The 57671-nt window shown below is 71.8% G+C and carries 44 protein-coding genes and 6 pseudogenes (1 of these 50 running past the window's edge); 16 read left to right on the forward strand and 34 right to left on the reverse strand.

The window, feature by feature from the left end:
- From B1L11_RS13130 to B1L11_RS13175, 10 genes and pseudogenes are all read right to left on the reverse strand, one after another.
- Nucleotides 1-1684: acyltransferase domain-containing protein (locus B1L11_RS13130; protein WP_143737228.1), on the reverse strand; the 1684-nt coding region annotated here is incomplete at its 3' end.
- Nucleotides 1685-2028: 344 nt separating this feature from the next.
- Nucleotides 2029-3489 (reverse strand): annotated as a pseudogene (locus B1L11_RS13135) (beta-ketoacyl synthase N-terminal-like domain-containing protein); the annotation flags it as partial.
- Nucleotides 3490-3523: 34 nt separating this feature from the next.
- Nucleotides 3524-4285 carry a thioesterase II family protein gene (locus tag B1L11_RS13140; protein WP_079314735.1) on the reverse strand — a complete coding sequence of 254 codons (762 nt, stop codon included), beginning with the start codon at nucleotides 4283-4285 and terminating at the stop codon, nucleotides 3524-3526.
- On the reverse strand, nucleotides 4282-4932 hold the full coding sequence (locus B1L11_RS48165) for an alpha/beta fold hydrolase (protein WP_218671071.1): 651 nt from the start codon (nucleotides 4930-4932) through the stop codon (nucleotides 4282-4284). Before B1L11_RS48165 ends, B1L11_RS13140 begins: the two co-directional genes overlap by 4 nt.
- A gap of 429 nt (nucleotides 4933-5361) precedes the next feature.
- A complete protein-coding gene (locus tag B1L11_RS13150) occupies nucleotides 5362-6117 on the reverse strand; it encodes a 2-oxo acid dehydrogenase subunit E2 (protein ID WP_079314736.1) in 756 nt (251 codons plus the stop codon).
- Entirely contained in the window at nucleotides 6114-6347 is a 234-nt protein-coding gene (locus B1L11_RS13155; protein WP_079314737.1) for a phosphopantetheine-binding protein, read from the reverse strand. The genes B1L11_RS13150 and B1L11_RS13155 overlap by 4 nt, the downstream gene beginning before the upstream one ends.
- A complete protein-coding gene (locus tag B1L11_RS13160; protein WP_079314738.1) occupies nucleotides 6347-7378 on the reverse strand; it encodes a 3-oxoacyl-ACP synthase III family protein in 1032 nt (343 codons plus the stop codon). Before B1L11_RS13160 ends, B1L11_RS13155 begins: the two co-directional genes overlap by 1 nt.
- 250 nt (nucleotides 7379-7628) lie before the next feature.
- A complete protein-coding gene (locus B1L11_RS13165; protein ID WP_079314739.1) occupies nucleotides 7629-8462 on the reverse strand; it encodes a metallophosphoesterase in 834 nt (277 codons plus the stop codon).
- Nucleotides 8455-8667 carry a hypothetical protein gene (locus tag B1L11_RS13170; RefSeq protein ID WP_079314740.1) on the reverse strand — a complete coding sequence of 71 codons (213 nt, stop codon included), beginning with the start codon at nucleotides 8665-8667 and terminating at the stop codon, nucleotides 8455-8457. Before B1L11_RS13170 ends, B1L11_RS13165 begins: the two co-directional genes overlap by 8 nt.
- Before the next feature lie 218 nt (nucleotides 8668-8885).
- Nucleotides 8886-9767: an SDR family oxidoreductase gene (locus B1L11_RS13175; protein WP_079314741.1), complete on the reverse strand. Its 882-nt coding sequence runs from the start codon at nucleotides 9765-9767 to the stop codon at nucleotides 8886-8888.
- A gap of 84 nt (nucleotides 9768-9851) precedes the next feature.
- Between B1L11_RS13175 and B1L11_RS48170 the strand changes: the two genes are divergently transcribed.
- The 4 genes from B1L11_RS48170 (at nucleotide 9852) to B1L11_RS13190 (ending at nucleotide 12508) form a co-directional block, all read left to right on the forward strand.
- A complete protein-coding gene (locus B1L11_RS48170) occupies nucleotides 9852-10166 on the forward strand; it encodes a helix-turn-helix domain-containing protein (RefSeq protein WP_218671072.1) in 315 nt (104 codons plus the stop codon).
- A 71-nt stretch (nucleotides 10167-10237) separates the two neighbouring features.
- Nucleotides 10238-10429 carry a hypothetical protein gene (locus B1L11_RS48175; protein WP_218671073.1) on the forward strand — a complete coding sequence of 64 codons (192 nt, stop codon included), beginning with the start codon at nucleotides 10238-10240 and terminating at the stop codon, nucleotides 10427-10429.
- Nucleotides 10430-10605: 176 nt separating this feature from the next.
- A complete protein-coding gene (locus B1L11_RS13185) occupies nucleotides 10606-11526 on the forward strand; it encodes an aminoglycoside phosphotransferase family protein (RefSeq protein ID WP_079314742.1) in 921 nt (306 codons plus the stop codon).
- 85 nt (nucleotides 11527-11611) lie between these two features.
- Nucleotides 11612-12508 carry a LysR family transcriptional regulator gene (locus B1L11_RS13190; protein ID WP_079314743.1) on the forward strand — a complete coding sequence of 299 codons (897 nt, stop codon included), beginning with the start codon at nucleotides 11612-11614 and terminating at the stop codon, nucleotides 12506-12508.
- A 242-nt stretch (nucleotides 12509-12750) separates the two neighbouring features.
- On the opposite strand, the gene B1L11_RS13195 is transcribed toward B1L11_RS13190, so the two are convergent.
- Nucleotides 12751-13521 (reverse strand): SDR family oxidoreductase, encoded by a 771-nt coding sequence (locus B1L11_RS13195; protein WP_079314744.1) that lies wholly within the window; start codon nucleotides 13519-13521, stop codon nucleotides 12751-12753.
- Between the two features lie 418 nt (nucleotides 13522-13939).
- Between B1L11_RS13195 and B1L11_RS13200 the strand changes: the two genes are divergently transcribed.
- Nucleotides 13940-14398 carry a hypothetical protein gene (locus tag B1L11_RS13200; protein ID WP_143737229.1) on the forward strand — a complete coding sequence of 153 codons (459 nt, stop codon included), beginning with the start codon at nucleotides 13940-13942 and terminating at the stop codon, nucleotides 14396-14398.
- Between the two features lie 7 nt (nucleotides 14399-14405).
- On the opposite strand, the gene B1L11_RS46770 is transcribed toward B1L11_RS13200, so the two are convergent.
- Nucleotides 14406-14633: a hypothetical protein gene (locus B1L11_RS46770; RefSeq protein ID WP_179155121.1), complete on the reverse strand. Its 228-nt coding sequence runs from the start codon at nucleotides 14631-14633 to the stop codon at nucleotides 14406-14408.
- On the opposite strand from B1L11_RS46770, the pseudogene B1L11_RS13205 reads away from it, so the two are divergent.
- Nucleotides 14539-15740 (forward strand): annotated as a pseudogene (locus B1L11_RS13205) (LacI family DNA-binding transcriptional regulator). The gene B1L11_RS46770 and the pseudogene B1L11_RS13205 overlap by 95 nt on opposite strands.
- A 6-nt stretch (nucleotides 15741-15746) precedes the next feature.
- On the opposite strand, the gene B1L11_RS13210 reads toward B1L11_RS13205, so the two are convergent.
- From B1L11_RS13210 to B1L11_RS48180, 3 genes are read right to left on the reverse strand one after another with little or no spacing between them, the layout of a single operon-like run.
- Nucleotides 15747-17789 (reverse strand): RICIN domain-containing protein, encoded by a 2043-nt coding sequence (locus B1L11_RS13210; protein WP_218671074.1) that lies wholly within the window; start codon nucleotides 17787-17789, stop codon nucleotides 15747-15749.
- The gene (locus tag B1L11_RS13215; RefSeq protein ID WP_256862502.1) at nucleotides 17786-19264 is read right to left on the reverse strand and encodes an alpha-N-arabinofuranosidase; all 1479 of its coding nucleotides are present in this window, start codon (nucleotides 19262-19264) and stop codon (nucleotides 17786-17788) included. The genes B1L11_RS13210 and B1L11_RS13215 overlap by 4 nt, the downstream gene beginning before the upstream one ends.
- 13 nt (nucleotides 19265-19277) lie before the next feature.
- Nucleotides 19278-19685 carry an ABC transporter permease subunit gene (locus B1L11_RS48180; protein WP_218671075.1) on the reverse strand — a complete coding sequence of 136 codons (408 nt, stop codon included), beginning with the start codon at nucleotides 19683-19685 and terminating at the stop codon, nucleotides 19278-19280.
- A 71-nt stretch (nucleotides 19686-19756) separates the two neighbouring features.
- Between B1L11_RS48180 and B1L11_RS48185 the strand changes: the two genes are divergently transcribed.
- A complete protein-coding gene (locus tag B1L11_RS48185; RefSeq protein ID WP_218671076.1) occupies nucleotides 19757-20086 on the forward strand; it encodes a hypothetical protein in 330 nt (109 codons plus the stop codon).
- A gap of 22 nt (nucleotides 20087-20108) precedes the next feature.
- Here B1L11_RS48185 and B1L11_RS13225 read toward each other — a convergent pair whose 3' ends face one another.
- Complete coding sequence (locus B1L11_RS13225) at nucleotides 20109-21035, reverse strand: carbohydrate ABC transporter permease (protein WP_143737230.1); 927 nt, start codon at nucleotides 21033-21035, stop codon at nucleotides 20109-20111.
- A gap of 6 nt (nucleotides 21036-21041) precedes the next feature.
- Nucleotides 21042-22376 (reverse strand): ABC transporter substrate-binding protein, encoded by a 1335-nt coding sequence (locus B1L11_RS13230; RefSeq protein ID WP_218671077.1) that lies wholly within the window; start codon nucleotides 22374-22376, stop codon nucleotides 21042-21044.
- 279 nt (nucleotides 22377-22655) lie between these two features.
- Between B1L11_RS13230 and B1L11_RS13235 the strand changes: the two genes are divergently transcribed.
- Together B1L11_RS13235 and B1L11_RS13240 are read left to right on the forward strand one after the other, a co-directional pair.
- Complete coding sequence (locus B1L11_RS13235; RefSeq protein WP_079314747.1) at nucleotides 22656-24131, forward strand: alpha-N-arabinofuranosidase; 1476 nt, start codon at nucleotides 22656-22658, stop codon at nucleotides 24129-24131.
- A gap of 77 nt (nucleotides 24132-24208) precedes the next feature.
- Nucleotides 24209-25240, forward strand: a complete 1032-nt coding sequence (locus tag B1L11_RS13240; protein WP_079314748.1) for a LacI family DNA-binding transcriptional regulator — start codon at nucleotides 24209-24211, stop codon at nucleotides 25238-25240.
- A gap of 68 nt (nucleotides 25241-25308) precedes the next feature.
- On the opposite strand, the gene B1L11_RS13245 is transcribed toward B1L11_RS13240, so the two are convergent.
- Nucleotides 25309-26187, reverse strand: a complete 879-nt coding sequence (locus B1L11_RS13245; protein ID WP_079314749.1) for an aldo/keto reductase — start codon at nucleotides 26185-26187, stop codon at nucleotides 25309-25311.
- A gap of 95 nt (nucleotides 26188-26282) precedes the next feature.
- On the opposite strand from B1L11_RS13245, the gene B1L11_RS13250 reads away from it, so the two are divergent.
- The 6 genes from B1L11_RS13250 to B1L11_RS13275 all read left to right on the forward strand — a co-directional run bounded on the left by B1L11_RS13250 (nucleotide 26283) and on the right by B1L11_RS13275 (nucleotide 31481).
- Nucleotides 26283-26867 (forward strand): TetR/AcrR family transcriptional regulator, encoded by a 585-nt coding sequence (locus B1L11_RS13250; protein WP_218671078.1) that lies wholly within the window; start codon nucleotides 26283-26285, stop codon nucleotides 26865-26867.
- A gap of 139 nt (nucleotides 26868-27006) precedes the next feature.
- Complete coding sequence (locus tag B1L11_RS13255; protein WP_079314750.1) at nucleotides 27007-27954, forward strand: metal ABC transporter solute-binding protein, Zn/Mn family; 948 nt, start codon at nucleotides 27007-27009, stop codon at nucleotides 27952-27954.
- Nucleotides 27951-28802: a metal ABC transporter ATP-binding protein gene (locus tag B1L11_RS13260; RefSeq protein ID WP_079314751.1), complete on the forward strand. Its 852-nt coding sequence runs from the start codon at nucleotides 27951-27953 to the stop codon at nucleotides 28800-28802. Before B1L11_RS13255 ends, B1L11_RS13260 begins: the two co-directional genes overlap by 4 nt.
- On the forward strand, nucleotides 28799-29689 hold the full coding sequence (locus B1L11_RS13265) for a metal ABC transporter permease (protein ID WP_079314752.1): 891 nt from the start codon (nucleotides 28799-28801) through the stop codon (nucleotides 29687-29689). Before B1L11_RS13260 ends, B1L11_RS13265 begins: the two co-directional genes overlap by 4 nt.
- A 23-nt stretch (nucleotides 29690-29712) precedes the next feature.
- Nucleotides 29713-30735, forward strand: coding sequence for a permease (locus B1L11_RS13270; RefSeq protein ID WP_079314753.1), 1023 nt, complete (start codon nucleotides 29713-29715; stop codon nucleotides 30733-30735).
- A gap of 5 nt (nucleotides 30736-30740) precedes the next feature.
- Entirely contained in the window at nucleotides 30741-31481 is a 741-nt protein-coding gene (locus tag B1L11_RS13275; protein ID WP_143737231.1) for a TIGR03943 family protein, read from the forward strand.
- Between the two features lie 77 nt (nucleotides 31482-31558).
- Here the strand turns inward: B1L11_RS13275 and B1L11_RS13280 are convergent, their stop codons facing one another.
- The 15 genes and pseudogenes from B1L11_RS13280 to B1L11_RS50620 form a co-directional block, all read right to left on the reverse strand.
- Entirely contained in the window at nucleotides 31559-32986 is a 1428-nt protein-coding gene (locus B1L11_RS13280) for a salicylate synthase (protein ID WP_079314755.1), read from the reverse strand.
- A gap of 65 nt (nucleotides 32987-33051) precedes the next feature.
- Entirely contained in the window at nucleotides 33052-34800 is a 1749-nt protein-coding gene (locus tag B1L11_RS13285) for an ABC transporter ATP-binding protein (RefSeq protein ID WP_256862503.1), read from the reverse strand.
- Between the two features lie 17 nt (nucleotides 34801-34817).
- Complete coding sequence (locus B1L11_RS13290; RefSeq protein ID WP_079314757.1) at nucleotides 34818-36689, reverse strand: ABC transporter ATP-binding protein; 1872 nt, start codon at nucleotides 36687-36689, stop codon at nucleotides 34818-34820.
- Entirely contained in the window at nucleotides 36689-37417 is a 729-nt protein-coding gene (locus B1L11_RS13295) for a trans-aconitate 2-methyltransferase (RefSeq protein ID WP_079314758.1), read from the reverse strand. The genes B1L11_RS13290 and B1L11_RS13295 overlap by 1 nt, the downstream gene beginning before the upstream one ends.
- A 25-nt stretch (nucleotides 37418-37442) precedes the next feature.
- Entirely contained in the window at nucleotides 37443-38279 is an 837-nt protein-coding gene (locus B1L11_RS13300; protein WP_256862504.1) for a thioesterase II family protein, read from the reverse strand.
- Nucleotides 38276-39532, reverse strand: coding sequence for a cytochrome P450 (locus B1L11_RS13305; RefSeq protein ID WP_079314759.1), 1257 nt, complete (start codon nucleotides 39530-39532; stop codon nucleotides 38276-38278). Before B1L11_RS13305 ends, B1L11_RS13300 begins: the two co-directional genes overlap by 4 nt.
- 32 nt (nucleotides 39533-39564) lie before the next feature.
- Complete coding sequence (locus B1L11_RS48190; RefSeq protein ID WP_218671079.1) at nucleotides 39565-40215, reverse strand: trans-aconitate 2-methyltransferase; 651 nt, start codon at nucleotides 40213-40215, stop codon at nucleotides 39565-39567.
- The gene (locus B1L11_RS13310; RefSeq protein WP_218671080.1) at nucleotides 40116-41471 is read right to left on the reverse strand and encodes a Gfo/Idh/MocA family oxidoreductase; all 1356 of its coding nucleotides are present in this window, start codon (nucleotides 41469-41471) and stop codon (nucleotides 40116-40118) included. The genes B1L11_RS48190 and B1L11_RS13310 overlap by 100 nt, the downstream gene beginning before the upstream one ends.
- The gene (locus B1L11_RS13315) at nucleotides 41468-42631 is read right to left on the reverse strand and encodes a saccharopine dehydrogenase NADP-binding domain-containing protein (RefSeq protein ID WP_079314760.1); all 1164 of its coding nucleotides are present in this window, start codon (nucleotides 42629-42631) and stop codon (nucleotides 41468-41470) included. The genes B1L11_RS13310 and B1L11_RS13315 overlap by 4 nt, the downstream gene beginning before the upstream one ends.
- Nucleotides 42628-43221 carry a hypothetical protein gene (locus B1L11_RS50610; RefSeq protein ID WP_256862508.1) on the reverse strand — a complete coding sequence of 198 codons (594 nt, stop codon included), beginning with the start codon at nucleotides 43219-43221 and terminating at the stop codon, nucleotides 42628-42630. The genes B1L11_RS13315 and B1L11_RS50610 overlap by 4 nt, the downstream gene beginning before the upstream one ends.
- A 33-nt stretch (nucleotides 43222-43254) precedes the next feature.
- Nucleotides 43255-43428 (reverse strand): annotated as a pseudogene (locus B1L11_RS50615) (thioesterase domain-containing protein); the annotation flags it as partial.
- Nucleotides 43429-43675: 247 nt separating this feature from the next.
- Nucleotides 43676-48130 (reverse strand): annotated as a pseudogene (locus B1L11_RS13320) (amino acid adenylation domain-containing protein); the annotation flags it as partial.
- Entirely contained in the window at nucleotides 48127-52110 is a 3984-nt protein-coding gene (locus B1L11_RS48195; RefSeq protein ID WP_218671081.1) for a non-ribosomal peptide synthetase, read from the reverse strand. The gene B1L11_RS48195 and the pseudogene B1L11_RS13320, both read right to left, overlap by 4 nt.
- A 12-nt stretch (nucleotides 52111-52122) precedes the next feature.
- Nucleotides 52123-52251 (reverse strand): annotated as a pseudogene (locus B1L11_RS54760) (hypothetical protein); the annotation flags it as partial.
- Between the two features lie 67 nt (nucleotides 52252-52318).
- Nucleotides 52319-55027 (reverse strand): annotated as a pseudogene (locus tag B1L11_RS50620) (AMP-binding protein); the annotation flags it as partial.
- Here B1L11_RS50620 and B1L11_RS13330 point away from each other — a divergent pair.
- Nucleotides 55026-56675 (forward strand): (2,3-dihydroxybenzoyl)adenylate synthase, encoded by a 1650-nt coding sequence (locus B1L11_RS13330; RefSeq protein ID WP_079314761.1) that lies wholly within the window; start codon nucleotides 55026-55028, stop codon nucleotides 56673-56675. The pseudogene B1L11_RS50620 and the gene B1L11_RS13330 sit on opposite strands and share 2 nt — an antisense overlap.
- 54 nt (nucleotides 56676-56729) lie before the next feature.
- Here B1L11_RS13330 and B1L11_RS13335 read toward each other — a convergent pair whose 3' ends face one another.
- Nucleotides 56730-57671, reverse strand: the 3' portion of a protein-coding gene (locus tag B1L11_RS13335) for an ABC transporter ATP-binding protein (protein WP_218671082.1). It continues 636 nt past the right edge of the window; only the last 942 of its 1578 coding nucleotides appear in the window; its start codon lies beyond the right edge, outside the window — the gene reads right to left on this strand; its stop codon occupies nucleotides 56730-56732.

Raw genomic sequence — 57671 nt, forward strand, 5'->3', positions numbered from 1 at the left:
CCTCCCACGACACCTGCAGCAACAACCGCTGCTGCGGATCGGTCGCCAGCGCCTCCCGCGGACTCATCCCGAAGAACGCCGCGTCGAACTCGGCGGCGTCTCGCAGGAACCCGCCGTGCCGCGTGTACGAGGTGCCGGGCCGCCCGGGGTCCGGGTCGAAGAGGGCGGCGAGGTCCCAGCCGCGGTCGGCGGGAAATTCGCCGATGGCGTCGACGCCGTTGGCGACCAGGTCCCACAGGTCCTCCGGCGAGGCGACCCCACCAGGGAACCGGCACCCCATCCCCACGATCACCACCGGATCGTCGTCCGCCGCCCGCACGGCCGCGGCGGACGCGTCCGCGCGGGTGCCGCCGGCCAGGTGGCGGGCCAGGGCGGCGGGAGTGGGGTGGCTGAACAGCGCGGCGGCGGGGAGGTCGGCGCCGAAGGCGGCGTTCAGCCGGTCACGCAGCTCGACCAGGCCCAGCGAGTCGAGGCCGAGGTCCCGGAACGTCGCCTCGGGGTCGACGCGTCCCGGATCGGCGAACCCGAGCACCGCCGCCACTTCCTCGATGACGCGGCGCTCCCCGGCCCCGGTGGAGGGTACGGCGGGAAGGGCGGTGGAGAGGGCGGGCGGCGCGGGAACCGTAGCAGGAGCCTGAACGGAGACCGGAGCGGGAGCAGCGACGGCCGGTACGTCCCCGCCCGGGGCCAGCCAGTGACGCTCGCGCTGGAAGGGATAGGTCGGCAACGGGACCCGGGGGCCGCCGGGCGGGAAGACGGCGTCCCAGTCGAGGCGCGCCCCGGCGGTGAACAGTCTGCCGACGGCGGCTTCGACGTCGTCGTCCTTGCCGAGGACCGGCACGAACGTCGCCTCCGCCCCCAGGGTCTCCCGCCCGGCCGCGCTCAGTGCCGTCCCCGGTCCCGCCTCCACGAAGATCCCGGCCCCCAGCGCGCTTAGCCGGGTCAGGCCGTCGGCGAAGCGGACCGTACGGCGGGCGTGCTCCACCCAGTAGCCGGCCCAGTCGTCCGCGCCGGCGAGGTCGAGCGGTTCGCCGGTCACCGTCGACACGAACGGGATGCGGGCCGTGCCGTACGTGAGCCCGTCGAGCACCGCGCGGAACTCGCCGAGCGCGGGGTCCATCAGCGGCGAGTGGAAGGCGTGGCTCACCGGGAGCCGCCGGGTCCGGTGCCCGCGGGCCACGGCGAGGGCGGCGACGGCGTCGAGCGCCGGGTCCTCCCCCGCGACCACGACCGACCGCGGGCCGTTCACGGCGGCGACGACCGCGAGGCCGTCCACCTCCGCGAGCAGCCCGGCCGCCTCGTCCTCCGGGACCCCGACGGCGAGCATCCCGCCGCCGGTGGGCAGCGCGTCCATCAGCCGCCCCCTGGCCGCGATCAACTCGGCGGCGGACGGCAGGTCGAGCACGCCCGCGACGTGCGCCGCGGCCACCTCTCCGATGGAGTGACCGGCGACGAAGGACGGCTCGACCCCGAGCGCCTCAAGCAGGCGGAAGGTCGCGACCTCGACCGCGAAGATCGCGGGCTGGGTGAAGGCCGTGCGGTCGAGGAGCCGGGCCTCCTCGCTGCCCGGCTCGGCCCAGACGACGTCCCGGAGCGGCCGGGGCAACCGCTCGCCGAGCGCCGCCGCGGCCTCGTCGAACGCGGCCCGCCAGGCGGGGTGGTCGCGGTGGGCCCGCCGTCCCATGCCGGGCCGCTGGCTGCCCTGCCCGGGGACAGCACCGCGACGGGCGCGGTCCTGGCCCGGCCGGTGACGAGGCCGGCCGCCGGGCGTCCCTCCGCCAGCGCCGCCAGCCCCGCCGTCACGTCCCCCGTGATCGCCGCCCGGTGGTCGAAGGCGGTCCGGGTGGTCGCGAGGCTCCGCGCCAGGTCCGCCGCGCGCCGCCCGCCGAACGACCCGTGCCCGCCGGACGACTCCGACCCGCCGGAAGCATCGTTCGCGGTGGAAGCCGCGGCATCGCCGGAATCCTCACGCCCGGCGGACACCCCGTGCGCGGTCGAAATGTCAGGCGCGGCCGAGTTGTCCCGTCCGTCGAGGAGGTCGTGCCCGGTCAGGAGGTCGCGCAGCCTCGCCGCCTGCTCGCGCAGCGCCGCGCCGGTGCGCGCGCTGAGCACGAGGAGGGGGTGTGCGCCCGGCACGAGGGAGTCGCGGTCCGGAGATACGGCCTGCTGCGTGGAGGGCGTCCCGCTCTCCTGCCGGGGCGGTTCGGCGACCACGATGTGGCAGTTGGTACCGCCCATGCCGAACGAGCTGACGCCCGCGACGAGCCGCTCGCCCTCGCGGGGCCACGCCCCGCCCGTGCTCCGGACGGACAGGCCCCAGCCGTCGAAGTCGATCTCCGGATTCGGTTCGGCGAAGTTGAGGCTCGCGGGCAGCCGCCGCCGGTCGACGCTCAGCACGGTCTTGATCAGCCCGGCGATGCCCGCCGCGCCCTCCAGGTGCCCGATGTTCGTCTTCACGGACCCGACCTGGAGAACCGGCCCGTCACCGAGGCGGGCCAGGCCCAGGCCACGCGCCTCCACCGGGTCGCCTACCCGGGTGCCGGTGCCGTGCAGTTCGACGTACTGCAGTTCCGAGGGCGCGACGCCGGCGGCCGCCCACGCCCGCCGGAGCACCTCTGCCTGGGCGCGCGCGCTGGGCGTGGTGAGGCCGTCGGTGCCGCCGTCGTTGTTGACCGCGCCGCCGAGCAGCACGGCGTAGATCCGGTCGCCGTCCTCGACGGCGTCGTCCAGCGCCTTGAGCAGCACCAGCCCGGCGCCCTCGCCCCGGACGTAGCCGTTGGCCCGGCGGTCGAAGGTGTGGCACCGGCCGTCCGGCGACAGCCCGCCGAACCGGGCCACCGCCGCCGTCCCGGCGGGGTCGACGATCAGGTTGACGCCGCCCGCGAGCGCGAGGCGCGACTCCCCGCGCCGCACGCTCTCCGCCGCGAGGTGGACGGCGACCAGCGACGACGACTGCGCGGTGTCGACCGCGACGCTCGGCCCGCGCAGCCCGAGCGTGTACGACACGCGGTTGGCGATGATGGCGCGGGTGGTGCCGGTGAGGGTGTGGCGGCCGATCTGGGAGCCCCGCGACAGCACGGCGTACTCGTCGGCGATGGAGCCCACGAACACACCGGCAGGCGTGTCGCGCAGCGTGGCGGGCACCACCCCGGCGTCCTCCAGGGCCTCCCAGGCCAGTTCCAGGACGAGCCGCTGCTGAGGGTCCATGGCCGCGGCCTCGCGCGGGGAGATCCCGAAGAACTCCGCGTCGAATCCGGCGATGTCGTCGAGGTAGCCGCCGTACCGCACGCCGGGGTGCTCGCGGGCGAGGTCATCGAGCAGCGCGGACCGCGCCCGTCCCTCGGGCACCTCGCGGACGGCCGCCCGGCCCTCCTCCAGCAGCCGCCACAGGGCGCCGGGGCCGGGTGCACCGGGCAGGCGGCACGCCACTCCGACGACCGCGACGGGCCGGGACACCTGCTGGTCGGGGCTGATCACGTCGTGCCTCACTCTCAGTCGTGGTGCGGGCGGCCGGCGAGGGAGCTCAGACGGGTACGGCGAGCCCTCGCCGTACCGTCTCCGCGACGTCCTCCAGCCGCCGGGTCAGGTAGAAGTGATCTCCGGGCAGGACCGTGAGCCGGAAGGGGCCGGTGGTGTGCTCCCGCCACCGGTCGGCCTGGGCGATCGTCACCCGCGGGTCGCGGTCGCCGACCAGCGCCGTGATCGGGCAGCGGACCCGGGCACCGGGTTCGGGCAGGTAGGCGCGCAGCGCCCGGTAGTCGCCGCGCAGCGCGGGCAGCACGAGCTCGCGCAGGTCCGGGCTCTCCAGCACCTGCCGGGAGGTGCCGCCGAGGAACAGCACCTCCTCCAGCAGGGAGCGGTCGTCCCGCAGGATCGCCGGGTCCACGCGGGTGAGGGCGGGGGCCCGCCCCCCGGAGACGAACAGCCGCTCCGGGGGCGTGCCGAGCCCCCGCTCGGCCAGCAGCGCCGTCTCGAACGCGACCAGGGAGCCCATGCTGTGCCCGAAGAACGCCGTCCGGGCGCCGTCCGGCTCCCCCGCGATCACCTCGGCCACCCGGCGGGCCAGCGCGCGCACGTCCTCCACGGCGGGCTCGCGCCGCCGGTCCAGGCGTCCGGGGTACTGCACGGCGAGCACGCGCACCGCCGGCGCGAGGGCCCGCGCGAGCGGGACGAAGAAGCCTGCCGAGCCACCGGCGTGCGGGAACGCCACCAGGCAGGGGGCGTCCGGCGCGGCCGGGGCGTACTCGCGCAGCCAGTCGCCCCGGACCCACGCGGCGGCGGTCACCGGCCTGCCCCCGCACGGGCGGCCTCCAGGGCCGCGGTCAGCGCCGCGATCACCTCGGGATCGGCGTCGGGCCGCATCCGCTGCACGGCGAGCAGGCTCCACACCCGGGTCTCGGCGAGGTGGGAGGGGGCGCCGTGCACGTCGTCGTGCTCGACCAGCCGCAGGTCCCGCACGTGCCGCTTCAGGCGTTCGACGTCGCCGGGAGGGATGATCTCGTCGCGCCGGGCGGTCACCGCGGCGAGCGGCACGGTGAGCGCGGCCAGGTCGGCGTCGCCGAGGGCCCAGTCGCGCACGTGGGCGAACACGGCCTCCGGCGGCACTCCGGTGAGATGCGCGAGGGTGTCGCGGGTGATCTTCGGCACCCGGGCCTGCCAGGCGGCGTCGGTGAAGAAGTCGTGGATCGGCGGCCCGTTGCCGACCACGCCCCGCACCCGCGGGTCGCGCAGCGCGGCGGTGATCGCCGCGTGGCCGCTGAAGCTCAGCGCGAGCAGGTACGTCTCGCTCACCCGGGCCCGGCCCTCCAGCGCGTCGAGGATCGCCGGGAACAGGGTCCAGGCGTCGGGGCCGTACCGGAGCGGGCTCTCGCCGACGCCGGGCAGGTCGGCCACGACCCCGGCCATGCCGAAGGACGCGATCTGCGGCAGCACCGCCCCCCCACTGTTCCTTGGGGCTCACGATGCCGCCGGTCATCACCAGCAGCGGCCGGGGCCGCTCGGCCGACAGCCCCGCGGCCCACACCCGCACCGGGACCCCGCCGACCTCCACGACGACCGGTTCCAGGCCCGGCACGCCGCGCCGCCACCGGTCGAAGGCGTCCAGGGCGCGGGCGAGCGCCCGCTTGCGGCCCGGACCGTCGACGTACGGGAACCGGCCCATCGTGTAGTACTGGGCGGCGAGGGCCGTCTGTCCCGCCGCGTCCCACTCGTCGCCGGCGCGGATCCACTCGTACGGCCAGGAGCCCGGCTCGTCGCCCGCGTCCGTGGTGACGCGGTCCAGCAGGGCCGCGTAGTGGTCGGCGGGCAGGCCCTGCGAGATCGCGTGCGCCACGACGAACCGCTTGAGCTCGGTCAGGTCGTTCATTCCTCGTACGCCTCCAGCGCGTCCTTGATCTCGGTGAGCACGTCGGCGGCCTCCGCGCCGTCGATCACGCGATGATCGAAGGCCAGCGACAGGCGCATGACCGGGGCGATCACCACCGCCCCGTCCCTGGCCACCGGTCGGTCGGCGATCCGGCCCACCCCGAGGGTGATCGTGGTCCCGCCCACCGAGTGGAAGGCGTCGACCGCGCGGTGGCCGAGCGAGGTGACGCTGAACGTGCCGGTGATCGCGGGCCGGCGGTCGAGCAGCCCGGCCGCCTCGCGGAACCGGTCGAGCGCCTCCCGCCAGGGCAGCCGCCGCAGCGCGCGGATGCCGGCGAACTCCTCGGCGGTGCCGGGGTCGGCCGCCGCCGCCCGGTCCAGGTGGGCCTGCACGTCGGCGAGCGACGCCGACTCCAGCCCGGGGATCACGGTCGCGAGCACGACCCGGCGGCCCTCCCACGTCTTGTCGAGGGTGACCTTGGCCGCCACGGTGTCGTAGGACGCGATGACCGGGTCGAGCCCGCCGTGGATCGCGGCGTTGGCCTCCGGGTGCTTGGCCAGGACACCGGCGGCCGCGTGCACGACGTAGGAGACGACCGAGCGGCGTCGTCCCGCCCGGCGGGCCCGCTCGCGTCCGGCGACGATCGCGGTGGCGTCCACCTCCGTGTCGAGGAACACCGGCGAGAAGTCGCGGATCTGGTCGAGGAAGAACAGCGTGTGCCTGCGCTGCGGAGGGAACGGCCGCCCGGTCATCGGTTCACCAACTCGTAGATCGTCTCCAGGCTGGCCGCGTCGAGGAAGTCGGGCAGCGACAACGGACGGCTGACCCGCTTCTCCAGCAGCACGAGCATGGTCAGCAGGTGCAGCGAGTCCCAGCCCGGCACCTCGTCGAACGTCCGGCCCAGGTCCTCGGCGGCCACGGCGAGGCCGATCTCGTCCCGCAGCAGGTCCACGAACTCCGCCCGGCTGATCGCGGCCGTCATCACACACGCTCCAGGGCGAGACCGGACCTGATCCACTTGCTCGACTCGATCGCGACCGCGATCGCCCGCGACGGCCGCGCCATCGCGGGCAGCAGCCGGTCGAGCTGGAAGAACAGCAGGGCGTTGCCGTTGTTGCCGGTCTCGGCGACGCAGGAGACCTCCTCGGCCGCCGGGAAGGCGAGCCTCGCGGTGATCTTCGCGGTCATCGTGACGGACAACTGCGGCGGCAGGAGGTAGCCGACCTCCGCGCGATCCCAGCCGAGGTCGTCCAGCAGTTCGTCGGCCGTCTCCTCGGCGAGCACCGGCACGTGCTCCTCGATCGCCTTGTAGTCCTCGCTGGCCGGGGCCTCGCCCGCGTCGCGGTCGGCCAGGCCGTACCAGCGCAGGGTCTGGCCGGGCGCGCGGCCGAGGCCGGACAGCCGGGTGAGCACCGACCGCAGCACCGGCGCCTCCGGGTGGTCGCCCACGGCGAGTACGGCGGCGCCCGCGCCGTCGCCGAACAGCACGTAGTTGACGAGTTCGTCCGGCGGCAGCGCGGTCAGGTCCGCCTTGACGTCGTAGTGCTTGGCGATCACGTCGCCGCCGATCACCAGCGCCGTGCGGTACCGGCCGGTGGACAGCAGCGAGGCCGCGACGTCGAAGGTCTGCACCGCACCCGAGCAGCCCGACTGGAGCTGGAACGTCGGCACGCCGTCGATGCGGAGCCGGTCGGCGACGACGTTCACGGTCGCCGGCATGAGCGTGTCGGGAGTGGCGGTGCCGAGCACGACCACGTCCACGTCCTCGGCGGACACGCCGGCCCGGGCGAGCGCCTGGGCCGCGGCACGCTCACCGAGATCGGCCAGGCTCTCGCGCCGCTCGCCGGTGGACAGGTCGACCGCCAGGTGACGCGTCCGGGTCCCGATGAACGTGTCGACCCACTGCCGCCACACCTGGTCCATGCCGAACGCCGCGGCCAGGGCGGCGGTGTCGATGGGCGGGCCGGGAAGCGCCGTACCCACCGACAGAAGTCGTACCGGTATGTCCCCCATGCGCTCCTCCAACGAGTCGCGTCCGTGCCGCCCGCACGCTGCGCGGCCACGGCCGGGATGGTGACCCGGATCTACTGATCACTGCTCAAACGCTAAGAGCGGCCACTAAAGCAGCCCTAAGCCCCGGATTTCGGGCACAGGAGTCACCGTGAGCGCAGTCACCGGAGCCGGGACCAGGGGGTGGAGTGTCGCGCGGCCCGCGGGCAGTGCCGCCCGCGCCGGGCCACCCCTTCGGGCAGGATCCGCCTGATTACGGGACCGGCAGGATCTGCCGCGGGCGGCCCGGAGGGGTCGCCCGGAGCTTCCACTCGCGCGGGTATCCCACCGAGACCTCCTCGAAGCGGACCCCGTCGTGCCAGGTGGTCCTCGGGATGTGCAGGTGGCCGTACACGACCGTGGCCGCGCGGAAGCGCAGGTGCCAGTCGGCGGTGGCCTCGGTGCCGCACCAGATGGCGAACTGCGGGTATCGCAGGATCCGGGTCGGCTCGCGGACCAGGGGGTAGTGGTTGACCAGGATCGCGGGCAGCCCCTCCGGCAGGTCACGCAGCCGCCGCTCGGTCTCCTCCAGTCGCGCGGCGCACCACGCCTGCCGCGACGGGTACGGGTCGGGGTGCAGGAACCTCTCGTCGCTGCACACCACCCCGGTCTCGTACGCCTGGGCGAGCGCCTCCTCGGCGGTCCGCACGCCGGGGGTGCGGAAGGTGTAGTCGTACAGGACGAACAGCGGGGCGATCACGACGGGGCCGCCGGCGCCCTCCCAGACGGGATAGGGGTCCTCGGGGGTCGTCACCCCCAGCGAACGGCACACGTCGACCAGGCGGCGGTAGCGTGCCTCCCCCCGTAAGGTGACCGGGTCGCCGGGATGGGTCCACAACTCGTGGTTGCCGGGAGCCCACACGACCCTCGCCCAGCGTTCGGACAGCAGGCGCATCGCCCACTCGAAGTCGGCCAGGAACTCGCACACGTCGCCGGCCACCAGCAGCCAGTCGTCCGGCGAGGACGGCAGCAGGCCTTCCAGGATCGCCCGGTTCTCCGAGTAGCCGATGTGGAGGTCGCTGATGGCGAAGAGCCGTGCGCTAGACAACGGCGGCCTCCGTGCACGCCCCCTCCGGCCGGTCGGCGCCGGTGACGTCACAGGCGGTCAATCCGGCCAGACCGGCCAGTGTGTACCGGAAGGCCAGTGTGTACCGGAAGGCCAGGGCGTCCAGGAAGGCGGCCGGCCGCCGCCCGGGCGGCGCGCCGGACCCGAGGGAAGACGGCCCGATGTCGATCGCCTCGCCGATCGCCACTTCCGCCTCCCGCCGTCGACGTTCGGACTGCCGGTCCGCATACTACTCGCCAAGATCGGAGCAACGGTCCGATCACGCCTCGCGGTAGGCCTCCACGGCCTTCCGCACCGACGCCGGGCGACGCGGCAGGTGGCGGTGAACGGCAGGCCGCGCACCCCGCCCGCGCGAGGTCTGTCGGGCCGGCGGTCGGCTCGTCCCCTACGGCGGGTGAGGAGGTGTCAGGGCTGGATGTTCTCCAGGTCCTCCAGGAGGCCGGGGTGCGTGGGCTGCCACCCGAGGACCTCGCGGGTGTGGGCGCTGGAGGCCGGCTGGTCCATGGCGAAGATCGGGCCGAATGGGCCGAAGTTCTCCTGCGGCACCGCCTCGACCGGCAGGCCGAGTCGCCGGCCGATGACGGCCGCGATGTCGCGTACCGCGTCGCCCTCGTCGGCCACGGCGTGCCAGACCGTCCCGGCGGGCGCCGACTCGAGAGCCAGCCGGAACAGGACCGCCGCGTCGAGCGCGTGTACGGCCGGCCAGCGCTGGGTGCCGTCGCCGGGGTAGCCGGACACGCCGGTGCGGCGCGCCTGATCCGTCAACAGGCCGGCGAATCCGCCCTTGCCCTCGTTGTGGACCGTGCGCGGCATGCGGACCGCCGTGGCGCGGACACCGCGCGAGGCCAGCTCCAGCAGCGCGTTGACCGAACGGCCGCGACCGCCCACCGGTCCCTCGGTCGGCGCGGGGTCGGCCTCGGTGGAGAGGCGGCCCGGCACCCAGGGCGTGCCCGAAACCGTGACGATCGGACGATCGCTGCCGAGCAGTTCCTCGCCCAGAACGGCGAGAGCGGCGCCCTCCTCGGCGATCGACTGCGCGACGGCCTCGTCAGTGCTGTAGTCGCCGCCGAACGCCAGGCTGATCACGCCGTCGCACTGTGCGGCGCCGGCCCGCAGGACGTCGAGGTCGGCCAGTTGCCCGCGCAGCACCTGGGCGCCGGCGTCCGTGAGGGCCTGCGCGGACTTGTCCGAGCGGGCCAGCGCGAGAACGGTGTGACCGTTGGCGAGCAGTTCGGCGACGACGGCGGAACCGATGGTGCCGGTGCCGCCGGTGACGAAAACGTGCATGGAACTCTCCCGAAGTGACGAGACCTTTGTCACATCACTCTACACACCGACGGGACACATGTCCCATCACCTATGATGTCCTCCATGGCCCGATGGCAACCGGAGACGACCCAGCGACTCGTCGTCGCGGCCGTCGACCTGTTCACCGAGCAGGGGTACGACGCCACCACGGTGGCGCAGATCGCCGAGCGCGCAGGCGTTACCAAGAGCACCTTCTTCCGGCACTTCGCCGACAAGCGCGAGGTGCTGGTCGCCGGACAGGAGACCCTGAGCCGGTTGCTCGCCGAGGGGATCGCCGAGCGCCCGCGAACGCCAGCCCGCTCGAGGCGGTCGCAGCCGGTCTCGAACGCGCATCCAGCGTCATGGGGCCGGCGAACCGCGAACTCGGCCCCCGCCTGAAAGCAGCCGTAGCGGCCAGCGCCGAACTCCAGGAGCGAGACGCACTCAAGAGCGTCGGTCTCGCTGCCGCCATGACCGCCGCGCTCATCGCCCGCGGCGTCCCGGACCCGACCGCGCACCTCGCGGCCGAGCTGGGAGTCCTTGCCTTCAAGCGCGGGTACGCCCAGTGGTCCGAAGGCGATCGGGATGACGCACGAGGGCTCGCGTACCATGCGTTGGCCGCCCTGCAGGATCTGCGCGCGGCAACGGCGTCGCTGGGTTGATAGACGTCGTACCGACCAGGAACCGGGGCAGGCCGGGTCGGTGGCGATGACGCGGCGGCGGACCGTGTAGCCGTACCGGCTCGACCCCGCCGGGCGCCGAGGCGGCTCGCGGAGCCAGGCGGTAGTGGTTCTGTTCGCGGGAAGTGACCGCACCTGGCCGGTTACCGTTGCTTCGCATGACGCACACGGAGATCGAGATCACCGCGGAGCTGGTGCGGGATCTGCTGCGCGACCAGCACCCCGACCTGGCTGATCGCCCATTGCGCCTCGGCGCGCGTGGCTGGGACAACCAGTTGTGGCGGCTCGGTGACGACCTCGCCGTCCGGTTGCCCTGGGCGACGCGCTCCGCGGACGCGCTGCTGCGCAAAGAGTACGCCTGGCTGCCCGCCCTCGCCCCGCGCCTCCCGCTGCCGGTTCCCGTTCCGCAGCGCCTCGGCGAGCCCTCCGCTCTGTTTCCACGTCCCTGGATCGTCACCACCTGGGTGCCGGGCGAGCCCGCCGACCGCGCCCCCGTCACGCGCGCCGCGGAGGCGGCCCACACCTTGGCCGCCTTCCTGACGGCTCTGCACCGACCCGCCCCCGACGAGGCGCCCGCCGACCGCTTCGGCCGCGGAGGGCCGCTGGCCGATCACGCCGAGGGTTTCGCCAAGCAGCTCGCCTCGGCCACCGAGATGGGGCTCGTCCCCGACCCGGACGCCGTCCGCGCGGTCTGGGAAGACGCCGCCGCCGCGCCCGACTGGGCAGGCCCGGCGCTATGGCTCCACGGCGACCTGCATCCCGCCAACATCCTCACCGCGGACGGCACCTTCTGCCGCGTGATCGACTTCGGCGACCTCTGTGCGGGCGATCCGGCCTGCGACCTCGCCGCCGCCTGGATTCTGCTGCCGGACGGCGCCGCCGACCGCCTCCATGACGCCTACCAACCGGCCCCGGCCGCCGCGACCCTGCGCCGCGCCCGCGGCTGGGCGGTGCTGCGAGCCCTCAGCGGCATCCTCATCGGCGAAGCCGGCGTACGCGGCCGCCCGGGCGGCAAGGCCACGTGGGGCCCACCCGCCCACGCGGCACTGCGGCGCCTCGTCGCAACGGCCCACCGCTGACCGCTGAAGTCTCTGATGCCCACTTACACTGTTACGACGATTACAACGGGATGGACGTAGTCGACCGCGGGGAGGGAATGAGCCGATGAGCCTTCGTCAGTTCGAGTACGCCCTGGCCGTTGCCGAGGACGGCTCGGTGACGGCGGCGGCGGAGCGCCTGCACGTCGCTCAACCGTCGATGTCCCAGCAGATTCGCAGCCTGGAGCGGGAACTCGGCGTGAAACTGTTCGCCCGCACGCCGACCGGACTGGTCCCCACCGTGGCCGGCCGAGCGTTCCTGCGGGAGGCGGAGGTCGCGGTGCGGGCCTCGCGGCGGGCGAAGGCGGCGGCGCGGGCCCATGCCCACGATCTGGTGGGCGAGCTGGTGGTCGCGGTGCAGATGGGTTTCGGCACGCGGCAGCTGCCGGGCGCGCTGGGCGCGCTGCGCCGCCGCTTCCCGCGGCTGGAGGTCACCGTCTTCGAGGAGCCGAGCTCCGCCGAGCTGGAGCGGCTGGGGCGCCGGGGCGTGCTGGACCTCGCCCTGATGGCGGCGTGCGAGCAGTCCCCCGACGACGCCCACCACCTCGGCGACGAGGAGTTCGTCGTGGTGCTGGACGCCGGGCACCGGCAGCTCGCCGCGGACCGGGTCGAGCTGCGCGAACTGGAGGGAGAGCCGTGGGTGAGGTTCGACCGCGACAGCGCGCTCGACGGTGTGCTGATGAACGTGCTGCGGGACAACGAGCTGACCCCGACCACGGTCGCCCGCGTGTCCCAGACGGCGACGGCCGTGCGCTGGGCCGCCCACGGGCTGGGAGTGACGCTCGTCCCGGCCTCCGCGGTGCCCCACGGTTACGAGCACCTCGTCCGCCCGGTGTTCCCGGTCGTGTCCCAGCCCGTCATCGCCGTGGTCCGGCCCGGCCCGGGCCCGGCGGAGACGGCCCTGCTCGAACTCCTGCGTCAGGAAACCTGGCACGACTCCGCATGCTTCTCACCGGTGTCCTGACGACCCGGGCAGGAAGCGGGCGCCCCCAGGAGCGACCGGTGCGGCCCTGTGGCAGAACGGCAGGACGAACTCAGAACTGGGTTGCGCCTCCGTCCGCGACAAACTCGGCGCGGGTGGTGTAGGCCGCTTCTTCGGCCATCCCGCTTTCCAGAATCCCCATGTCGACGGGACCGGGACGAATGGCGATGTGCCGGGTTTTCCCTTGAGTTTTTCCGTACCGGCGTTCTGGAATGCCGTCGGCGTCAACCCCTGGGGAATTCGCCGCCGTCCACGACGAGATTGCTCCCGGTCAGCCAGCTCGCCCGGTCGGACACGAGGAACAGCACGGCGTGGGCGATGTCGTCGGGCTGGCCGTCGCGCCCCAGCGGCACGGCGGTGCCGTTCTGGTCCTGCGCCGCGTCCAGGCGCGCCCACTCCTCCCGCGTCCGTTCACCGCCGGGGGTGGCGACTCTGCCGGGAGTCACGGTGTTGACTCGGATTCCGAACGGGGCCAGCTCCAAGGCCAGGCCCCGGCTGTAGTTCTCCAGCGCCGCCTTCGCCGCCGTGTAGTGCAGGAACGGCGCTACCGGGGTGGCGACCGCGGCCGAGGAGACGTGCACGATCACCCCCGAACGCCGTTCCCGCATCCCCGGTGTCAGCAGCGAGTCCAGCCGCACCGACGCCAGGAAGTTCAGGTCCAGCGCGTCCTGCCACTCCTCGTCGGGGATGGCCGAGCTTCCCTTGTGCGGTCGCGCTCCACCCACGTTGTGGATCACAATGTCCACGCCGCCGAGCGCCTCCTGCGCGGCCGCGGCGAGCGCCTCCGCCCCAGCCCTTGTCCGTACGTCGGCCTGCACGAAGGTGGCCCCCTCCGGCACCGTGCTCGTCGCCCACCTGGCGGTCGTGAGCACCTCGGCACCCGCGTCCAGGAGTTGGCGCACGACGGCCGCTCCGATTCCGCGGGAACCACCCGTGACCAGAGCGCGCTTTCCCGCGAGTTCTCGAATTCCCGATCCATTCTCGATCGCGGTCATGCTACCCGTCCTTTCGATCGCGTTTCAGTCCGCTCGACATCAGAAGAATCGACGTGCCCAGAGCGCGAATCTACGAAGAAATCGCGGTGAGCAACCCGTCGAGCTGTTTCACGGTACGTCCGGAAAAGAACGAGAGGCAAAGACGGAATGTAAGCAGACGCTATAGGCGATACCTATGGCGCCCGGCCCCTCCCCCCAGAGACCGGCGCAGGAGCCGCCAGATCCCACACACCGACCGGCCTCCCGCGACCTGCTGCCGGGAGCCACCGGGGCCGCATCGTCCCCCCGGCCGTCCACAAGCCGGGACCCCTCCCATCGCGGCGGTTGGCACCGAACCTTTGGGGCTGGGGAGGAGTCGAAGAAGACAGGGCGCAGTCGCGCCTTTTCCGATCGCCTTCGCCAAAGGAGCCTGTGACCGATGGCTCGGTGGTTGTCCCGGCGTTCCCACGCTTTGCAGGGTGTCGGGTCGTTCGCGTTCTTCACGGCCTGGTTCGGCATCCTGATCTCGATGCTCGTTGCCCAGGTCTTCGGCATCGTGTCGGCCCTGGACCTCGGGCGGCACGGCGTCCACACCACCGGCGTCGCGCTCTCCACCCGCTCGGAGACATGGAACGACGCCGACGGCGACCCCGTCACCGTCCACTACACGAAGATCGGTTTCACGGTGGGCACGGAACGGCACGTCGAGGAGATCTCCGGCCGGTACACGACCGGGGAGAAGGTCCGGATCGTCTACGACCCCCAGAGCGTGAACGTCGTCAGGAGCGAGGAGGACACCGGCCTCGGTGGACTGGTCGGGGATTTCGTAGGGGTCGCCGTCCTGCTCGCCATGCTCGTCTTCGGCGTCAGCTTCGCCATCTCCTGGTACCGGGAGTGACGATTCGTCAGCAAGCCCGGCCGGAGATCCGGCCGACCAGGTCGACGCTCACGACGGACCCAGTCTCGTACCACCAACCGGGCCACTGATCGGCCGCGGTGGCGATGCGGGTCACGACGTCGGCGATCGCGTCGGCGGTCATGCGCCCGTCCGGGTCGCCGATCGGGCACCTGCCGTGGATCAGCGGCGGGGCCGCGGCCTTGCTCCGGGAGCTATTGGTTGTGATCGTTAACATAGCCGAGGGCTCTCAGCCCTTAACATGGACATCCCTCGCATTGGTATCGTTCACATCGGCAGGGTCGGTGGGGAAAGGGTGTCTTGTGGCAGGTAGCCGTCGCTCGGGGCGTCCAGCGGTGATCGGGGACGTCGCACGACTGGCCGGGGTCTCCAACCAGACCGTCTCCCGGGTGCTGAACGAGCATCCGAATGTCCGGCAGGACACCCGCGATCGGGTCCTGGACGCGATGCGGAGGCTCGATTATCGCCCCAACCTGATGGCCCGCGGTCTGGTCCGGCAGAAATCACACATGCTGGGTGTGATCAGCTTCGACTCGGTGCTGTTCGGACCGGCCACGACCCTGCTCGGCATCGGGCGCGCGGCCCGGGCCCGCGGGTATGGGGTGACGATACTCACTCCGGAGAGCGGCGACCGGTCCAGCATCGTCGACACGGCCGCCTCGCTGGCGAGCCAGGCGGTCGCCGGGGTGGTCGTCGTCTTCCCATCCCAGGCCGCCACGACGACCGCGCTGCTCAGCCTCCCCGCGGGGCTTCCCGCCGTCGCCGTCGAGGCGGCCCCGGACGACGCGATCCCGGCCGTGCGGATCGACCAGTTGACAGGGGCTCGGATCGCCGTCCAGCACCTGCTGGAACTCGGCCACGAGACGGTGTGGCACGTCTCCGGCCCCCGCGACAGACTGGACGCCCAGGCCCGGGTCGACGGATGGCGCGCCACGCTCGAGGAGGCCGGCCGTACGACACCTCCGGTCGTCGTGGGCGACTGGAGCGCGGAGTCGGGCTATCGGGCCGGCCTCGAACTCGCCGAACGGCCGGGCATCACGGCCGTCTTCGCCGCGAACGACCACATGGCGCTCGGCCTGCTGCGCGCGTTCCACGAGCGGGCATCCGGGTCCCTGAGGACGTGAGCGTCGTGGGCTTCGACGACATCCCGGAGGCGGGTTACCTGATTCCCCCGCTGACGACCATACGGCCCGATCACGAGGAGGTCGGGCGCCTGGCCGTGACGACCCTGCTCGGTCTCGTCGACGAGACCGAGCAGGACGCCACCGCTCCCCCGTACGTCGTCCCTACGCTGGTGCGACGCCGCAGCACCGCCGCACGCTGAGGGGCGTTACTGGATGCCTTCCTTCACGAGGGTCCACTGCTGGCAGGCGCAGCCGGTGTCGCCCCACTGGTCGGCGATGGCGCCGTCCGCCGTGGAGTTCTGGTAGATCTCCAGCAGCTTCCCGCTGTTGCGATTGGGAACCTTGTAGTAGCCGCTGTCGGTCGGCGTCAGCGACCAGTGCTGGTAGGTGGCGCCGTTGGAGGATCGCTGGTCGGCCTGGGTGCCGTTGGCGGTCGAGCCGGACGGGATCTCCAGCAGTTTGCCGCTGTTCTTGTTGGTGAAGGTGTAGTAGCCGGAAGTGCCCGCCGACGAGACCTTCCAGATCTGGGTCATGTGGTCGGTGTCGCCCCACTGCCCTGCCCCGGCCCCGTCCGTGGTCAGGGCGGACGCGATCTCGAGGTACTTGCCGCTGTTGCGGTTGACAATCTTGAACTCGCCCGGGACCGCGACTCCCGACCGGTGGACGTCGATGAAGTCCAGCTCGGCGTAGGTGCCGTTGTAGGAGAACCGGATGGTGTTCGTGCCGGCGTTCAGGGCGGTGGTGAACTGCGCCCAGCGGAACCGGCCCCAGTCGTAGGTCGGCGGGTACGACAGTGTGAAGGCGGTGCCGCCGTTGACACTCACGAGGTGGCTGCTCGTCGCGCCGGTCCCGTTGTCGTAACGGACGTTGACCGTGTACGTCCCGGCCGGCGCCTTAACGTCGAACTGGACGTAGCTGGTCGAGTAGTTGATGTTGCCGATCTTGGCGCCGTTCGAGGCGTCGGCGTGGGTGACGGTCGAGACGTTGTTCACCGTGGCCCGCTCGGCCTCGTAGTGGTCGGCGTTCAGCGGGATCGTGCCGACCCGGATGTCGTTGTACGTCGTGGACGCGTTCTCCACGTTGGTCGCCTGGTAGAGCGTCGTGCCGTCGGGGCTGACGTCGATGCCCTGGGCGAAGCCGGAGAAGAAGCCGCCCTGGGTGTCGGAGGCGTCGTAGGTCACCGCGAACGGGAGCCGTTCCCAGTTGCCGAGCCCCAGGTTGTAGTTGACGAAGAAGTCCTGGCCGCCGTTGATGTTGCCCGAGCTGTCCAGGCCCCACTTCGACGCCACGACGATCATGCCGTTCGGGCCGCCGGCCGGCACCCAGCGCACGTACGGCGAGGAGCCGATGCCCCGGCCGTCGGCGAGCTTGATCTGCGTGCCCAGCCCGCTGGGCCAGGTGACGCCGTCGTCGGACAGCTTGTAGTAGACGGGAGCCGTGTTCAGCGTCTGGCTCGGCCGGTTGACCACCTCGTACGTGGCGATGTACTTGCCGTTCGGCAGCTTGGCCACGGTGATCATGCCCGGCCTGTCGCTCTTGTTGCCGACGGCGGCCACGTTCACGACCGGGCCCCAGGTCAGCCCGCCGTCGGTCGACTTGCGGTAGACGACCGCCTGCAGCACCCCGGACGCCTTCTGCCGCTCGTCGGAGAAGTAGCAGACGAGGTTGCCGGACGCGTCGATGTTGAGCGACGGCTCCCACACGGTGGTGGTCGTCGACGTCGGGCTCGGGTCGTAGACGGCGGGACCGCCGGTGTCGACCGTGCTCAGGTACGTCCAGGTGGAGCCGCGGTCGGTGCTCTTGTAGAGCACGATCCTGCTGCTGGACCTGTCGGCCGGCATGAGGTTGCCGGCCAGCAGGACGGTGCCCGCCGCGAGGCCGCCCACGGCCTGCGGCAGCTCGTACAGGAACGGCTGCGAGGTCAGCGTGAGCGAGGGGAACGTCGAACTGGGGACGACGTCCGAGACGTGCGACCAGGTCGAGCCGCCGTCCGTGCTGCGGTAGATGGGGTAGACCTGGTGGCCGCTCACGTAGACGAGCTGGTCGTAGGTGACGAGCAGCTCGCCGTTGTGCGTCCCGTTGTTCTTCAGCGCGATGATCTTCGCGTACGTGGTGCCCGCGGGGTCGAAGGCGCTCCCCGCGGGCGGCGAGTAGACGAGGGAACCGTTGCCGGTCGTCACGGCCTGCGCCGTGCCGACCGGCACCAGTAACGCGGCCAGCAGCACGAGCGTGGTGAGGATCGCTTTCACACTGTGTCCTTCCGTTCCATTCGAAGGGCGGTCCACGACTCGGGGGCGAGCCGCAGGATGGTGGCGCTGGCGTCGTCGGCGGCGTGAGCGGTGAAGGCCCCGGGTTCACCCGAGCCGGCGGCCGTGAGCGTCCAGCCGTCGAGCACGGCCAGCCGTCCCGGACCTGCCTGGGCCAGGCGCACCTCGGCGGGCTCATTCGAGCGGTTGGTGACGAAGACCGCCAGTTCCTCGGTCTCCTCGTCGTACGTGGCGGCGACGGCCACGGCCGGGACGTCCCCGTGCCGTACGGTCGCGACCTCGGGGCAGGAGACGACCGTACGCAGGCTCAGGCCGTGGGCGAGCCGGGCCGCCAGCGCCGTGGGGTAGAAGATGGTCTGCCGCCGGGCGGCCCCGCCCACCTCGGTGAGGATCGGCGCGCTGACGTTGACCAGCAGCGACAGGCAGCCGATCTTGACCCGGTCGGCGTTGTTCAGCAGGGCCACCAGCAGGTCCCCGACCACGACCGCGTCGAGCGGGGTGTAGACGTGCTCGGTGATCGGGACGGCCACGTCCAGTTCCCGGGCCGAGATGTCGACCACCGGGTCGCGGGTCCACACGTTCCACTCGTCGCAGGACAGGTTGATCTTCTTGCTCCGGCCGAGCCGCGCGCCGACCGCGTCGGCGGTCGCCACGACGTCCCGGATGAAGCCGTCGAGGGCGGCGCCGGACCCGAGATACCCCGCGCGCTCCCCGTCGTTGAGGTAGTACGCGTGCAGGGAGACGTAGTCGGCGACGTCGTAGGCCTGCTCCAGGACGTCGGCCTCCCAGTAGCCGAACGTCGGCATGTGGCGGTGGCTGCTGCCGCAGACGACCACCTCGATCTCCGGGTCGATCATCTTCATGGCCTTGCCGGCCTCGCGGGCCAGCCGGCCGTACTCGGTGGCGCTGGTGTGCCCCGTCTGCCAGGGACCGTCCATCTCGTTGCCGAGGCACCACAGCGGGACCCGGTGCGGCTCCGGCGTGCCGTACGATCTGCGCAGGTCGGACCAGCGGGTGCCGCCCTCGACGTTGCAGTACTCGACCAGGTTCGCGGCGTCCTGGACGCCCCGGGTGCCGAGGTTCACCGCCATCATCGGGATCAGGCCGCCGCGCCGCGCCCAGCCGAGGAACTCGTCGGTGCCCACCTCGTTGGGCTCGATGCCACGCCAGGCCAGGTCGATGGTCCGGGGACGGTCCGCGACCGGCCCGACCCCGTCCTCCCAGCGGTAGCCGGACACGAAGTTCCCACCGGGGTAGCGGACCAGCGTGGTCCCCAGCTCGCGGACCAGATCGGCCACGTCGGTCCGGAATCCGTAGGGGTCGGCGCCGGGATGACCGGGCTCGTAGATCCCGGTGTAGACGCACCGGCCCATGTGTTCGACGAACGACCCGAACAGCCGCCGGTCGACCGGACCACGGTGGAACTGGGTGCTGATCGTGATGTCAGCGGTGAGCAATGAGACTCCCGGGTTACTTGACGCTCCCGGCCAGCAGCCCCTTGATGAAGTGGCGCTGGACGAGCAGGAAGATGATCACGGTGGGGATCGTCGCGATGGTGCAGGCCGCCATGAGCTGGCCCCACAGGTCGAAGCCGCTGGAGGTGGACCCGCCGGTGACATTGGTGGCCAGGCCCGCCAGCAGCACCGACACCGTCTGCCGCGCCGGGTCGTTGACCGCGACGATGGGCCAGACCAGGTCGTTGTAGATGTTGAAGAAGGTCAGCACGGCGAGCGCGGCCAGGCCCGGCCGGATCACCGGGACCACGACCGACCAGAACGTCCGCAGCGTGCCCGCGGCGTCGATGGCGGCCGCGTCCAGCAGTTCGTCGGGCACCTGGCTGATCGTCTGCCGCATGTAGAAGACGCTGAAGGCGTCCACCGCGCCGGGCAGGGATCAGCGCCTGGTAGGTGTTGATCCAGCCGAGCTGCTTCATCTCCAGCAGCAGCGGGATGACCAGCGTCAGCGTCGGCAGCATGAGGGTCAGCAGGACGACGCCGAACAGCAGTTCCTTGAAACGGAAGCTGTACTTGGCGAAGCCGTACCCGGCGAGGGGGCACAGGACCATCGTGATCGCGCCCTTGACCGCGACGACCAGGACGGTGTTGCCCAGCGCCTGGCCGATCGGCACCGAGCCGAACATCGCGCGGAAGTTGTCCAGCGTGAAGGGGCCGACGCCGAGCGGGTCGTTCAGGATGCTCGCGCCCGGTTTGAGCGACGAGACGACCATCCACCAGATCGGGTACAGGAAGACGACGACCGCCAGCGCGACGAGCAGGTAGCCGGCGCCACGCCGCAGGCCGGTCATCTCGACTCCCGGAAGACGCGCACGGCCGCCAGCGAGAGGCCGAGCACCATGATCACCAGCAGGAAGGTGTTGGCCGCGCCGGTGCCGAGGTCCGAGGCGCCGATGTGCTGGAAGAGGTACAACCCGGTGGTCGTGCTGCTGTTGTAGGGGCCGCCCCCGGTCAGCACGTACGGTTCCAGGAACATCTGTGAGATCCCCAGGGTCGAGATGACCACGAAGAACGCGATCGCGTGCCGCATCAGCGGGACGGTGACGGACCAGAAGGTGCGGACGGGGCCCGCGCCGTCGAGCGCGGCCGCCTCGTAGACCTCGCCGGGGATGCCCTGGATCGCGGCGAGCATGATGATCAACGCGAACCCGCTGCTCTTCCACAGCACCAGCAGGGCGATGGTCACCTTGGACCAGCCGGTCGAGGTCAGCCACTCCACGGACGGCAGGCCGGCCATCCCCAGCAGGTGGTTGACCACGCCGTAGTCCCGATCGAAGATCAACACGAAGGCCTGGGCCATCGCCGCGAGCGGCGTCACGTACGGAATGATCACGGCGGTGCGCAGCAGCCGTTTGAACCGGAGCTTCGCCCTGGACAGCGCCCCGGCGGCCACGATCGCACCGATCGTCTGAGCCGGCACGATGAGCAGCCAGATGATCGCGCTGTTACCCAGTGCGCCCCAGAAGTCCGGGTTGGTCAGCAGGTAGGTGTAGTTGCTCAGGCCCACCCACTTGTACGTGGCCCCGCCGTGCCAGTCGATGAAGCTGAGCTGGAGGGCGTAATAGAGGGGATAGGCGCCGAAGGCCGCGAAGAACACGAAGAACGGGGCCACGAGCAGCGGCCCCCTCCAGCCCGTACGCGGCCCGCGCCGGCCGCGTCGCTTGGGCAGGGCGGCCACCTGTCGCGGGGCCGCGCGGTTCGCCAGGAGGGACACGGCCGGTCAGTTCCTGTCGATGAGGTTCTTCTTGATGTCGGCCGTGGATCTGGAGATCACCTCGTCGACCGACATCTTGCCGTCCATGAGCCGCTGGAGGTTCGCGCCCAGATACTTGGCCGCCTGGCCGTACCAGGTGGGGGCGGTGTAGCCGGCCGGGATGTCGAGCGCGGCCTTGGTGCTGATCGCCCAGTTGTCCACTCCCCCGAGCTGGGGGAGCCGCTCGACCAGCGGCTTGGCCGGGTCGAGGGCCGACTTGACGGACGGCACGACCGTGTTGAGGCCGGTGGGGTAGACCGAGTTCTTGGAGAACACCTTGCGGTAGCCCTCGGGGTCGTAGACGGCGAACTCGTAGAACAGCCAGGCGAGCTCGGGGTTCTTCGCCTTGGCGGGGATGACGAACGAGCTGCCGCCCATCAGCCCGGACCGCGCGCCGCCCTGGGTCCATGCGGGCAGGTTGGCCACCCGCCACTGCCCGGTGGTCTTCTTCAGGCCCGACTGGGGGATGAAGATGAACCAGATCGCCCAGGGAACGAGGGAGATGATCTGCTCGTCCAGCATGGTGATCTGGGCGGTGCTCGCGAACTTCTGCCGGGCGCCGAGTCCCTCGTCGACGACGGTCTTGATCCACGTGAGGGCGCGCCGGGAGGCCTCCCCGTCCAGGGTCAGGTTGCCGGAGGGGTCGACCAGTCCGTGTCCCTGCTGCTGGTTCAGGAACATCGTGTACCACATCATGCCGAGCGTGTCGTCCTGCTCCAGCGGGATGGGGCGCGCCTTCGGGTTCTTCGCCTTGATCGCGCGTGCCGCGTCGAGCAGGGCGTCGTAGCCGGTCAGCGAGGCGGGGTCGACGCCGGCTCCGGACAGGACCGCGTCGTTGTAGTAGAGCAGACCGGGGTCGGTGTCCCACGGGACGCCGACGAGCCGTCCGCCCTGCGTGAGGACGTCGAGCTTGAACTGGATCGTGTCGTCCCGGTACTTGGCCATGAGTGCGGTCAGGTCGTAGAGGTGCTCGCCGTGCTGGCCGATCTGGTCGTCCTCCCAGAAGGACCCGTCGGGCAGCCCCGCGCCACTGATCAGCGCCGGTGGGAGCTTGGTGTTGATGTCGACCCCCTTGAGGTCGACCTTCACGTTCGGATATCTGGCGTTGAACGCGGGGACGACCGTGCGGAAGACCTTCAGCAGGTCGTCGTCGCGCATCCAGAGCGTCACCTGGCCGCGTACGTCGGCGCCGGCGGACGGGGCCGCCGACGAGCCGAGCGCGGCCGGCTTGTCCGATCCCGTCGGCACCCCGCAGGCCGCGAGCAGGCTCCCGGCCGTGAGGACGCCGAGGCCTCGCAGCACGTCCCGGCGAGACGTTAGCGATAACAATTGATCATGAGGATAGGCCACGGCGATCTCCCTGATTACTGACGGGTGGCGAACCCGGCCTCTGTTCACAACGGCCCGACCCGGCCGTTGAGGCTCGATTGTTAACGATGCCAAACAGGAGCGTCAAGGGCCCGTTTCCTCAGGTTTACCGGGGTGCTCACCGTTGTTATCGTTATCAACCGTTGCCTTGACCCCGGGATGTCCCCGCTCGATGCTGGCGGGCGTGACGTCCATGTCCCCTCTGGAGCGCAAGTGCTGGAAGCACGCCTCACGATCGACCCCGCATTCCGCGTCGCCCCCGTCCGGCGGCGGACGTTCGGCACGTTCGTCGAACATCTCGGCCGCTGCGTCTACACCGGCATCTACGAACCGGGCCACCCCACCGCCGACGAGGACGGCTTCCGCGCCGACGTCCTCGCCCTGACCCGCGAACTCGGCGCCACCACGGTCCGCTACCCCGGCGGCAACTTCGTCTCCGGCCACCGCTGGGAGGACGCCGTCGGCCCGGTCGAGCGGCGCCCGGCCCGGCTCGACCTCGCCTGGCACAGCACCGAGCCCAACCGCGTCGGCGTCGACGAGTTCATGCGCTGGTGCCGCAAGGCCGGCCTCGAACCGATGATGGCCGTCAACCTCGGCACCCGCGGCGTGGGCGAGGCTCTCGCCCTGCTCGAATACTGCAACCACCCGAACGGCACCGCCTGGTCCGACCTGCGCGTGGCCAACGGCGCGAAGCGTCCGTACGACGTGCGCATGTGGTGCCTGGGCAACGAGATGGACGGCCCCTGGCAGATCGGCCACAAGAACGCGGCCGAGTACGGCCGCCTGGCCGCCGAGACCGCCCGCGCCATGCGGATGTACGACCCGGCCCTCGAACTGGTCGCCTGCGGCAGCTCCAGCTCGAGCATGCCCACCTTCGGCGCCTGGGAGGCCACCGTCCTGGAGCACACCTACGACCTGGTGGACTACATCTCCTGCCACGCGTACTACGAGGAGAAGGACGGCGACCTCGGCTCGTTCCTCGCCTGCGCGACCGACATGCAGCACTTCATCGACTCGGTGACCGCGACCGCCGACGCCGTCGGCGCGAAGCTGAAGTCACGCAAGAAGATCAACCTGAGCTTCGACGAGTGGAACGTCTGGTACCAGTCCCGTTTCCAGAACGCACCGGTCCCCGCCGACTGGCCCGTGGCACCCCGGTTGCTGGAGGACCACTACCACCTCGCCGACGCCGTGGCCGTCGGCTCCCTGCTGATCACCCTGCTCGCCAACAGCGACCGCGTCACCGCCGCCTGCCTCGCGCAGCTCGTCAACGTCATCGCCCCGATCATGACCGAACCCGGCGGCCCCGCCTGGCGGCAGACCACCTTCCACCCCTTCGCCCAGGCCGCCCGCCACGCCACCGGCGACGTCCTGCGGGTCGAGACCGACAGCCCCACGTACGACACCGCCGACTACGGCGAGGTCCCGCTGCTGCACGCCACCGCCACCACCACCGGGGACCAGACCGTCGTCTTCGCCGTCAACCGATCCGTGGACCGGCCGCTCTCGGTCACCGTCGACGGCCCCGTCACGCGGGTCGTCGACGCCACCACCCTGACCGACCCCGACGTGTACGCCCGCAACAGCGCCGGCACCCCCCGACCGGGTCCACCCCCCCGCCCCCTGCCGGCCGACGGTACGACCGTCACCCTGCCGCCCGTCTCCTGGAACGTCATCCGGTTCGCCTAGCGGGCGGGCCGGCCCTCGGCCGCAGGGCGACGTGCGCCGGACAGCGCCGTAGGAAGCCGCGAAACGAGGACGATGTCATGACGCCGATCGATCCCGAGCCCGCTCCACGATCCCGCGCCGCGGTGTTGGGCGACGTGGCGGCCCTGGCCGGCGTGTCGGCGATGACGGTCTCGCGCGTGCTGAACTCCCCGCAGAAGGTGCGGCCCGAGACCCGGGCCCGGGTGCTCGCGGCCGTACGGGAGCTCGGCTACCTCCCCAACTTCGCGGCCCGCGTGCTGGCGACCGGCCGGTCCGGGATGCTGGGCGTGGTCAGTTTCGACACGACCCAGTACGGCCCGGCGTCCGTCCTGCGCGCGATCGAACACGCCGCGATCGAACACGACTACCTGGTGAACATCTCCAGCCTCAGGGCGCTCACCCGCGGGTCGATCGAGGAGGGCGTGGAGCGGCTGCGCCGCCAGTCGGTCGACGGGATCGTCGTCATCGCACCGTACGAGTCGGCCGCCGAGGGCCTGCGGCACCTGCCTTCGGACCTGCCGGTGGTCAACGTCGGCGGCGGCGAGGAAGCCCCGGTTCCCACCGTCGCCGTCGACCAGCACACCGCGGCGGCGCGGGCCACCCGCCATCTGCTCGGCCTCGGCCACCACACGGTCTGGCACGTGGCCGGGCCGCCGAACTGGATCGACGCACGGGACCGGGCCGACGGCTGGCGGGCCACCCTGGAGGCCGAGGGGAGGGAGATCCCCGAGCCACTGGTCGGCGACTGGAGCCCCGGAACCGGATACGAGCTGGGCCGGCGCCTGGCCCGGCACCCCGAGGTCACCGCGATCCTCGCCGCCAACGACGAAACGGCCATGGGCCTGCTGCGCGCGCTGCGGGAAGCCGGACGGCGGGTGCCCGGGGACGTCAGCGTCGCCGGCTTCGACGACATCCCCCAGGCCGCGTACTTCTGGCCCCCGCTCACCACCGTGCGACAGAACTTCGCCGACGTCGGCCGGCAGGCGTTCGCGCTCCTGCGCGAACGCATCGCCGGCGGCCGGCCGGCCCGGCGACACCTGATCGAGCCCGAGCTGGTCGTCCGGGAAAGCACCGGCCCAGCCACGTCTTGAGCTCCGGGTCGTCCGGCCTGGACGGACACTGCGTGTCCGTCCCGCGTTGAGCCGGCGGGTCTCGGAGATCAGGCGGGGGCGTCTTGTGCCAGCGCGTCGAAGGCGCTGGTCGCTTCCTGGTCCAACTCGATCCGGGCGACTGCGACGTTGTCGGCCAGGTGTCCGGGGTTGCGGGTGCCGGGGATCAGCAGGGTGGCCGGGCTGTGCCCGAGCAGCCAGGCCAGTCCGGCCTGAGCCGGGGTGATGCCGAGGCGCTCGGCGTGCGCGATGACCACCGGGTTGCCGGTGACGCTGGGCAGCCAGTCGAAGGCTGATCCGAGCGGGCAGTACGGCACCCAGGCGATGCCGTGCTCGGCGCACTCGGCCAGCACGTCCTCGTGGTCGCGGGTGAGGACGTTGTAGAGGTTCTGCACGCAGGCGATGCCGGCCGGGAGTGCCTGTCGCAGCTGGGCGAGGGTGACGTTGCTCAGGCCGATTCCGCCGATCTTGCCCTCGTCGCGCAGGGCGATCAGTTCGGCCAGTTGGCTGTCGAGGTCGACCACCTGGTCACCGGTGGCGGTGATGCCCGGCGGAGTGTCGACCCGGCGAAGATTGACGACCGCGAGGTGTTCGGCGCCGAGCGTGCGGAGGTTCTCCTCGACCTGCGCCCGCAGTTGCGCCGGCTTCTGGGCGGCGACCAGTCGCTCGGTCGGATGGGTCACCGCGCCGACCTTTGTGACGATTTGCAGGCGGTCGGCGTACGGATGCAAGGCGGTCCTGATCAGTTCGTTGACCGGGCCGTAGAACTGGGCCGTGTCGATGTGGTCGACGCCGAGTTCGACCGCGCGGTGCAGAACCTTGACGGCGTCGGCGAGGTCGGCGTGTTCCAGTTGCATGGCACCGAAGCCGACCCGCAGGACATCGTGCTCGCCCAGCTTGCCGTACGCGTTCGCTTGGGATGTGGTCATGGTCGCGGCCCTCCGGATACGATGACCATAAGCGGAACCGATTCCGCTTGACTCAGGCCTACCGTAGCAGAACCGGAACCGATTCCGTTTGTGAGGTGATCGCAGTTTCCGAGGTCGAACGACGCCCCGGCGCGCGCAGGGACGCCCAGCGCAACCGGCAGCGCATCATCGACGCCGCCACCCGCGCGCTGACCGCCGGCGGTGCGGACCCCGTCAAGATCGAGACCATCGCCCAGGAGGCGGGAGTCGGCGTCGGCACTCTCTACCGCAACTTCCCGTCCCGCGAAGCCCTGGTCGAGGAGGTCTACCGCAGCGAACTCGCCCGCCTCTGCGCCATGGCCACGCGCCTGGTCTCCGAGCACTCGCCGGCCGACGCCATGCGCGAATGGATGCGCCGCTACCAGGACTTCGTCGCCACGAAACACGGCATGGCCGAGGCCCTGCGGGCGGTGATCGCCAGCGGTGCGATCAGCTCCGCCCAGACCCGCGAGCACCTCAACGGCGCCATCGCCGCCATCCTCGACGCCGGCCGAATCGACGGCAGCCTGCGTGCCGACGTCCAACCGGCCGACGTCTCGGCCAGCATGGCGGGCATCATGCTGACCGCCGCCGACAGCGACCAGGCCACCCGAATGCTGCAACTCCTCGTCGACGGCCTGCTCGCCCGCGATCCCTCCTGAAGGAGCCGCGCCAGCCCAACCCCGACGAACCACCCCTCTTCACGACGGTGGCTGCGCTTCCTGCCCCCATTACGGCCGATCCAGGCGGCGATGCTAGGTTTGCAAATGAAAACCGTTGTCATTACCGACAAGGATCGACATGTACGCCTCCCCCTTGCGTCGTCCCTCCGTGCTCGTCCTCGCCGGCCTGGCTTCTGTGCTGCTGACCGGGTGCGGGGGATCGTCCTCCCCCACGGGATCGGCCGAGCCGGACGCGAGCGGATCCGTCTCCCCCGCCGCGATCTCCGTGGTGACGTCCACGAACGTGTACGGCGACATCGTCCGGCAGATCGGCGGCGACAAGGTCGCGGTGACGTCGTTCATCGCCCGCCCCGACCAGGACCCGCACTCCTACGAGGCCAACCCGCAGAACCAGCTGGCTCTGTCCAAGGCCAAGGTGATCATCGAGAACGGCGGCGGCTACGACGACTTCATGGACACGATGCGCGACGCCGCCGGCAACACCTCCGCCCAGGTGCTGAACGCGGTCGAGCTCTCCGGGAAGACCGCGGCCGCCGGGGAGGAGCTCAACGAGCACGTCTGGTACGACTTCCCGTCCGTCGCGCGGCTGGCCGACTCCATCGCCGCCTCGCTGGGCAAGGCCGATCCCTCCGGAGCCGCCGCCTTCACCGCCGGGGCCGAGACCTTCAAGCAGAAGCTCAAGTCGCTGGAGGAGCAGGAGGCGGCCATCGCCCAGACCGCGAAGGGCACCGCCGTGGCGATCACCGAGCCGGTCCCGCTGTACATGATCGAGGCCTGTGGCCTGACCAACGCCGCCCCCGAGGAGTTCAGCGAGGCCATCGAGGAAGGCAACGACGTCTCCCCCCGCGTCCTGCGGGACACCCTCGCCCTGTTCACCGGCAAGAAGGTGCAGGCCCTGGTCTACAACTCCCAGACCGCCGGCCCGGAGACCGAGAAGGTCCGGGAAGCGGCGACCGGCAACGGCATCCCCGTCGTCCCGGTCACCGAGACCCTGCCCTCCGGGAAGGACTACATCGGCTGGATGACCGCCAACCTCGACGCGCTCGGCAAGGCCCTGGGCCGATGACCGAGCAGTCGGGCACCATCGCACCGCGGGCCGCCTCCACCGGCGGAACACCCGTCGTCCTCAGCCTGACCGATGCGGAACTGCGCCGTGGCGAGCGCGTGCTGTGGTCCGGGCTGGATCTGGAGCTGCGCCGCGGCGAGTTCGTCGCCGTGCTGGGGCCCAACGGATCGGGCAAGACCAGCCTGCTGCACGCCATCCTGGGCCAGGCGCCTCTCTCCGCCGGGACCCTGCTGATCGACGGCCGCCCGCCCCGGCGGGGCGGCGATCTGATCGGCTACATCCCCCAGCAGCGCGCCGTCGCCCCGCACACGCCGCTGCGCGCCCGCGACCTCGTACGGCTCGGCGTCGACGGCCATCGCTGGGGTCTGCCCCTCGGCGGCAGAGGGCTGCGGCGTCGCATCGACGACCTGCTGACCGAGGTGGGCGCGCACGAGTACGCGGACATGCCCCTCGGCCTGCTGTCCGGCGGCGAGCAGCAGCGGGTGCGCATCGCCCAGGCCCTGGCCACCGATCCCGCGCTTCTGCTGTGCGACGAGCCGCTCCTCTCGCTCGACCCGCACCACCAGCACGCGATCGTCGACCTGCTCGACCGGCGGCGGCGCGCCCGCGACACCGCCGTGCTCTTCGTCACCCACGAACTCAACCCGGTCCTGCCACTGGTCGACCGGGTGCTGTACCTGGCCGGCGGCCGATTCCGAGTCGGCACCCCCGACGAGGTGATGACGTCCGCCGTTCTGTCCGACCTGTACGGCGGCCCGGTCGAGGTGGTCCGAGCCCACGGCCGCTACCTGATCGCCGGCGCCCCCATCCCGCACCACCCCGACCACGCTGAAGGCGTCCAGTCATGAGCACCGGCATCTGGCACCAGATCTTCAACTACGACGACTACGGGCAGCTGCTGGCCCTCGTCGCCGACTCACTCATCGCCGCGGCCGTGCTCGGTGTGGTCGGCGGCCTGATCAGCACGTTCGTGATGATGCGGGATCTGGCCTTCGCCGTGCACGGGATCGCCGAGCTGTCCTTCGCCGGCGCGGCGGCCGCGCTCCTGCTCGGGGTGAACGTGGTGGCAGGATCCCTGGCCGGATCGATCCTCGCCGCCACGGTCATCGGCGCCATGGGAGTACGCGTCCGGGACCGTAACTCCGCCATCGGCGTCCTGATGCCGTTCGGACTGGGACTCGGCGTGCTGTTCCTGTCGCTGTACAAAGGCCGCGCCGCCAACAAGTTCGGGCTGCTCACCGGACAGATCGTGGCCGTGGACACCCCGCAGACGGCCTGGCTGATCGGCGTGTCGGTCGTCGTCCTGCTCGCTCTGGCGGTCGTCTGGCGCCCGCTGACCTTCGCCAGCCTCGATCCGGACGTCGCCGCCGCCCGCGGCGTGCCCGTACGCGCTCTGTCCCCTGTCTTCACCCTGGTGCTGGGCCTCGCCGTGGCCACGACCATCCAGATCGTCGGCGCTCTGCTGGTGCTCGCCCTGGTGGTCACCCCTGCGGCCGCCGCCACCCGCGTGACCGCCTCCCCCCGCCTGATCCCCCTGCTCAGCGTCCTGTTCGCCGTCGCGTCCGTGGTCGGCGGCATCCTCATCGCATTGGGCAGCAGCATCCCGATCAGCCCGTACGTCACCACCTTCGCCTTCGTCATCTACCTGGCCTGCCGCGCCGTCGGCGCCGTACGCGCCCGTACCGGCTGGTCACGTCGACGCGCGACTCCGGTCGCCGGTCTCGTGCGACCCTAGGATCACCGGGAAGTTCTGCCAGGATGAGGCGCATGTCAGACCGGGTCGCGGTGGAGTCGTCGACAGAGATACCACCCCCGGAGTGGGGACGCAGATCGGCCGCACCTCCGGCGGCACCCTGGCTGTTCGCGCTCCTCGCCGCGCTTCTCGTCGTCGGCCGCCTGGTGCTGACCCCCCTGCTCACGGCCCCGGCGCTGCAGACCTGGGCGACCGTCTTCGTGGCGATCTGCGTGCAGGCACTGCCGTTCCTCGTCTTCGGCGTGCTGCTATCGGCGGCCATCGCGGCCTTCGTCCCGCCGTCGTTCTGGACGAAGGCCCTGCCCCGCAATCCCTACGCCGCCGTCCCTGTAGCGGGGGCGGCCGGAGCGGTGCTGCCGGGCTGCGAGTGCGCCTCGGTCCCGGTCGCCTCGGGGCTGATGTCGCGTGGGGTCACCCCGGCGGCCGCGCTGGCGTTCCTGCTGTCGTCGCCCGCCGTCAACCCCGTGGTCGTGGTCGCCACGGCCGTGGCGTTCCCCGGACAGCCGATGATGGCCGCGGCCCGGTTCGCCGCCTCGCTCCTGGTGGCGGTCGCGGCCGGCTGGCTGTGGCTGCGCTTCGGCCGGTCGTCGTGGCTGCGTGTGCCGTCCCGTACGGCCCGGGGCGGCTCGAAGTGGGCCGAGTTCCGCGATGCCATGCGGCATGACCTTCTCCACGCGGGCGGGTTCCTGGTGATCGGCGGGATCACCGCGGCCACGCTCAACGTGATCGTGCCCCGCACCTGGCTGGCCTCGGTGGCGGGCGTCCCGGTGCTGTCGGCGGTCGTGCTCGCGCTTCTCGCGGTCGTGCTGTCGATCTGCTCGGAGGCCGACGCGTTCGTCGCGGCCTCGCTGACCGCGTTCTCCCCCACGGCGAAGCTGGCGTTCCTGGTCGTCGGGCCGATGGTCGACCTGAAGCTCATCGCCCTGCAGGCGGGAACCTTCGGCCGGGCCTTCGCGATGCGGTTCGTCCCACTGACGTTCCTGCTCGCCGTCCTGATCAGTTCGGCTATCGGAGAAGTCCTCCTGTGAGCCGCATGTCCCAGAGTCTCGTGCTGACCCTGCTCGGCGGAGTCGTGCTCTGGATAACCGCCCTGACCGAGTCGTACCTCAACTACGTGAAACCCGGCTTCCGCCCCTTCCTGCTCGCCGCAGGGGTGGTCGTCCTCGCCCTCGGGATCATCGGCCTCGTCCAGGAGTGGCGGCGTCCGTACGCGAACGCGCACGACGAACACGTCCACGAAGGGCCGGGAGAGCACGCCGAGGGCCACGACCACGCGCAGGCGCCGAAGGTGGGCTGGCTGCTCTCCCTGCCCGTCTTCGCGATCACCCTGATCGCGCCTCCCGCATTGGGCGCCTTCGCCGCTCGTGGCGAGGACGCGCCCATCCGGCCGCCGGCGACGACCGGCTCCTACGTCCCGCTCTCCGGCGAGAAGATCACTCCGATGGCCGTGGGCGAGTTCATCGGCCGGGCCTGGGACTTCCGCAAGCGCACGCTCACCGGCAAGAAGGTCCGCCTGATCGGCTTCGTCGTACGGTCGAAGAAGAAGGACCGCTGGTACGTCACCCGCATGCAGATGAGTTGCTGCGCGGCCGACGCCATCGCCCTCAAGGTGGCCGTGCTCGGCGCCGCTCCACCGCCCGACGACACCTGGGTCGAGGTGACCGGCACCTGGGTCGCGCCACGATCCCGCAAGATCCCGAACGGCACCGTGCCCCCGGAGATGACCGCCGGCCAGGTGACCGAAATCCCTCAACCGAGCGAGCCGTACGAGTAAGCCGACAGTGGCTCAGCACGCAGACGGAACGATACGTGGAGGATCCACTCCGACCGCCGAAATGACTGGTACTGCGTTCAAGGCCGCGCGGAAGGATTGTCAGAATCTCCGAAAGGACGATGGAAACGCAGATACGGGACAACGCTCCGCAACTTCTCGCACGTCTCTTCGTATTCACGCTCAGGGGCGGACTGCCCCATCACTCCGGCTCCGGCACGGAGCCAGGTGCGCGCTCCCCGGCCGAGCAGCGTCCGCAGGACCAGCGCGGCATCGAGTGAGCCGTCCGTCCCCACCCGGAACACCGCTCCGCCGTAAAGCCCCCTGGGCTCCACCTCATACCGGGCCAGGGCGGTGAGGGCGGCGGCTCTCGGCACACCGGTGGCCGTGATGGCCGGGAAGAGAGCCGCGAACGCCTGCCAAGTTCCGACGGCCTCCTCCAGGCTCCCGGCGACCCGGGAGGCGAGGTGCTGTACAGAACCACGCTCCTTGACCGTCATGAACTCCTCGACGATCACCGATCCTGGCCTGCAGATCGACTCCATCTGCTCGCAGGCGAGCCGTACGGAAATCGCGTGCTCGTGCACCTCCTTCGCATCCGTGAGGAGCTCACGGCGCAGACGCTCGTTCTCCTCCGGATCCGGCCCCAGAGCGCGGGTCCCCGCGAGTGGCTGGGTGGAGACGCGCCCGCTCGGGTCGACCTCGACCACGGTCTCCGGACTGAAGCCGGCCGCCTGCCAGCCGCCGAGTTTCAGCAAGAAGGATCGCGCGGGGGTGTTCGCCCGGCGGCCCGCGAGGTAGGAGGCGGCGAAGTCCGGCACGCCGCCCGGAGGCAGAGGCACAGCCCGCGAGAGGACGGCCTTGCCGACGAGGCCCGCGTGAATGTCGGCGACGCCGCGGGCGACCGCCTGCCGGTAGGCGGGCCCGCCCACGGCGATGAGCTTCTCGGCGTCGGGCAGCGCCGGAAGGGCCACCGCCGCCTCGGCATCGGGCGTGGCCGCGTCCGCGAGGAGGGCGCAGACCTTCCTGGTCCAGGTGTCGCCGATCGAGCGCACCTCGGCCTTACCGGGGCGCAGCGCGACCTCGACGCTGGGCACGATGAGGTGCAGGAGCGGCTCGGTCCCCGCCTCGGCGGGGTCGCCATGGAGCATGTGGGCGAGTTCGAAGGCGGCCCACCCGTACAGGTCTGCCGCGCCGGACTGCCCCAGCGCCGCGACCGCATCGGCGACCAGGTCCAGCGGCGGGCCGTCAATGGGCACGGTCCAGGAGCAGCCCCGGGCACGGGCGACCACCCGCGCCGCGTCCACGGTGAGCGTGACGGCGCCGCCCGCGGCGAAATACCAGATCCCGGCCTGCTCATAGACCACGTGTTCCTCGTCGAGCCCGGCCCGCGCGAGCCGTACCGCCGCGGCGGCCGGGTCGTCGGGGGCGTCGTGGACAACCGAGTGCCCGAGGGTGGGCACCGCTCGTGCCCAGTCCGCCCACATCGTGGCCGGTTCGATACTCATCGTCGTGCTCCTTGTCATGTGGACGCCGTCGGCGCCACCGGTCGTCGTTGTCGGGGTGGGCAGGTTCATCGAGCGGGCTCCAACCGCCATCCCTCGGCCCTGCTGCGCTGGTCCCAGAAGGCGGCGTAGGTGCCGCCCAGGGCCATCAGCTCGTCGTGCATGCCGCGTTCGGTGATCCGCCCGCCTTCCATGACGAGCACCTGCTCGGCGGTGAGCACTGTGCTGAGCCGGTGTGTGATGACGAGCAGCGTCTTCTGCGAGGCCAGCGCCTGCAGGGTCGATGTCAGCACCGCCTCGCTTTCGTGGTCGAGAGCGGCGGTCGCCTCGTCGAGCACGAGGATCGGCGCGTCCTTGAGGAGGGCCCGGGCGATGGCGACACGCTGGCGCTGGCCACCGGACAGGGCGGTTCCGCCTTCTCCGACCACTGTCGACCAGCCGTCGGGCAGCGTCCGGACCACTTGGTCCAGCCCGGCCAGGGTGGCCGCCCGGTGGAGTGTCTCCTCGCTCGCCTCCGGGTCGCCGATGCGCACGTTGTCTTCGATCGTGCCCTCGAAGAGGTAGACATCCTGGAAGACGATCGAGACCGACACGGCCAGATCCTCGGGAGAGATGTCCCGCACGTCGACGCCGCCGATGCGTACTGTGCCACCCGTCGTGTCCCAGAAGCGGGCGAGCAGGCGGGCGACCGTGGTCTTCCCGGCTCCGGACGGGCCGATGAGCGCGGTCATGCTGCGCTCGGGGATGCGGAAGCTCACGTTGGCGAGCAACGGGTCCCGCCGCCCTGCGGACGGGCCCAGCCCCACCGGCGTGTTCTGCGGGTAGTCGAAGCTCACCTGGTCGAATTCCACGTCGGCCCCGTCGGGCAGTCGGGGCTCGGCAGGCCGGGGAAACGGGCGTGTGTCGAGCACGGCGCGCAGCCGCAGGAGACTGCCCCGCGCGATCCGCATCCCGGCACCGAGATCGGCCGCGGTGGACACGCTGTCAGTGAGCCTGCCGACGAGCACCAGCAGCGCGGGCATGGTCGCGACGTCCAGGGAGCCGTCCAGCGTCCATGACACCGACAGGGCCAGCAGCAGCGCGAAGACCATCCGGGCGGCGAAGGCGAAGGACACGAGGCCCGGGGTGCCGCGCTGGATGAGCCGGCGATCCCCCCGGGCCTCCCCCACCAGGGCGTCGTCGAGCGCGCCGTAGCCTTCGGCCGTCCTGCCGAACGCGCGCAGCACCGACTGGTTCCGCACGAACTCCAGGACACGGTCGGCCGACTCCGCGATGGCGCCGTCGCGGCCGTCGTCCAGCCTGCGCACCACGGAGGTGCTCCACAGGTGGACGGCCAGCAGCACGGGCGCACACAGCACCAGCACGAGCGCGACCCGCATGTCGAGGAAGAGGCTCGCCACGACGATGGTGACCGGCGTCAGCACCGAGGTGATCAGCGGGCGCAGCAGGTGGGCCGGCATGTTCATCACCTGGATGACGTCCTGCCCGGCCAGTCTGCTGAATCCAGCGGCTCGCCCGGCCGTGAACCAGCCGAGAGGCAGGTTCAGGGCGTGCTCGGCGAGACGCCGGTGCAGCACCCGAGACAGCCGGGAGCCTGCGGTGAAGCCGCGGCTGAGACCGATCGCCTGCAAGATCGCATACCCGAGCGAACAGATCACGAAGGCGGTGAGCCACGGCCAGGCCTCGCCGGAAGCGTCACCGAGCAGGGCCCGCAGGAGAGGCACCAGGAGGGCGAAGGCGACGCCCTGGAGGGCGGCGGCACCGGCCTGCACGGCGAGAAGGCGGTTCAGCAGGCCCGATCCTTCGGATCCGAGCACACGGTGAAGATCACGGATCATCGCGGGGTTCCCTCTCGCGCGTCGTCGGATCGGCCGAGGCCGGCCGGAGACGGAACGGGCGCCTGTTCACCCGTCTCGTCTCGCCCGGTGGACTGTGCCTTTCGTCCGGTGGACTGTGCCTTCCACAGGGAGGCGTAGCGCCCGCCCGCGACCAGCAACTCCTCGTGGCCGCCCCGCTCGGCGACGCGTCCGCCGTCGAGCACGACGATCTGGTCGGCCTGGCGGATCGTCGACAGCCGGTGCGCGATGACGAGGACCGTACGGCCGGCGGCCAGCGTAGACAGCGCGGTCTGGATCTGAGCCTCGGAGTGGGGGTCGGCATGCGCCGTCGCCTCGTCCAGGACGAGCACGGGCGCGTCGGCCAGCAGAGCGCGGGCGATGGAGACACGTTGCGCCTCCCCGCCGGAAAAGGTGACCCCGGTTCCGACCTCGGTGGCGTAGCCGTCGGGCAACGCGGCGATCCTGTCGTGGATCTGGGCGGCCCGTGCCGCCCGTTCGACCTCCTCGTCGGTAGCCGTGGGACGGCCGAGACGGATGTTGTCGGCGACGGAGGCATGCAGCAGTCGCACGTCCTGGAGGACGAAGCCGACATTTTGGTAAAGGCAGGCGGATGACATGTGGCGGACGTCGACGCCCCCGATAGTCACGGCCCCGGCCGTGACGTCCTGGAAGCGGAGCAGCAGGGAGGCGAGGGTGGACTTCCCCGATCCGGAGGGTCCGACGAGCGCGGTGATCGTTCCGGGCTTGAGGTCGAGATCGACGCCGCTCAGCACGTCGACGTGCCCGTCGTAGGAGAAGGAGACTCCGCGCATCGACACGCGGGACCCCTGTGGGGTGAGGGGCTTCTCGGCCTGCGGCAGGGCCGGCATGCCGAGCAGGGCGGAGATCCGAGCCGCCGCCGCCTGGCCCGCCCTGATCTGCTGGACCCGGGTGCCGACCACGCTCATCGGGGCGGCGACAGCGGGCCCCAGCAGCATGAACGGGACGAGGTCCGCGCCGGTCATCCACCCGTTGGCCACGAGCACGGTCCCGGCAGTGGCCAGCAGGAGCAGCACGAGAACCGGGGAGACGACGAGCAGGGCTCCGGTGGAGGTGACCAGCGTGGTCCTGACCCAGGTGGTGAAGAAGTCGGCGAAACCGTCGGTCGCCGTGAGGAACCGGTCGTGGCCCTTGCGTCCTCGGCCGAAGGTCTTCAGCACAGCGATGCCGGTGACGTACTCGACGGCGGTCGAGGAAATCCGGCCGAGTGCCGCGCCGTACTCGGCCATCTGGGCCGCCGCCCCGGACATCGCCCGGCCGAACAGGTATGCACCAAGGGCGAGCGGCAGGATGCTGAGCAGCGCGAGACGCCAGTCGACGGCGAACAGATAAACCAGCGCCGCGGCGGGCGCGACGAGCAAGGCCGTAACGTCGAGCAGGGTGTGGGCGACGAGCGTGTGAAGTGCGCGGACGTCGTCCTGCACGGCTCGCTTGATCTGACTCGCGCCTCCGGCGCTGATCCAGCCCAGCGGCAGGCCGCCGGTGTGGGCGGCCAGCCGCCGGCGGAGGGCGAGTTGCAGGTCGTTGTCGGCGATGTGGCTGACGAACCCCGCCGCCGAGCCCAGCACGAGGGCGGTGAGCCCGGAGACACAGGCCACGGTGACCAGGGGCCACAGGTCGTCGGCCTGGGGACGGGAGTCGCCGGTGATGTGGACGGCGATCCGCGCCACGGCGACGAAGGGAGTGACACCGGCCACCGCCGCGGCGGCTTGGAGGACGACGGCCGTGATGAGGCGGCCCCGAACTTGGCGGAGAATGCCGCGCAACGGAGGCGGCGGAGTGTCGTCCGGCGGGGAGGGCCGGTCGACCGGATGTGACGGCTTTCGCATCACCTGACGAGAACTCCGATCTCGGGAATGGCCTGCCCGGCCGCCTCGGTGATGCGGCGGCTGGTCATCCCGGCCTCACGGGCGAGGCGGGCGACATCGAAGGTGTGCCAGATGTAGTCGTCGGCGACCTCGCGTACGGTCCGGCCGTCCCGGAGCACCTTCCAGGTGGTGGTGAAGCGCATGGCGTCTCCGTGCGCGGGCTCGCCGCCGATCCACCACTCGTAGGTCTGGCGGCCGATGGTCTCCCGCAGGGACATCACGGGCGGAATGACACGCGGCGAGGACACGCCCATGAGCTCGACGACGATGAGGCCGCCGTCGGGCAGCCTGTCGGACAGCCGCCGCCACAGCGAGCCCCGCTCGGCGGGGGTTAGGTGCCCCGCCACCCCGAAGATCACAACCGCCGAGAGCCGTTCGGGCAGTTCCAGGTCCTGCGCCGAGCCGTCGACGACGGTGACACGGCGGCGCAGGTCCGGATCGCGCGCGATCCGTGAGGTGAGCACGGCGCGCATGGTGGCGGACGGCTCGGCGGCGACGATGTCCGCCTCGGGCAGCGCGGAGGCGATGACCTCGGTGATCCGGCCGGTGCCGGCGCCGATCTCCAGCACGGGCCCGTGCGAGACATCGACGTCGGCGAGCACTCGGGTGAGGGGCGGCCCGCTGCTGGCCGTGTGGCGGGTGGCGACCATTTCATAGAACTCGGCGGACGGCGAGTAGTAGTCGATCATGGTTGCTCCTGGTCGTGGCGGACGGTCAGGGGGTGCTCGGCCAGGTCTGACCGTTCGGTGCAAGCGATGGGTCCAACCGGCGCAGGACCGACGCGACCACCTCTCGTCGCCGGCGGTTGAGGTAGAAGTGGTCCCCCGGGAACACGCGCGTCTCGGCGCCCGCGGTGGTCAGGTCCGCCCACCCTCCGGCCCGCTCGTTCACTGTCTCGGGCGGCAGCTCCGGGTCCGCGTCCCCGGTGAACACGTCGATCGGGCAGTGCAGCGGAGTGTGGCGCTCAGGACGGTAGGTCTCGATGAGGCGGTAGTCGTTGCGCACGCACCCGAGCACCACCGCGCGCAGGCCGGGATCGGCCAGTACCTCCCCTGTGGTGCCGCCGAGCCGCTCGAGTTCCCTGTGAAGGACCTCGTCCGGCTGCCGGTGGACCTCGCCCGTGGTCGCGGTCCCCGGAGCCGCGCGGCCCGAGGCGAACATCCGGCGCGGCTCGGAAGCCCCGCGCCGGCGCAGCTCCAGGGCCAGCTCCCAGCCGACGGCCGAACCCATGCTGTGACCGAACAGCGCATATGGACGGTCGAGAACCGGCCGCAGGTCGTCGGCGATCCCCGCGACCAGATCCGCCATGTCGTCCACCATGGGGTCGTCGAAGCGGTCCTCCCGCCCCGGGTACTGGACGACGAGGAGCTCGACCTGCGGCGGCAGCAGTGCCGCCCACGGCCGGTAGGAGCTGGCGCCGCCTCCGGCGTGCGGAAGGCAGACCAGGTGCAGACGGGCGGTGGGGCGGGGGCTCCAGCACCGGAGCCATGGCCCGAGCCGCCCCGTGCCCGCTCGTGCGTCCCGGTCTTCCCGGGAGATCCAGACGTTCACAATGTCACCGGCATCCGTTCGATGCCGAACGTCGCCGACTCGTGCTTGAACTCGACCTCCTCGTAGGGCACCGCCAGGCGGAGCGTCGGAATGCGGCGGATCAGCGTCCCCAGGGCGACTTCCATCTCCAACCTGGCCAGGTGCTGGCCGATGCACTGGTGCATCCCGTAGCCGAAGGCGACGTGGTGGTTGTCCGGGCGGTGGAAGTCGACGCGGCCGGGGTCGGGGAACTGCTCGGGGTCGTGGTTGGCCCCGGCGAGCAGGCCGATGACGCCGTCGTCCGCGGGGATGACGTGGCCGGAGATCTCGATGTCCTGGGCGGCGACCCGCAGCGGGATGGAGTCGGCGATCGACAGCACCCTCAGGAGCTCGTCGACGGCAGCCGGCATGAGGGAGGGATCGGCGCGCAGTTCCTGCGCCAGTTCCGGGCGCCGGATGAGCAGGAGTGCGCTCAAGGCCAGCATGTTCGTGCTGGTCTCGCGGCCGGCGTTGATGGTGATGCCGACGGTGGACAGCAGCTCGTTCAGGGTGATGTCACCGGTCTGCAGGTGGTCGACGACGAGCTTGGACAGCAGGTCGTCGCGGGGCTGTTCCTGGCGCTGCGCCACGAGGTCGGAGATCAGTGTGAACAGGCCGCCGAGCGCTTCGGCGACCTGATCGGCGGTGCTGCTGCGGGAGCCGGAGATGCGGGTGACGTCGCGGAAGAACTCGAGGTTCTCCTTGGGGATGCCCAGCAGCTCGCAGATGACCGAGGTGGAGACGGCGTTGGCGTAGGCGGGCACGAAGTCGACAGGTCCCCCGGACGCGAGCATGGCGTCGATGAGGTCGTCCACGATGGCCTGGACGGCGGGCCGCATCGCGCGGGTCTTGCGTACGGTGAATTCGGGGAGCAGCATCCGGCGGTAGCGCGTGTGCTCCGGGGCGTCGGTGCGGATGAAGGGCCGCAGTCGCGCCCCGATCTCCTGTTCGCCCTCGCCGAGCGCGGGGAAGTTGGCGCGGCGGATGTCGGCGCTGATGCGGGGATCCGCCAGAAGTTCTCGCACGTCCTCGTAGCGGGAGACCACCCAGGCCTCGCGTCCCGTGGGCAGGGTGACCCGGGCGACGGGCTCCTCGGTGCGCAGGCGCGCGTAGTCCTCAGGCGGAGCAAAGGGGCAACCCCGCCGTATGGGGAAGTCGCGGGGCCGGGCCATACAGGGCGCGGAGTCCTCGTGGTTTCCCGAGCCGGAAGGACCGGTAGGGATGGTCGTGCTCATGGGTTGTCCTTTGCCGTAGACAGGCGGGAGGGTCATCGGGAGGTCGTGGCCGGCGCGCGGGTGAGTACTGCGAGCGGCGGCGCACCAGGCCGGGTGGACAGGGGCCGGGCGTGGAGCCCGGACTCCGCCGCGACCTGGCTCAGCCCGAAGGGGATCCAGTGATAGGAGTCGTGCACCTCGCGCAGGGGCCGTTCGTCGTGGTCCCGGTCGTCGTGGTGGCGGTACACCCGCCAGGCGCTGTGCAGCCGCATCCTCGTGGTGTCGGCGCCGTCGGGTGCGCCCGACAACCACCATTCGTAGCGGTGGTGTCCGGCCCTGGCGGTGGCCAGCCGGGTCTCGGGGAGGACCAGGGGGTGGTCCACTCCCATGAGTTCGACGACCACGACTCCGGAGGGGGACAGCCGGGGCAGGATCCGCTCCCAGAGCCGCCGGCGCTGATCGGCGTCCAGGTGGCCGAGCACGCCGCACAGCAGGACGGCGCCGATCCGGTCGGGGAGCTCCAATTCGGGGGCCGCGTCCGCGGTGATCGTCACCCGGGAGCGCAGGTACGGGTCGCTGAAGACGCGGCTGGTGAGTACGGCTCTCATGGCGACGGCCGGCTCGCAGGCGACGATCTCCACGCCGGGCAGGGCCCGGGCGACGGCCTCGGTGACCAGGCCGGTGCCGGCGCCGATGTCGACCACCGGCCCGTCGGACGGGTCCACGTCGGACAGTGCGTCCGCGACGCCGCCGCGCTCGCGGTGGCGGTGTGCCCGGCGGCCACGAGGTCGAAGAACTCGGCGGACGGCGTGTAGGGGGCCGGCGTGTCGCCGTCCGCCGGCCGCGTCGATCCTGATGAGGCGGCGGGTGCCCGGCCGTTCGGCGGGGTATCGGGAAACAGCTCCCCGGCGGAAAGTGGGCGGGGCGCGGGCGGGCGGACGACGTCGGGCGGCCCGAGCCGTGCGGCCAGGTCCGACCAGATGCGGCACACCGCGAGGTCGTACTGCGCGGCGCCCAGCGCGTCCCGCCCTTCGGCCACCGCGTCCTTGAACCCATCGAGGGCACGGGCGATGGCCTGCGGCCACAGCTGCGCGAACACGTCGCGGAACGTCCCGGTATGGCCGATCACCGAGGTCGTGGTGAGGTCAAGGTGGTCGGCGTCGGGTGCGTCGAGCACGAACCGGTGGTCGGCGTCTCGTCCGACATGCAACCGGGGGCTCCACAGCACGGGTCCGTGGGTGTCGGCGAGTGTGAGCACTCCCCCTTCGGTGCCGATGGAGACCCGATGCCAGTGCAGGGCGTGGTTGTCCCGGTCCGCCGGATCCATCTGATGGTGCACGCGCAGCGTCAGAGGCACGCCGCCGAGCGTGCCCTGCACCGTGCGGAACGGCTGCGGGCCGAGTCGGTCGGGCACGACGGGCGGGTCGGCGAACCCCCATGGCCGCAGCGAGCCGAGCGCCCGGCCGAGGATGTCCATCATCGGCTGCATCAGGTGAACGGGGGTGGCGGCGTCCACGAACAGGGGCCGCTGCCTGCCGGCGAGCCTGCGGGCCGCCTCGCTGAACGCGCGCACCGGTTCCACATGCGGGTAGTGCGTGTTGACGCGGTACTGCACGCCGTGGCGGCGGGCGAGCTTCAGGCACGCCGTCATCTCGGCGAGATGGACGGGATGCTCCTGCAGGACGTGGATGCCGCGCCCGATCAAGGACATCGCCAGTTCGGTGCCGGCCCCGCCCGAGATCGACGAGCCGACCACGACGCACGCGACGTCCACGTCGTCCGGCAGCTCATCGACATGGGTGTAGTGCGGCACGCCGAGACGGCGTGCGTGGTCGCGGGAGGCGGCCGATCCGCGGCTGACGATCCCGGCGAGGACGTAGCCGGGATGGCACAGGACGGCCTCGGCGTAGAAGCGGCCGAAGTTGGTGCCGCACACGACCACTCGCAGGGCCCGGCTCACAGCACACCTTCCTCAGCCAGGGCGCCGGCCCGTTCCCCCTGGAAAGCACCGGAGAACAGCTCGAACCTCTCGCCGACGCCGGCGCGGAGTCGGGCGACGACGGCCTCGGGGTCGAGCACGTCGCAGGCGAAGTGCACACCGGGTGGCACGATTCCGCGCGCCACCGCGTCCACCGCCAGCGCCCCGACGGCCGCCGTGAGCCGGTAACTGCTCCCGGTGCGCACGGTCAGGCGGCGCTGCGCCGGTCCACCCGCCTCCGTCCCGATCATGCGGAAGTCGAGCACGTAGAAGGGCGTGCGTCCGGCGAGGTCGAGATCGGCCGCGAGGATGAGCCGGTCGGCCAGCTCGTCGAGCCCCGCGCCCGCGGCCAGGCGGGCAGGCAGAAGGTTGAGCACGGCGTGGACCTGGGGACCCGGGTGGACGTTGAACCAGTCCACCCGGGCCAGCCCGAGACGCGTGGCGAGGCGCTCGGTCTCGCCGCTGAGATACGGCTGTACGGCCACGCGACCGGGAAAACCGTCGAGCACCGTGTCCTCGACGGCCCGCAGGGCCCGCGAGACCCGCCGGCCCCCGCGGATGGCCGCCAGAGCCTCACCGTAGGCGGCGCCGTCCGCGCCTCCGGCGGTGAGCGAAAGCATAAGGTCCACTGCCACGGTCGGGGAGCAGGGCTCCAGCCCGCCGCAGTAGGCGACCAGCCCGGACACGCTGTCGAATCCCTGCCGGGCAAGCCATCGGGGCAGGATGGCAGACAATCCGGGCAGCGCCCCCGCGGACAGGACCACGGTCCTGCCGGCCTCGGCGGGGTCGCCCGCGGCGAGGAGGTCCTCCGCAGCGGGGTCGTCGCCGGCGACGTCGACGCAGTGCGCTCCGGCGGCCAGCGCTGCGGAGGCCACGGTGGCCCTCAGCCGGTAGGTCGGGCCCGCGCAGTTGAGCAGGACGTCGCATCCTTCGGCGAAGGCGGCCAGGCTCCGGGGGTCTTCCAGATCCGTCCGCACGATGTCGCCGGGGGGGCCGTCGTGGTCGTTCACCTCCCGCAGCGCGTCCACGCGGCGGCCGCCGAGACGCAGCGCGGTGTGGCCGAGGTCCCGGAGTTCGCGCACGGCGGCCCGGCCCACCGCTCCGGAGGCGCCCAGCACCCCTATGACACGCTGCCCCGTCATCGGATCACCGCCCCGCCGGTCAGCTCGCCGAGGATCTTCAGGATCGCGGGGGCGTGTTCGACCGACAGGCAGCTGAAGTGGTCGCCGCCGATGTCGACGATCTCCAGGTTGCCGAGCGTCAGCTCATCCCAGTACTCGGTGACGGCGGCCTTGCTGCCGGGGAAGGGATACGCCCCGTCGTGCCGGAGGAAGGTGATGTCACCCGCGTACGGCTCGGCGTTGTAGCGGGTGATGGCGAAGACGCTCTGGCGGAAGGCGGAGAACAGCCGGGTCATGTGGTCCGGCTCGTAGTTCCCGGCGGACGCGGGCACCGCTTCGCACATCCGGGCGATGCGGGTGGCGCGCGGCACTTCGGCGAGAGCGCGGAACCGCTCGGCGACGTCGGAGAATTCACCGGTGAGGGCGGCGAGCCCGCCGTCGGGCAGGACACCGGGGCTATCGGCGAGAACGGCGTCCGCGGCGGCGGCCACCCGGTGCTGGTCACCGGGGAAACCGAGGTCGGCCGGGTCGATGCCCATCATGACGGCGAACGCGTACTCCGACAGCAGCTCGTCGTCGAGGCGGAATCGGGGGCTGTGGCTGCTGATCACCGTCAGGGTCTCCACCTGCGCGCCCGACTCGGCCAGGTTGCGGGCGACCTCGGTCGCGATCAGGCCGCCGAGGCAGTAGCCGACGACGTGGAAGCGGCTGCCGCCGGCCGCTTTGAGCGCGCGGGCGTAGCCGGCGGCGAGCCGCTCGATGAGTCCCTCGGGCGGGGCGGCCAGGTAGCCGTCGAGCCTCGGCACCTCCACACCCACGACGTCGCGCGCCCGGGGAGCGGCGCCTGATCTCCGTGATCAGCGCCCGGTACGGCATGATCGTCCCGGTGCCCGCGTGGACCAGGACCGTGGTGGGTTCGTCGGCCGAGCGGGCCCCGTGCAGGTGGATGACGGGGTCGCGCGGTCCCTCGGACCCGGCAGCCGGGGATTCGCCGGTCAGGCCGCGCAGGAACGCGGCGAGCCCGGCCACCGTGGGCTGTCGCAGCATGTGGCGGAGCACGAGCTCCCACTCCAGTTCGGCGGCCTGGGGGATCCGCTCCCGCAGCCGGCCGACCATGCGGGCGACGAGCAGGGAGTCCCCACCCAGCGCGAAGAAGTCGTCGGTGCGGCCGACGTGCTCCGTCGCGAGCAGCTCCGCCCACAGCTCGGCGAGCCTGCTCTCCAGCTCGTCCATCGGCCGGTCGGCGGGCGGAGCGGCCTGAGCGGCGTCGCGGGGCAGCCAGGAGCGCAGCAGGGCCCGGTCGGTCTTGCCGTTGGCGGTGCGGGGAAGCGCGTCGACGATCTGCCACACCGAGGGGACCATGTACTCGGGCAGCCGGGTCGACGCGCCGCGGGCGAGTTCTCCGATGGTCGTGTGGACGCGGTCGGTCTTCATCCGGGCCAGGAACAGCTCCTGGCCCGTCGCGATCAGCGGGTCGCCCGGCTCCGGGAGCGAGACGACGTCCGCGGCGCCGTGGCGGGCCAGCACATCCCTCCACTGCGAGGCGGTGAGGAAGGACTGCCCGGTGTGCTCGCGGAGGTCCGTCCAGGTGCGCCCCGCGACCTCCAGGAACTCCATGGACACCAGCAGCGGCGCGTGGTCGTCCTTGGTGTTCTCAACGAACACCAGATGCCCTCCGGGCACCAGCAGCTCACGCAGCCGCGATATCGCCGCCTCCGCGTCGGACGCCGCGTGCAGCGTGTTGGCGCACACCACGACGTCGAAGGAGTTCGGCGCGAATCCCTGTTCGCGGATGTCCTCGTCGACGTCGAAGCGTTCGTAGCGCACCCAGGGATGGTCGGCGAACCGTTCCCGCGCCTCGCTGAGGAAGAACGCCGAGGAGTCGGTGAACAGATAGTCGACGCCGAACTCCGCGAGCGCCGGCACGAGCTCGCCGGTCGTGCCACCGACGCCGCCGCCCACCTCCAGGACGCGCAGCCGCTCCTCCCCCGCGTGGCCCGCGGCGATCTGCCGGACGGCGGCCACGACGGCCTGGTTGAGGTGCCTGATGGCCAGGTTGTCGCGGTAGGCCGCGTCGGCCGCGTCCGTGCCGGCCCCGGGGAAGAGCAGCGTGCGGATGTCGACGTCGCCGGCCACCAGGTCGGCGAGCCGATCGGAACAGGTGCGCATCACCTCGAGCAACTCGGTGCTCCAGCCCACCTCGCGTTCCAGGTCGGCCGCACGCCGCCAGGCCTCGTCCAGCTCCTCGGCGGAGGCGACATGTAAGAGGCCGAAGGCTCCGGTGCCGGTGTCGAATTTCAGGCGGCTCCGGCTGGCGAGCACACGCAGCCAGCGGCGCACGATGTGCCGGTGACGGGGAGTCGAGCGCAAAGCCGCGCACACCTCGTCGGCCGTGTGCGCGGTGCCGTCGGCGAACAGCCCGGCCCCGATGAGCACCCGGGTCATCACCGAGAGCGCGACCTCGTCGAGCGCGTCGAGGAAGGCGGCGAGTCGTTCGGCGTCGACCTCCGCGGAGGCGCGCCGTACGGTGTCGGCCGCGGCCTCGTGAACTCGGGCGGCGGCCCGGGCTCCGGAGGCGCCGGGGTCGCGGCGCGCGGTCTCGACGAACGCCGCCAGGCGGCGTCCACCGGCGGCCGAGTCGTCGACGACGACCGCCCCGGCGGCGACCGCCGGGTGTGCCTGCACGGCCGCCTCCACCTCGGCCAGCTCGATCCGGTAGCCGCGGATCTTCACCTGGGCGTCCTCGCGGCCCAGGAACTCGATGGTCCCGTCCGGAAGGTAACGTCCGAGGTCGCCGGTGCGGTAGATCCGCGCACCGTCGGCGGGGTCGGTGACGAAGCGCTCGGCCGTACGGAGGTCGTCGTTGAGGTAGCCCATGGCCACTCCGGCGCCGCCGATGTACAGCTCCCCGGTGACCCAGTCGGGCCGGGGCCGCATGGCGTGGTCGAGCACCGTGAAGTACTGGTTGGTCAGGGGCTTGCCGTACGGGATGCTGGGCCTGGCGGTGTCCACCTCGTCGACGGGGTGGGCGATCGACCAGATGGAGCCTTCGGTGGCGCCGCCGAGCGAGACGACCCGCAGGCCGGGGAGGAGCGCGCGCGCCTCGTCGGGCAGGCTCACCGGAATCCAGTCCCCGGACAGCAGGGCCAGGCGCAGCGTCTGGCCGTCGCTCGGGGGCTCGGAGCGCAGCCAGTCGCAGAGCATCTGCATCTGGCCGGGGACCGAGTTCCATACCGTGATGTCCCGGTCGGAGATGAGCTCCGCCCAGTGAGACGGGTCGCCGCGGCGTGCCGCGTCGGGCAGCACGAGGACGCCCCCGGCCGACAGCGGGCCGAAGATGTCGTAGACCGACAGGTCGAAGCCGAGACCGGCGATGCCGAGCACGCGGTCGTCGGCGTTGACGCCGTAGCGGCGGTTGATGTCCTCGACGGTGTTCAGCGCGGCCCGGTGGCTGATCATCACCCCCTTCGGCGTGCCGGTGGAGCCGGAGGTGTAGATGACGTAGGCGAGGTCGTCGGGTGCCACGCGGCGTACGGGCGCGGTGTGGGACAGGGCGCCTTCCGGCAGCCCGTCCACGACAACGGCCGACACGCCGGCGGGCAGGTCGCCGAGCTCGGCCAGCCACGACTGGGTGAGCACGATCCGCACCGCGGCGTCGGCGAGGATGGTGTCGCGGCGGGCAGCGGGCTGCGCGGTGTCGACGGGCAGGTAGGCGCCGCCCGCCAGCAGGGTGCCGAGCACGGCGACGATCTGTTCCCAGCCTTTGTCCATCCACACGGCCACCGGTTCAGCGGGGCGCAGGCCCGCCGCGGCCAGCTGATCCGCGACCACCGCCGCGCGCCCGAGGAGCTGGCCGTAGGTCAGCGTGCGGTTCGGAGTCTCCACCGCAGTCGCGCCGGGGGCGGACACCGCCCGGGCGAGGAAGGCTTCGTGGAGCAGCGCCTCCGGCAGCGGACCATCGGTGGCGTTCACCTCGGCCCGCCGGGCGACCTGGGCCGGGGGCAGCTCGACGCGGGCCGGGGCCCGCCACGCGTCGACCGCCTCGCCGCCCTCCGCGCCCAGGAGCTCCACCAGGGCGACGTAGCTCTCGAACATGTCGTCCGCGAGACCGTCGGGCAGGACGCCGTCGCGGAGGTCCCAGGACAGGACGAGGGTGTCGCCCCGCTCCATGACCTGGCAGTCCAGCCACACCTGTGGGGTCTGGGTGATCGCGTAGGAGACCTCCGGCGGCTTCCCGGCCGGTGCGGCCGTCCCGAGGGCGCTGGTGAAGACGACTGGCATCAGCACCGGCGCGCCGGCCCGGCGGGACAGCTCAGCCAGCACCTCGGAGCCGGTGAACAGGGTGTGCTCCAGATCTTCGAGCAGGCGGGCGCCGACCGCCCGCACCCGCTCGGCGAAGGCGGCGGGCTCGGTCAGGTCCACTTCGAGCAGTTCGAGCGTGGTGAAGTCGCCGACGATCCGGTCGATGTCCTCATGCAGCGGCGGGCGGTCGACCGTCGGGACGTTGAGGGTGAACCGGGCGCCTCGCGACCAGCGGCCGACGACTTCGGCGTACGCGGTGAGGAGCACCGTCGGCAGGGTCAGGCCGTGCTCGGCGGCGCGCCGGATCAGGCGTTGCCGGGCGGCCGCAGGCAGCCGGCGTTCCAGACGGCGGAACCGGACACTGCCGTCGGCGGGCCGGTCGGCGGCGGCCCAGGGCTCGGCGAGCGGCAGTTCCGGAGCGGGCGGGAGAGACTCCAGCCGTCCGGTCCAGTACTCCCGGTCGCGGGCGTACGCGGGGGTGTCGGCGAGGGCCCGCCGGGCGAGCACAACGTCGCGGAAGGTCACGGCGAGCGGCGCCGGCTCGTCGGCGCTCCCCTTGTACAGGGCGTGGAACTCGGCGAGGAGGATCCGCACGCTGGCGTGGTCGACGGCGAGCATGTCGAACGACAGGTGCAGGACCGCCCCATCGGGTCCGCGCGTGATGTGCACGTCGAACAGCGGCCACCGGTCGGCCGGGCTCCGGCGCGTCGACATCCTGGCACGCGTCTGCCTACGGGCCACCTCGGCCTGCGACGCTTCGGCCGTGTGCGTGGTGGTGACGATCAGGTCGGGTACCTCGGGCAGGACCCGCTGGTAGCCGTCGGTGTGGACGACCGCGCGCAGCATGTCGTGTCGTGCGATGAGGCTCCGCCAGACCGCGGCGACCCGCTCCTCGTCGAGTTCGGGGTAATCCAGCTCGACATAGGCGTGGCAGGCGACGCCGCCGTACGCGTAGGCGTCAGCCCGGCCGATCAGGTAGGCGGCCTGGACGCTCGTCAGGGGGAAGGCGTCGTGACGCGTGGCCTTGTCGTGGCGAAGCGTGGCGGCTTCCTCCGTCTCGGCCAGGTGGCGGAGGATCGCGTCCTTGTGCGAGCGCAGCTCCGCGCGCCGTTCCTCGGTCAGGTAACCCTTCGGCGCACGGAACCGCAGTTGGCCGTCCTGCGCCCACAGGTCAACGCCGTCACGTGCGTACCGGGCCAGCAGCTCGGTGATGGTCACAGCTCCCCGCTTTCGGTCTCGGCCGCGCCGGCGGCCACGGTCTTGGTGATCTCGGCGCCTAGGCCGGCGATGGTCGGTGCCGCGAGGAACCTGCGGATCGGGACGCCGGCCCCGAACCGTCGTTCCACGGCGGCGAGAAGGCGGATCGCGGACAGGCTGTCCCCGCCGACGGTGAAGAAGTTGGCGTTCCGGTCTCGTGCCGCGCCGGGCAGCCGGGCCTCCCACAGCTCGGCCAGAGCGGTTTCGACCTCTCCTTGGGGAGGTTCGGCGCCAGTGGACCGCGCCTCCTGCACGGCCAGGGCAGTCAGGGCGTTGCGGTCGACCTTGCCGTTGGCCGTCAGTGGCAGGGCGGGCAGCGTCAGCACCTGGGAGGGGACGGCGTAGGCGGGCAGGTGCTCGCCGAACCAGGCGTACAGCCCGTCGGCAAGGGCAGCTGAGCCGTCCCGGTCCGGAGCACCGTCCGCATCGTCGCGGACGACGGCGAAGGCGACCATCCGCCGGGCGGTGCGTTCCCCCACGGCCACCACCGCGGCACGTGAGACGTCCGGGTGGGCTTCGGCGACCGCCTCGACCTCACCGGCCTCGATCCGATGCCCGGCGATCTTCAGCTGGGTGTCCATCCGGCCGAGGAACTCGATGAGCCCGTCCGGCCGGTAACGGCCGAGGTCTCCCGTGCGGTACCAGCGCTCCTCGTCCCGCACGACGAACTTCTCCGCCGTTCGCCGTGGGTCGCCCTGATATCCGTCGGCGAGTCCGGCGCCGCCGATCCAGAGTTCCCCTGTCGTCCAGTCGGGGCAGTCGCGGCCGCCGCCGTCGACGACCCGGTAACGCTGCCCTGTCAGCGGGCGCCCGTACGGGATGGACGCCCAGCTCGGGTCCACCTCCTCCACAGTGAAGGTGTTGGACCAGATGGACGCCTCGGTCGCGCCTCCCATCGCGACGAACCGGCACCGGAGTGCGCGCTCGCGCAGCCTCCCCGGCAGGTCGAGACCGATCCAGTCGCCGGAGATCAGCGCGACCCGCAGGCCGCGCAGTGCCTCGGTTGGGGCGTGCTCCTCGGCCTCCAGAAGGAGGTCGAGGAGCGCCGGCACCGTGTTCCATACCGTTACGCCATGCCGGCGCACGAGGTCGGGCCACTTAGCGGGTTCGCGCCGCAGGTCGTCGCCGGGGATCAGCAGGGAGCCGCCCGCCGACAGCAGGCCGAACACGTCATAGACCGACAGGTCGAAGTCGAGCGCGGACAGCGCGAACGCTCGGTCGGCGGGGCCGACGGCGTGGCGCGCGTTGACGTCGAAGACGGTGTTCCAGGCGGCGGCGTGCGTAATCCGCACTCCCTTGGGTTCGCCGGTCGAGCCCGACGTGAAGATCACGTAGGCGATCGTGTGGACCGGCGGTCGCGCGGGCCCATCCAGGGGAGAATGCTCCAGCGCCTCCCCGAGGGAGAGCACTCGGTGCCCGGCGGTCTGCGACGTGGCTTCCCCGGGCGAGGCCGGCCCGATGGTGAGGCGTATCCCCGCGGCGGCCCGCATCCTGTCGCGCCGCTCCGCGGGCTGATCGAGGCCGATCGGCACGTAGGCCGCTCCTGCCGCGAGGACGCCCAGCACCGCCATGACCTGGTCGGGCCCCTTGGGGAGGGCGACGGCGACGAGGTCGCCGTCGCGTATGCCGTGCGAGCGGAGGGCGGCGGCGATGCGCAGCGCGCCGTCCGCGAGCGCGCCATACGACGTTGTGGCGCCGTCGGCGGTGACCAGAGCGACCCGCGTCGGCTTCGAGGTCGCGTGCGTGAAGAAGGCCTCGTGGAGCAGCCGCGGCGGGATGGGCTGGCCCTGCCCTTCCAGAGCCACCGCGGCGCGCCGTTCCCGCTGGGACGCCGGGAGCAGGTCGGGAAGGGCCGCCTCCCAGTCGCCGTCGGCCAGATGGTGGAGCAGCCGCGTGTGGGCGGCGAACATGGCGTCCAGCACGCCCTCACTGAACAGTTCCTCGACGGCGTCCCACGTCACGACCAGCTCGCCGGACTCCTCTGTGACCTGGTTGTCCAGGCAGACCTGGGGCGACTGGGAAATTCCCCACACCTTCATCGGGAAGCCCTTCGCGGGGTCGGCGAGTCCCGCGTCGCCGACGCCAAGCGCGCTGGTGAACACCACCGGCGCGGCGGCGTCCACGGTGCCGGCGCGGCGGGCGAACTCCCGCAGCAGCCACGCGATCGGCACGTCCTGGTGGTCCAGGTCCTCGGCCTGCCGCCGCTGAAGGGCGGAGGCCGCCGCCAGCCAGCCGACCTCGTCCCGGTGGTAGGCGGCCAGCGACAGGGACGTGAAATCGCCGAGCACGCGATGGACGTGCGGGTGCACGTCGCGGCGGTTGAACAGCGTGAGGGTGACGGTGACCGCCTCGGAGCCGCTCCAGGTCGCGAGGACTTCCCCGTACGCCGCGAGCAGGACGGTGGACGGGGTCAAGCCATGTAGCACCGCCCGATCCTTGATGCGCCGCCAGCGCGCCGCGTCGAGGCGCAGCTGCCTTCGGGTGAACCGGGGCGGTCCCATCGCTGTCCCTCCCATCGCTGTCCCGGGGCCGCCGTGCCCCGGATCCCGGCTGAACGGCAGCGCGGGGGCGGGCGGCAGCTCCTCCAGTCGTTTCTCCCAGTGAGATCGGGCCCGCTCCACGGACGCGGGATCGACCGGGAGCTGGGTGAGGTAGTCGCGGAACGACAGGCCGATGGGGGGCAGCTCGGCCTCGGGATCGGCGTAGAGCGCGTTGAGCTCGGCGTAGAGGTTCGTGATGGACAGCGCGTCCAGCACGAGGTAGTCGAGGCCGACGGCGACGCGCGTGCGGACCTCCCCCTCGGGGCCCGGGTATCGGACGGCGGCGATGTCGAACAGCGGCCATCTCGCCGGGTCGCGTACCTGGTGGGACATGCGTTCGCGCAGCGCGGCGAGGGCGCGGCCGGCTCCGGACGCGTCCGCTTCCTCGCACTCGATCACGAACGGAGGCACGGTCTCCAGTACGGTCTGCATGCCGTCCTCGATGACGGCGCGCAGCATGTCGTGGCGTGCGACGAGGGTTCGCCAGGCCCGGCCGAGCCGTTCCAGGTCGACGTCCGCGCCGTCGAACTCGCTGTAGTGCCAGGTCCCCCCACCGCCGAGGGCGAACCCGGGGTCACGTCCCGTGTGATAGGCGGCCTGTACGTCTGTGAGCGGGAACGGATCGTGGGCGTGACGGCGATCGGGCGTGATGACCGTCCGCGTGGCGTCGTCGGGCTCGTGCCCGTCCCGCAGGTACGCGCAGAACTCACGCAGAACCGGGTTGGCGAACAGCGTGGCCACGCGGGCGCCCGTGAAACCGGCGACGCGCAGGCGGCCGATCATGCGGGTGGCGACCAGCGAGTCGCCGCCGAGGGCGAAGAAGCTGTCGCCGCGCCCCACGTGCGGGACGTCCAGGAGCTCGCGCCACACCTCGGCGACCGCGGTCTCCACCGGTCCGGCCGGCTCCTCCGAACGTGCGGGGTGTTCCCGGGCGGCGGCGTCCAGGGCCCGCTGTACGGCTGCGCGATCGAGCTTGCCGTTGCCGGTGAGCGGCATCGTGTCCAGCACCAGGATGCGATCGGGCAGCATGTGGGCGGGCAGCCGTTCCGCCGCCCGGTCTCGCACCGCCTCGGGGTCCAACCCGTCGCCCACCGGCGACACCGCGATGGCGAGACGGCGGGTAGGCGTTTCCACCACGGCGGCCACGGCATGCAGCACGCCGGAATGTTCCTCGATCGCCGCCTCGACCTCGCCGAGCTCGATGCGGTGCCCGCCGATCTTCACCTGGTGGTCCGCGCGGCCGAGGAACTCCAACACGCCGTCGGGCCGGTAACGGGCCAGGTCGCCGGTGCGGTACCAGCGTTCGCCGTCGTGCTCGACGAACCGGTCCGCGGTGCGCTCCGGATCGCCCCGGTAGCCCGTGGCGACGCCGGGACCGCCGAACCACAGCTCCCCCGGCACGTGGTCGGGACAGTCCCGGCCGCGTCCGTCCACGACGCGGGCCCGCATGTTGCGCAGCGGCACGCCGTACGGGATGGACCGCCACGAGGGATCGACCTGCGTGACTTCGAAGACCGTGGAGTGCACGGCCGCCTCGGTCACCCCCCCCGAGCGCCACGAACCGGCAACCGGGGACGAGCGCCCGCAGCCGGGCCGGCTGGTCGAGCCCGACCCAGTCGCCGCCGAGCAGGACCAGGCGCAGCGTGTCGCCGAGCCCGGAGCCGGCGGCGGCCGTCATCAGCAGGTCCAGGAGTGCGGGCACACACTGGACGATGGTGACGCCATGCTCGCGAACCAGGTGCGCCCAGTGATGGGCGTCGAGCCGGTGCTCCTGGCCGACGGCGACCACCCGCCCACCGGCCGACAGCGGGGCGAAGATGTCGTAGGTCGCCAGGTCGAAGTCGAGAGCCGAGATCGCGAGCGTGCTGTCGCCGGGACCGACGCCGAACTGGGCGCCCATCGCCTCGATGGTGTTGACGATGGCACGGTGCGGGACCAACACCCCCTTGGGCGTGCCGGTCGACCCCGAGGTGAACAGCAGGTAGGCGGGACTGTCCGGTCCGGGATGCGCCACACCCCCGGGCACCTCGGCCTCCGCGTCGGCCAGCCGGACGACGGTGATCCCGGGCACATCCGCCGACAGGTGCGCGTGAGCGTCGTCGGTAATGATGACGGACGCGCCGGCCACCTCGTGGATGCGGGCGCGGCGGACGGCCGGCTGCTCGACGCCGATGGGCGCGTAGGCGGCGCCCGCGGCGAGCACGCCGAGGACGGCGGTGACCTGGTCGGCCCCCTTGGGAAGGGTGACCGTCACAATGTCGCCCTCCCGCACACCGCGGCGGCGCAGCAGGGCGGCAAGCTTGCGCGCCGAGGAGGACAGTTCGCCGTAGGTCACCGTGGATCCGTCCTCCCGTACGACGGCGGTCACGGCGGGATGCTCGTCAGCCAGCCGGAAGAACGGGATGTGCACGGCGTGGCCGGGCGGCGGAGCCGGGGGCAGCGCGGCGACCGCGCGGACCGTCGGCAGGCCGGCGGCCGGCATCGGTTCGACCGGCCGCAGCCAGGCCTCGTCGGTGGTGACGAGGCCGGTGACCAGCCGGCGGTAGGCGTCGAAGGCGGCGTCCGGCACGCCGGGGGCGAGGACGCCGTCGCGGACGTCCCAGTTGAGCAGGAGGCCGCCGTCGAGCTCGGTCACCTGGGCGTCGAGGAAGACCTGTGGTCCCTGGGAGATGATCCAGGCAGGGCGGCCGAAGCTCGCCTGCACATCGGGTGCGAAGATCTCGCCCAGGCCGATGGCGCTGGTGTAGACGACGGGTGCGAGCACCGGGCCGCCCTCGGCACGGGCCAGGTCGCGCAGCACCTCGACGCCGCCGTACGCGCCGTGAGAGATCGCCTCTCGCAGGCCGTCCTGGAGCCGCCGGGCCTGCTCGGCGAAGGGCAGCGCGGCGCGCATGTCGGCGTCGAGCAGGATGGAGCTGCTGAAGTCGCCGACGAGTCCGGCCACGTCGGGTGTGAACATCTCCCGGTCGAACAGCGGGAGGTTGAGCAGGAAGCGTTGGCTGTCGCTCCAGGCGGCGATGACCTCGGCGAACGCGGTGGCCAGCACCGCGGCCGGGGTGATGCCACGCGCCCGCGCGCGGGCGTAGAGCCCGGCCTTGGCGTCGGGGTCGAGCCAGTGGTGCAGCCGCCGCGAGTGGGTGAGCGCGGAGTCGGCGGCCGACACCGGCCGCAGCGGGTCGACGGTCGTCGGCATCCGGGGCGCCCGTGGCAGCTCGGGAAGCCGGTCCCGCCACCATCGCGCGGCGCGCTCGCGTTCTGTGCTCCGGTTCCTGGAGCGTTCGGCGAGATATTGCCGGTAGTCGAGGGTCAGGGCGGGCAGCGACTCGCCAGGACGCTCGTAGAACCGCCGCAGGTCCGCGAGCAGGACGCGCAGGCTCATGGCGTCTCCGGCCATCATGTCCAGGTCCAGTTGAAGCCGGGTGCTCCCGCCGGGCAGCAGGCACAGGGAGACCTGGAACACCTGCCCGGCGGCGATGTCGAGCCGCCGGTGGGTGTGCTGCTCGCGTAGCCGTTCCAGCGTCCGCGCCACGTCGTCCGGTGACTGATCCCGCAGGTCGTGCACGACGAGGCCGCCCGTGGCGTCGCCGACGCGCTGACGGCCGTCGTCGTCGAACCGGGCCCGCAGCATGCCGTGGCGTTCGGTCAGGGCCTGCAGGGCGACGCCGAGCCGTTCGGGGTCGACGCCCGTGCCGTCGAGTTCGACGTAGAAGTGAGCGGCGACCCCGCCGAGGGGCTGCCCGTCCTGCCGGCCGATCCAGTACGCGTGCTGCATGGTCGCCAGAGGGAACGGCGCGTTCTCGTCGTCCTCGCGGGCCTGCTCGACAGTGGGCGGTGGGACGGGTGACTCCCGCCGCTGCGCTTCCCGCCTCAGCACGGCCGACCAGGCGCTGAGCGTCGGTTCTTCGACCAGGTCCTGGAAGGTGACGGCGCTGCCCCGGCGGCGCCAGGCGCCGACGAGCCCCATCAGAGTGAGGGAGTCGAGACCGATCTCGAAGAGGTCGCGCTCCTCGCCGATCTCGTCAGCGGGCAGTTTCAGTGCCTGGGCCACCGTGGCGCGCAGGTCGTCCAGCGCCGGCGTTCCGGTGGGTGGTGGCGAATCGGGATGGTCCGACGCGTGCTCGATGACGGACTGCTCGTCACTCACGGATGAATACCCCTCGGGTCGTGCTCTGGGTTTCGCGCGGTTCTCGCCGTATGGCCGTCCGAGACGGACATCCAGCGTCATGGTATGAAAATGGTTATCATTTTCACGCCCGATCTTAGACACAGAACCCGAGCACGCGCTACCGCGGATCGGAACTCGAGAAGGGATCACCATGACGACGACCCATCCGGCCTGGCCCGACGCCTTCGAGGAGCGTTATCGCGCCGAGGGCCACTGGAGCGGCCGGACATTCGGCGAATTGCTGCGCACGTGGGCCGCGGAGCGCCCGAAGACGACCGCTCTCGTGGACGGTGACCGCCGCTGGACCTACGCCGGCCTGGATGCCGACGTGGACCGGCTGACGCGGGGACTGCGACAGCTCGGGCTGCGCCAGGGCGATCGGGTGGTCGTCCAGCTTCCCAACCGCGCGGAGTTCGTCCTGCTCTGGTTCGCCCTCCAGCGGCTCGGTGCGGTGCCGGTGCACGCCATGCCCGGGCATCGCCGCACCGAGATCGGCCATCTGCTGCACGTCTCCGGCGCCTCGGCCTGCGTAATCCCCGACAGGCACGCCCGCTTCGATCACCGCGAGATGCTCCTGGAGCTGCTCGCCGGGCAGTCTGGGGGCGGTCCGCTACGGCACGTGATCGTGGTCGGCGATCCCGGGCATCACCGGCAGTTCACCGGCTTCGACGAGCTCCTGGATGAAACCCAGGGCGGTCTCGCCCACGGCATCTTGCCCGATCGGCAGGAAAGCGGGCCCGCCTCGGGTGACCTGGCCCTGCTCCTGCACTCCGGGGGCACCACAGGCCTGCCCAAGCTCATCCCGCGCACGCACGACGACTACGCTTACAACGCCCGTGCCGCGGCCGAGATCTGCGGTCTCGGCGACGACTCGGTCTATCTCGCCGTTCTTCCGATCGCCTTCAACTTCACCCTGGCCTGCCCGGGTGTGCTCGGCACGCTCACGGCCGGGGGCACCGTCGTGGTGTCGCCCGACCCGAGCCCGCAGACCGCCTTCGCCCTCATCGAGCGTGAGGGCGTGACCATCACCTCGCTCACGCCGCCCCTGGTCCCGCACTGGATGAACGAGGCCGCGTCCGGCGACGCGGACCTGAGCAGCCTCAAGGTGCTCCAGGTCGGTGGAGCGCGGCTCCCCGACGACGTCGCACGTGCGCTCGGTCCCGCGCTCGGCGTGACGGTCCAGCAGGTCTTCGGCATGGCCGAGGGCCTCATCAATCTCACCCGGCTGGACGACTCCGAGTCCCTCATCTGCACCACCCAGGGCCGCCCGATCTCCCCGGACGACGAGATCCTCGTCGTCGACTCCGAGGGCATGCCGGTGCCGGACGGCGTCGCCGGCGAGTTGCTCACCCGTGGCCCGTACACCCTGCGCGGTTATTACCGTGCGGAGGAGCACAACCGTGTCTCCTTCACCGCGGACGGCTTCTACCGCACCGGAGACGTCGTACGACGGCTCCCCTCGGGGCATCTCGTCGTCGTCGGCCGGGTCAAGGACCAGATCAACCGCGGCGGTGAGAAAATCGCGGCGGCCGAAGTGGAAGAGCATCTGCTCGCGCACCCGGCGGTCACGGCCGCGGCCCTGGTGGGCGCTCCGGACGAGCGGTGGGGTGAGCGGTCCGTGGCGTTCCTGGTATGCGCGGGGGATCTTCCCGGCCCGCGTGAGCTCGCCGCCTTCCTCAAGGAGCGGGGACTGGCGAGCTATAAGAGTCCCGACCAGGTGGTGGAGGTCGCGGCCATGCCGCTGACTCCCGTCGGCAAGATCGACAAGACGGCCCTGGCCGAGATGCTCCGTCCGGTTTGAGGTACGCATAGGGGCCGGGAGGAGGCGATCACTGCGCACCTCCCCGCGCCCCTTCTATTCAGGCGAGACGTCATTCCACCGGGCCGTCCGCCGGCCACCCGGTCGCGTCCCGGAACGGGTTGCCGGCCCGGCTCGGCGACGGCGCAGGCTCCGGCCACCCCGGCACTGAGCCGGGCACGCCCGCTTCGACGATCCGGCCGCCGTCGAGCGCGACGACCTGGTCGGCGTACCTCGCCGCCGCGGCCGGTCGTGCGTCACCAGCAGCACGGTCAGACCCAGCGTCCGGCGCAGCACGGTCAAGAGGTCGAGGACCTCATCCCCGATCTCCCGGTCCAGCGCGGAGGTGATCTCGTCGCAGACGAGCACGCGCGGTGCGGCTGCCAGCGCGCGTGCGAGGTTCACCCGCTGCCGCTCGCCTCCGGACAGTTCCCCCGGCCGTCGCGTGAGGAGACCCGGAGCCAGGCCGACGAGCCCGAGCGTTCGCTCCGCCTCGGCGGCGGCGTCCTGTGCGGGCATGCCGCGGAGTCCCCGCAGGGGCCGGAGCAGAGCCGTCCGCACGGTTTCACGCGGGTTCAGCGCACCGACGGAATCCTGCGCCACCAACTGCACCGCCCGACCGCGACCCGGTGAGTGCGGCGTCTGCGCCTCCCTCCAGGAGACCGTGCCTCCTGCTATCGGGTGCAACCCGGCCAGGCAGCGCGCCAGCGTGGTCTTGCCGGAGCCGGACGGCCCGACCAGCGCGGTGCACGTGCCGCTGGGGACGGTCAGCGAGACGTCATGGAGGACCGTGGTGCGGCCGTGCCGCGCGGACAGGCCGCGCACCTCCAGCCTGCCGCCGGTCCCGGCGGCGGCCCCGCGGGTCGCGGCGCGCGCGTGGTCCGCCGCCGGCCTGACGCGTGCTGTGAACACCTCCCTAGGCGGCCCGGACGCGACGATCCGTCCGTCGTCCAGCAGGACCACCTGATCGGCCAGGTCCGCCACCAGGCCGGGGTCGTG

Source organism: Microbispora sp. GKU 823 (assembly GCF_002027145.1).
GTDB classification, from domain to species: Bacteria; Actinomycetota; Actinomycetes; order Streptosporangiales; family Streptosporangiaceae; genus Microbispora; species Microbispora siamensis.

Coding starts and splice junctions, on each gene's coding strand:
- B1L11_RS13240 (WP_079314748.1), top strand. CDS start 24,209: ATGACGCCGATCGATCCCGAGCCCGCTCCACGATCCCGCGCCGCGGTG.
- B1L11_RS13265 (WP_079314752.1), top strand. CDS start 28,799: ATGAGCACCGGCATCTGGCACCAGATCTTCAACTACGACGACTACGGG.
- B1L11_RS13160 (WP_079314738.1), bottom strand. CDS start 7,378: ATGGGGGACATACCGGTACGACTTCTGTCGGTGGGTACGGCGCTTCCC.
- B1L11_RS13270 (WP_079314753.1), top strand. CDS start 29,713: ATGAGGCGCATGTCAGACCGGGTCGCGGTGGAGTCGTCGACAGAGATA.
- B1L11_RS46770 (WP_179155121.1), bottom strand. CDS start 14,633: ATGTTAACGATCACAACCAATAGCTCCCGGAGCAAGGCCGCGGCCCCG.
- B1L11_RS13295 (WP_079314758.1), bottom strand. CDS start 37,417: ATGATCGACTACTACTCGCCGTCCGCCGAGTTCTATGAAATGGTCGCC.
- B1L11_RS13315 (WP_079314760.1), bottom strand. CDS start 42,631: ATGACGGGGCAGCGTGTCATAGGGGTGCTGGGCGCCTCCGGAGCGGTG.
- B1L11_RS13260 (WP_079314751.1), top strand. CDS start 27,951: ATGACCGAGCAGTCGGGCACCATCGCACCGCGGGCCGCCTCCACCGGC.
- B1L11_RS13185 (WP_079314742.1), top strand. CDS start 10,606: ATGACGCACACGGAGATCGAGATCACCGCGGAGCTGGTGCGGGATCTG.
- B1L11_RS13155 (WP_079314737.1), bottom strand. CDS start 6,347: ATGACGGCCGCGATCAGCCGGGCGGAGTTCGTGGACCTGCTGCGGGAC.
- B1L11_RS13200 (WP_143737229.1), top strand. CDS start 13,940: ATGGCTCGGTGGTTGTCCCGGCGTTCCCACGCTTTGCAGGGTGTCGGG.
- B1L11_RS13175 (WP_079314741.1), bottom strand. CDS start 9,767: ATGCACGTTTTCGTCACCGGCGGCACCGGCACCATCGGTTCCGCCGTC.
- B1L11_RS13290 (WP_079314757.1), bottom strand. CDS start 36,689: ATGCGAAAGCCGTCACATCCGGTCGACCGGCCCTCCCCGCCGGACGAC.
- B1L11_RS13245 (WP_079314749.1), bottom strand. CDS start 26,187: ATGACCACATCCCAAGCGAACGCGTACGGCAAGCTGGGCGAGCACGAT.
- B1L11_RS13150 (WP_079314736.1), bottom strand. CDS start 6,117: ATGACCGGGCGGCCGTTCCCTCCGCAGCGCAGGCACACGCTGTTCTTC.
- B1L11_RS13305 (WP_079314759.1), bottom strand. CDS start 39,532: ATGAGCACGACCATCCCTACCGGTCCTTCCGGCTCGGGAAACCACGAG.
- B1L11_RS48170 (WP_218671072.1), top strand. CDS start 9,852: ATGGCCCGATGGCAACCGGAGACGACCCAGCGACTCGTCGTCGCGGCC.
- B1L11_RS13195 (WP_079314744.1), bottom strand. CDS start 13,521: ATGACCGCGATCGAGAATGGATCGGGAATTCGAGAACTCGCGGGAAAG.
- B1L11_RS13255 (WP_079314750.1), top strand. CDS start 27,007: ATGTACGCCTCCCCCTTGCGTCGTCCCTCCGTGCTCGTCCTCGCCGGC.
- B1L11_RS13275 (WP_143737231.1), top strand. CDS start 30,741: ATGTCCCAGAGTCTCGTGCTGACCCTGCTCGGCGGAGTCGTGCTCTGG.
- B1L11_RS13330 (WP_079314761.1), top strand. CDS start 55,026: ATGACGACGACCCATCCGGCCTGGCCCGACGCCTTCGAGGAGCGTTAT.
- B1L11_RS48185 (WP_218671076.1), top strand. CDS start 19,757: ATGACCAGCGTCAGCGTCGGCAGCATGAGGGTCAGCAGGACGACGCCG.
- B1L11_RS13280 (WP_079314755.1), bottom strand. CDS start 32,986: ATGAGTATCGAACCGGCCACGATGTGGGCGGACTGGGCACGAGCGGTG.
- B1L11_RS48175 (WP_218671073.1), top strand. CDS start 10,238: ATGACCGCCGCGCTCATCGCCCGCGGCGTCCCGGACCCGACCGCGCAC.
- B1L11_RS13190 (WP_079314743.1), top strand. CDS start 11,612: ATGAGCCTTCGTCAGTTCGAGTACGCCCTGGCCGTTGCCGAGGACGGC.